Raw genomic sequence first — 57,671 nt, 5'->3', positions numbered from 1 at the left:
GATCGATGGAGATGACGGAATACTTTGTCGATCTACCGCCATGCTTGATTGGCATGAAGGCGTGGGGCATGGCGTGACATATAACCGATCCAAATCGGCGTGACCTAATCAGCGAAAACGGGCAGTGCGATCGCACGCCCCAATGTATCGCGACCAGCACGATGCGTTGCAGTACCGATCGACGTTCAAACGCTTGGACCGGCGGTGGCGGCGACCCCAAAAACTTCTAGCACCGGCAACGCATCAAGTCAAAGTCGGCGCCCCGTAAAACCTCAGCTACAACGTCGCAAAGTGTTTAGTGCAACCCGACGAAGCCCAAGCAACTCTTGCTTGAGCGCCGCTGGAGTCTCTGCAGGGCAGGGGATAGACAGGCCAGCGTCTAGGTCGTTGGTCGATCAGCCAAGCTACGAGATCGCACACCAGGAGTCTGGCAGGACACCCAAACCCTAACACGATCCATCGATCTTTCATCTTCCGAGAACTATGGATCAGGATTGTCCTAGCTACTTGTGGTGACTCAGATCACGATTGCACATAAGCCATTCGGCGCATGTATAACGAAGGCAACGAAAGTACTGAACTCTGGTGGAGTGAGCGTGAATACATAGGTTCATATGGAAATACTCACACATGACCGAATCTACCGGGAAAGAGCACTCGGCTTTAGCAGATTTCCCTGCACCACCAGTACACAAATTCGTACTCCATTTTCAGCGGATTGAATTGCGATCAATTGCGCGGGATCACGTGGTGGGCCATTCTTTTCACTGCAATCCAAGATGCAGAGCACCCCTGTCGTCTTCCCTTTTGCGACTGCATAGGAAGCCGTTTGCGAGAGAAATCGCCCTGCCTTCTGCAGTGAAAAAAGAACAGAGCGTTCGACCTTCAGCTCTATGGGAATTCCCCTAAAGGACAAATCCGTGATGCCACCCGCAGCGCTGGCATGTTCCTCCAGTTCGACGCCTATTGACGGAACTCGTCGCAACGCGGCTCGTACCTCCTGTTGAAACTCGGCTTCAGAATGCTTCCCTGGGAACAGTGCATCCTGAACGGCACTGCCGGCGAGATTAAAAAGCGGAGCAAGAACCATTAGAAAGTCTCGCAACTCCAACTCCGGCAGCTGCGGCGTTCTACGCAGAGTGTTACGAACTTCAAGCAGGCGCTGATCCATCGCCGGATAGCCGCAGATGGTGCGTGATGGATCAGTCCCATCAATCAGAAGGGTGCGATGCCCAACAACGGCAACGGGCTGCTCAGTCTTAGGTGGTAAGAACTCTGCCGCGTACTTAAATTCGAATGGCCTAGCGTGCAATCCTTGAGTAGCCTTTAAAAGGGCTCGGCCGCGCTGACGGAGGATATAGGGCGGCTCACCGTGAGGACGAGGAAAACTGAAACTAGGGAAATCGTAAGTAGAAGCCAGTTCGACAGAGTACGGTATCAATTTCAACTCACTCTGTTCCACAGGCCACCTCGATACCCGAATTTCGAGCTCCAGGTCGTGCACCTCTCCCGGCGTTAGTTGGTGTATGTCCTGCACGCCTACTGAGTCAATTTCAAATTTTAGAAAAGCGACTGTAAGCTGAAGTGGCTCAGCTTCTGATTCAGTTTTAGACTGAGCTCCGTAATCTCCGGCAAAAGGTCGGTCTTGAGCCAGCACCCCAATGGGTAAAGGAACCGCGCCAATTGCGTTAACAAACCGCACAGCATCGTCTAAGCTTGATACATCCGGTAATGAGGCGCTAGCATGAACAAATTTATTTGCCGCACACTGGCTTTCGTACTCTCTCAGCCATGGTTGATAACGTGCCTTTGCGCTTCGCAAGAACCGATCCGCATCAGGGAGCGCACCTATTACTGCGTCGTGCCATTGTGCTAGAGTCCCAGCGATGCGAGTCATCCCAGCGAATGCAGCATACGCGACGGCGGCGTTCGAGCTCGAAAGTGATGCGGAGATCGAATCGAGATCGCCGGCCACGGAATTCAGGTCAAGAGCCCCAACGGTTGCGGGAAATCGCAGCAGCGCTTCCATGGCGGTGAACCGCGATGCCAAGACTTCAGGCGACACAAAGTTATGCCTCATTGATTTCCTCTGGATTTTTGAATCCCTCGTAATACCCTGTGCCATTTGTCACTACATTCGAGTGCTTCCGGAACAGCCCCTTTTGCCAAGTGCTGCTCCAACTTTGTCGCTAGCAATGTCAACTCTGCGTATTGTTTGCGGACCTTCATCTGAATAGAATCGCCTAACGATTGATGCGACTGATTGGCAACTTCGACGGCAGCATCCCACGCATCTGCTGCGGTTAACACCTCGATGCAGGCTGCGCCAAGTACTCGACCGAATGCCAAATCCTGGCAAAAGTTCGCTAACTTATCCTGGATAAGTTGCACTCCACTCTCAGGAAGTTCACGTAACAACGTGACTAATTCTTCATCATGGTGCTCGACTTCCCGGGCATACTGTAAAAGTCTAAGCAATAAATCAGGAAAGCCTTCAACGTGTATGAGGCGCTTTAACATCCACAAATGACTTCGCCTCAGAACTGTTGCCGCATCAAGATTCAACAAAACCGCAATAAAAATGGGTCCCCATTTAGCAAGAGCAGACACGTCCTTATGCAGTCTGCTAACCAACAAATCAACGCAAGTGACGAGAAACTCCGCATCCTCACCGATGGATTGCGAATAGGCTTCAAAGATATTCAGCAATCGCAGGTTAATTTGGCGGCCATATTCCTCAGGAAGCGAGATGCGGGTTAACGTATTAACTGCGGATTGATGCACCCCTTTGATGGGGTCGGCTAGCAATAAGAGGAATGCGTCATGTACCAAGGACGGAAGGTCCTTCACACGAGAACTACGCAACTCCTGCAATGCGCGCGCTCCCGCCATCCTTACTAATGCCGACTCGCCGACCAATGCTCCGTAAAGGTAAGGAAGGACTGCATTAACTGACGCTCCTGTTTTCATAAGCGGCGGCAGCGCCTTAACGAGGGCGCTGCGAAACTGCTCTGGCCACGGCACATCGCTGTTGATGAAGCTGATGAAGTTATCAGCAGCAATCGAATTCACTGCTGCTGCGCTGCTCACCCATTCAAGGATGGCAGCGCGTAGTCCAGCAACTTGCTGAATTTTGCTGTCACGCTCCAAGTGTGCAAGAAAGTTATCCGCATCTTCAGGTGCGATTTTGGAATCCATTAAATTCTGAAGTGCTTGGTCCACCAATGCAGCGGTGCCCAGCAGGAACTCAATCTGCTCAGTTACGACCGGAGCGAGTTGGTCAGGAAAGTGTCTCAACGCCTCATGAACCTCCTTGAGCACTTCGGTATTTTGGCTAACAGAGGCCCATTGTAAAATCCGCCTAAGGGCTGTTCCATACGGTTTGAGATTTAGGATTGGCTCTTCAGAATCGAACCGACTTTGGGGGAGTCTCAGCAGATCAGAATACACGCCTGCGATACGTGCCTCTCCGATACTAGAAGCACTGGTATAGTAGTTTGCAAGCAACGTATCCACCTGTTGGTCATCAGCGTGAAAGGCGGAGACCAGCGCACGACTCAGATCAAGAGCGATGCCGTCTATTTCCGAATCTCTATCGCTATCTAGCAAGGTGTCGATCCGCACTAACTTAGCGGCCAAGCCGCGCACTAGTCCTACAGGAAACGTGACGTCGACATACAGCAAATGCATGACTCTGGCTGCGACACTCACATCCTTGGCCACCCTGCTGCCAATCAAAGTATCAAGTGCTTTTTCGACCGGCTTCGCAAACATCACCGCCAGCGCCTGCAGTGGCTCAGGGTGCCGCTCAGGCTCTGAGAAGTCAAATTGATTACGCGGAGGCGCCGCGTAAAAACAAAGGCTTTTTACAGCAGCGCCAACCTGTTCTTCCTTAACCAAATTAAGATGAGAAACTAGAATCTCACCAGCAATAGCTAAGTCGCTTCCGCTTGAGATGCGATGCATCGCGCACGCTACAAGTCGCTCGTAGTCAGCGGAAAGCAAACTTAGGCAGCGGAGCGCAGTATCCGAAGCCCAGGTCTCGCTCGCTTCGACCAAGTTGAAAAGGTGCTCGACTAGAGCGCCGGTGAAAACTTCAGGAGCCAGACTAGCGGTCGCGAGAATCTTCTCAGCCGCATCCTGCGTTCGCTTTTGATCCAATAACTGGATGTCTTCAATTAAAGCAGCAACGGGTGCGGTTGCATCTAGACGAAGTCCATCTCTAATTCTTTGGCGCGAGTCGAATGCGTCGTTGAGAGCCTTCTCCGTCCGTGTCTTGTCTGCTTCCCATTCAGCTTTCTTTCGGTCCCGCTCTAGCACAACTTGGACAAGATTTGGCAGGCGCAATGGGTGACGCAGTTTGCAACCTACACAATTATGATCATAGAAGTCTAGTGCTGCGTCTTCGAGCAACCGAGTCGCCATTCTAGCTGGAGGGGCATGGTCACAACCCATAGAGTGATTGCCGATCGGGAATCCGGTTATTTTTTCAATCATGCCGGTGCCCCCAAACTTCTCGATCCGTGCATGGCCGCACCAGTTCTGGATAAGAACCTTAACCTCTTGATTCCGGCGACCGTCCTCTACTGCTCTCTGATAATCCCGATTTCCAACCATGAACTTTCATCCTCTATTGTGAATGTGAAAATGTACGTAGTCACTTGGTAAAGATCAGGACAGATGACGAGAAATGACTCTAGACGGTTCAACTATGAGAGCTGCGGCACTTTCAGTGTCGTGCTTGTCACGCGGTAGCAGCGGCGCAAAATCTACAGTCATTTATCGCTCAAAAATAGTCGTAAGTGAAGGTCCGGTTATAGCCGCTAGCTGAAGTCCAGAGGATGGAAATCCGACATTGCTTTACGCAGCAAGGCGTTCTGCACCGAATACGTTCAGTCTTCGGTAGAATTCCAGTCTAAAATTTCTACGAAATCTTCATCACCGGAATTTCGTTCGAATGCCGAGCCGATCGGAGCGTCTAGCAAAGGAATAATGGAACGATCATAATTGACGATCGTATTCATATTGTAATATGCGAGATTTTCGATGTCGTTTGCGTACTCATCAGTTTCTTGCCCTGACATGAAGCACCATCCACTATCGTGGTCGTGTCTAGGACTTTCTCGATACATGAAACATACCGGAAGACCATCGACAGTGATCATGTCGCTTGCTAGGCCTGCACCATAGCCAGAGACGAGCGGTTGAATCTGATCTTTCGCCAAGAAGTAAATTTTCGTCATACCCAACGTCTAACATCCAAGTTCAACTACGGCTAAACGGCCGTCGGCGGTAACATTCTGATTCGCAATAATCGCTAGTGGCTGCGGACTCAATCTATCAACGCAACACTTTAACTTAAATGTATCGTTGCTGAACAGAAATGATGCGAAAGATAACTCGAATCGATTGCGCGGTGCCCCGTGGAACCCGAGATTAACGTTGCAAGGGGTTTAGCCACGGAAGTGTTCATGGTGGAATCCACCGAAGCTCAAGCGGCTTTTGCCTGAGCGCGGTAGTAGCCGCTGCAGGACAGGGCGATTGGTACGTCAGACCCGATCTCGTCGTTGGATACGGTAGCGACGAGATCGCAGCCCTGGTGTCTGGCTGGACACCCAAGTCCCTAATAGGATCCATCGGTTTTCCATCTTTCAAAACTATGGATCAGGAGATTCTAAGCTACGAGTGGCGATTCATCCTAGCAAGAGAATGCTTCGCAAGAAACCAACATCCCACAGCTATCCACGCCAGGGCCCAACCAATGGCAAAGTAGGTGACGAGACCATAGAAAAAGATAGGCCAAATCCATGCAGGGCCACCGCCAATGGAGAGGAGCATCAAAAAGGCAGAAACCAGAGCAACAACGACTATCGGCAGCCCCAGGCCTTGCGCAATATAGAGTAGAACGCATCCTGCCGCTCCATGCCCCCCCGTGCGAATTATTTTTAGCCGCGCGACAAGAATTCCGCATGCAATGGTGACAGGTAAAGACAAAAAAATTAATGCCAGCACCACTATGCTCAAAGTTTCCATCAGGTCTAAGTTAAATGAATTTGAAAGGCAGCTGCGGCTGCGGACTCAATCGGTGGCTGCGACACTCTAATCTAAATATATTGCTGCAGAGCAAAAATAATGTAAAGTAGACTCGAATCGAATGTGCCGCGCCCCGCAAAAACTCAACTACAAAGTCACAAAGTGCTTGGTCACGGAAAGCTCATACAGAAACCGTCCGAAGCTCAAGCCGTATGTGATGGAGCGCGACAGGAGCCTCTGCAGGGCAGGGGGGATAGTCAGGCCAGACCCGATCTCGTCGTTGGATCAGGCAGCTGTGAGATCGCAAACCAGGTGCTTCGCAGGACGCCCAGGCCCCCCGACACAATCAATTGGTTTTTCATCTTGCAAGAACTATGAATCAGACGAGTCTGAGCTACTGGTGGCGATTCACGATTCAAGTCTGCACTACTAATAGCGATTCAGTTCCTGGAGAAAACCATTAAGTAAAAGCGTTGTACGCTCCACGTCACCAGTGTGTGATTTCATCATTTGAGAGTTGAATTTCTCAAAGTTCTTCTGGTTTGCGAATACAGCAATAACTTGATCTCTTGTTTCCTGAGTGATGTCACGTTGAGCATCCCGGCCAAGTAGGGCAGCCCCGGATAGTTCGACGTCATAAACATGGGCCTCGAGCAGGTCCATACATTCCGCGTAAAGTCGATCAAATTGACCAGCTTGGTGATAGTTTCGAAGAATCAATAAAACATCAGATGCGTGCTTATCGCCCTCAGGGCGATCGCTCCAGGCTAGTATCTTGAGTATAGCCATGGCAGGTAGGGATACGACCTTCGTCTTAAAGCCAGGTGCGATCTCAACGTCAAGTGCACTATGAAAAGCCTCCACGTATCCGGAAACATTCATCACGAATTCACCCTTTGGGGGCCAGGCTATTTCGCCGCCTTGCTCCACGCCATCGAACGGCACTAGGTCGAGGGGATAGGCACCGATACCCTCTCCGAAAGTGAGACGGTGCGCATGCTCACCTGGAAAAAAGCCGGCTGTTGCGATCAGTTGCGCCTTTAAACGATCAAATTCGCCCCATGAAGAAACTGCAACGGCGAAATCAACATCCCTTGTTGCCCGCGCCGCTTCCAACTCGTATACATGCTCCATTAAAATGTCTCGCGCAGTCGCTCCTATCACGAAGTAAGAAATCTTTAATTGCTTTGCCACCTGATCAAGTGCGCCGATCAACCTGAGTAGAACGTCTGTTAGCGGGACATTAGGCTTCACTTGCAACATATTTGCAAATTTCCTTTCTTAGGTAGGTGGCAATTTCCATCGTTCGCTCCTCTCCAGTACCGATTAGATCGGCATAGATCAATGCGTCGGGTACAGTTGGGAAACTTTGCAGCTCATTGGCATTCCAAAACATGTTGACTACTTCAATTTTTCCTTCGGGGTCACGACGCAGCTTTAGCTCCTGCACGAGGTTACGCATTACGTTCGGCTCATTGAGGTCAATGTACAGCGTGAGAGTACCAGGCTTCAGCCCCATATCACGGTATGCCGCCGCCGCCTCTCCTCCCAATGCTACTTCACGTATCTGAGGGCTCACTCGCTGAATAGTTGCAGGCAAGGAGGCAGGGGAGCTCATCCTGTGTCTCTCAAGTTTTGGGCGAATTCGTCCTAAGTAACCTTCCGTCCAGGCATCTAGCCATCGTTCCGGCGTAGTCAGTACTCTACGGCCCGTTCCTGCTGTGGTGAAAAACCCAATCTCCTCAAGTACGATTAAAGCTGCTCCAGCCGCGCCATGGGAAACGAGGGATACCTCAGCAATTCGCCGCACGTTGCTATTCAGGATAGAGGGTTGGGCCAAAATAGCAAAAACAACCCGCAGCGCAGCGGGCGTTAGTCCACGAGTAGCCACTTGCTCTGCTTTCGTAGTGTCTTTGACCCCAACAATGAAGACGTAGAGTCCAGACTGGCGTAAGAAACAGTTACCGGCATGATCAATAAATTGGATATTGAGTTCGCGGCACTGCTCAGCCATTGCACTACTCATGGACCGGGTAATCAGCACAGTCCCATTTTGCAACGCCTTAAAAGTCAACAGCTGATCACGGCGATCAACAATCCCCTTGGCCTCGTAAGGCAAATCAAAACACTGCCCTTCGTCGGTTCGAATGCGCAGGTAGCCGTCATGGTCACGTGCAGTAGTATCTTCCAGCACCTGTATGGTTAGGCCTGCGGTTCGCTGCAAAATTTCCACAAGCTTGTGCAATGATTGTGATTCATACTGTTTCAGTGACATATCTTCGCCCAACGTTAGGTTGTCCGTATAGGTTGTTTTTTCCACATACTTGAACACAATCAAATTGTGAACCTTGTCCATTAAATAGTCAATGTCCACGTAACGTGGACAACATCAGAAAAATGGACAACAGCACTAACCTCTTGCCACCAATTCAATTGTTCATCGAAACACTCCAACCTGAACGCAAAGGTAGCGACGATGGTCTATCCCGTGGCCGATCTGATGAGCGAATCTCTAGGAAGGGAACTATGACGCCTAAAATTTAGCAGACCCGCCCTATCCGCCCCGACCAACACTCCCCACCAGGACCGGCCGTGGCGGCCAGAACCAAACCGCGGGCACGCGACGTGACAAATCAAAGTCGACGATTCGCGACCTCAACTACAACGTCACAAGGCGTTTATCCTCGGAAGAAATCATGCATGAACCGGCCGAAGCTCAAGCAACTATTGCTTGAACGCGGCAGTAGTATCTGCAGGGCAGGGGAGATAGACAGGCCAGACCCGATCTCGTCGTTGGATCAGGCAGCTATGAGATCGCGCACCAGGAGCCTGGCAGAACACCGGTGGCCCCATACCGATCCATCAGTTCATCATCTTTTTAGAACTATGGATCAGGAGAGTTTAAGCTGCTGGTGGCGATCAATGGGGAGGGAAGGCAACATTGAATAAATTTGCGTTACGATAGCTACTCCATAGCGCCCTTTTATGCGCATGAACCTCCTCATTCTGCCATCTATGTCACCTAATATCGAAACCCTCTTGCAGCGCTCGGCAGAGTTTGAACTTGCACTGCATGCAGAATTTCCTGAACTGGAACTACGATTGGCTGATAGCAGCCCAAAATTGGAACTCGTAGCCACTGCAGCCATGGTCTCCATAGAACACGGATCGGTGCTCAGGAAAGCATTTGAGGTCGGAGCGTCAAATACTGGCGCTGCGCTATTGCGCCTGCAGAACGAAGCGGTTCTCAAGGCAGCATGGCTGCTTTTCGCGGCCACACCTCCCCAGGTGGAAAAGCTGGCAGTGCCTTTGGAAAGTGAGGCTGAGCAAGCAGCCAAGGGACTACCAGGATACCTTGATATGCTGGCAGCAGTACAAAAGACTGGGCCCGCCGGACTCACACAGCCACTGATGGAGTTCAACCAATACTCACGCCATGCGCTGAATTCGTTCGTGCACACCGGCATTCATCCGCTCAGCCGCACAAAGGAAGGTTTTCCTTTGCCACTGGCGAAAAAGATACTCAAGTTTGCCAATGCTCACAGTCATCTTGCCTATCGTATCTTGGCGGTGCTCACAGGTGAGCAGCAGCGTATGAATCAAGTTACAAAGCTGTATCTCGCCTTCGCAGATTGCCTGCCAATGACTTCAGTAAATGAACCGAATCCGACCTAGTTGGGATAAATTTACCGGCTCGGTCATGGACAAGGGATCAAACATAACGCGCATCGAAGAAAATTGATTCCATGTATCGACCTTGCGCCACATCAAACCGTCAAGCATTGCGCGAATCGCTGGATCATTTCCCCCAAGACACCGGCGCAGTGCCAGCATACATGCCCTGTTCAGCCATACGCTGCAATGCGCTCCGAACAGCGCGTCGGCATACGGCTCGACGCTCGTCCGCCTGGACTGGCCATAGCGCAGCGGGACGAGCAACGTGAAAAGTCAAAGTCAAAGTCGGCGACCCGCCAAAGCCCAGCAGCAACCGCGCAAGGCGTTTAGCCGTGAGGGAGTTGACCCACGAACCCTGCCAAATCATTGGTAGTGATCTGGGCCCCTGCCTCGCGTCACTTATCTGGCACAGGTTGGGCCTCTTTCGCCCAACTGTCCGGTTCGAGGAGGTCGACTCCATAAGGCGGCTCGGGCCAGTCCTCGCCACCACCTTCCTCGTACTCTTCCGATGCCGTCCAAAAGCATAAGGCTTGTTCTGAAAAAGCCTGTCGCCAACTGGCTTCGTCATCGAGTATCGCCTGCGCTTGCGCTGATAGAGGCTCACCCTGCCTGCGCTGCTCGACGGCAGCGACCGCAGCAAGATAATCCCAGTACCGTAATTGATGGAGTGGCATGCTAATAGAATCGTCGTAAGGATGCGACGCTCTCCCGAACCACCCGGTCAGCCCTGTCGTGCCATCAAAAAGCGCGCGCGCAATGGCGGCCACTTCACCGCATAGACTGAACTGCCGTCGTGCGAACTGATGGTGAAACAGATACGCATACTGCCGCAGGACAAGGTGACGGTGGCTTTCATTGCTTTGCGCTTGCGTATCCCTTAGCCACCCTGCGTAAGACTGCATCAGAGCATTGGGGTGATTGCGACGGCAGTAATGCGCCTGCCATAACTTGGCTACAGTAGGATCCCGCATCAGGTTATTGGCCTGCCAGGCTGCCGGACTTCGCTCTACGTGAGCGCGCAGTCTGTCCCAGTGAACATCACATCCTTCCATGCGCAGCGCGAAGCGGAGGTGGTATAACCGGAACTCCGTGGCGATTCTGCTTTCCCCAATAGCATCAAAAAACTGCAGAGGCTTCTCATCGTAGACGGCCAGCAATTTAGCGATGGCTTGAGTTTCCGCCACAGTGAATGGCGAGCGCCCCGTCAGCCCGATGCTTGAACCATATGGATGCTTCCGGTGCTCCAGTTCCCACTCTAGCTCCAGTCCGTTCAGGTGCGCCCACTGCTGCCGCGTCCCTGCTCGTTGGATATCGTGAACACAAATCGCGAACATTCTTTCGACGAATACGTTGCGGACCTGCTTCCATAAATCGACATGGTCAGGTCGCCCTGCATTTTGCGGCCAGTGCAAAATGGCTTGCGGCAGTATCGCATCCAGAGCCTGCTGATGCACCAAAGCATCGCAAGCTGAATCGTCCGCCTGCTCCATGGCCCACCTTTCATGTGACGAGAGCGGTTCCGCACATTCTTGCGCCTCCATTCGCTTCCGATGGGAGTTACGCAGCGCCGATTGACGCCGTCGGAGCGCGATCGCCACACGAATAAACCAGCCTCGCGCGCAAGCTGGGTCTTGCTTGATAGCCGAGCAGGCGTTTCTATCCGCATTCGCCAAGTCGTCCAGCGCCAGATAGGCATCCGCCCGTGCTACAAACTCAGTTGCGCTTGGCAGCCCTGTTCGCCCTTTCGCCTCACTCGCTTCCTGGACCCGTAGCGCGTGCAGCGCAAAGGGTGCGATAGGCGGCGTGCGATCATCTTTGGAAACCGATAACTTTTCATCCAGCCTGTCCACCTTCAAATTCACCTGATGGTCAGCTAGAACGGTGCGTGCTGACGAGATACGGTCCAGCCAGTAGCGGTAGATTTCGAGTCGTTGTTGCATGCTTTGCTCGATATCGTCCAGCCTTTCATTCAATTTTTTCGCACCAATAGCACCAGTGACAACGCCTATTACGGTGGCTGTCTCCCCGTTGAAGAGCGCATCGAGGTCCAGCAGGTTACGTACGAGATTGTCAGTGTCAGGGCCACAAAGCTGTCCAAGTTGCTTGGGGCGGCTGTGCTTACTTCCCGAGTCTGCGCCTTCAAACAACTGCTCCTGATACAAATACTTATTCAGCGCACCACGTAAAGACATAGGACACGGCACCTTGCCTGTCAGTCGCTCGATCGTCGCCAAGACTCCATCACTTGCTTTTTTTCTAGCCATTGCACACTCCATTGTGGAGGCCGGGTCCGCAAATCGATACGGCCCGCCCCCTGGTATTGCATTCTGTTTTACTTGCGCTTCACTGCCGGCTTCGGAATGGCTCTCCCCTTGTCATATACCGGGCTTGTGGGATTTCCTTGATTTGCGCGATTATCATTCACTTGCTTATGAGCGATATTAGTCGGGTTATGCTGGTTCGCGTGGTGATCAGCTTGTTTCTGGTTCATTTAAATGCTCCTTCTGAAGTGGGTGGAGCTTGCAGTGTAGTTTTGTGACCGTAACAGAAAAGCATTTTCTCGCGCTTCTGCCGTAAGCCTCCGCTCAGCGCCGTCTTGAGTGCGGTAGCAATTTGATCGATGATGGCATCACCCCGCTGGGAAGCGGCGTGTTTCGATCAGTTGGAATCTTCGCGGCGAAGTGCCAAGGCAGGAATTCGTCGACCCGGTTGGCCCGGTGGTCAGCGCTGCGCATGAGCACATGGCGTAGCCAGGCCTCAGGATCGACGCCATTGAACTTGGCCGTCCCGAACAACGAGTAGATCACGCCGGCGCGCTCGCCGCCACTGCCGCCGTCGGTATACAGATAGCTACGGCGGCCAGTAGTCCCGGTAACACACCGGAGCTCAGGCAGCTTTACTTGAGCGCGGTTGGCGTCTCTCTGCAGGGTAGGGAGGACCGGCAAGCCAGACGCGGTCCCGTCGCTGGATCAGGCAAGGATATCGTCGCCCGCCTAGTACCTGGCCACCCCGCGTATTGCACGGTCTAATCCGGCAACATGGTCGATCAGCATGGGTGACGCAACAGTTACCGAAGCAGTCTCAGCGGATTAGTCAACAGCCAGCCACGCCGGCGCCGTGTACCTGATCGACCATCTGCCGCCGCCGTAAGATCGACTAGCAACACAGCACCTGGTCGCGATCTAGGCAGCACCGGGCGGCACCGCCCTGGTTCAGCAGTTGGTTGATGCAGTCAGCCGGGCAAGAGGGTGCGTCAGACAGCCGCGCTGAACCGTGCCATTCTCGACCAGGGGTGGGGCGAGTTCAGGCAACAACTCGCCACAAGATGGAATGGAATGGCGGCATGCTGCTTGCCGTGCCGCCGCACCACATCAGCCAGACGTGCCCGGATTAGGGATCGCTGGCGGTAACTGCTCGTATGCCACCGCTCCAACAACAAGCTGCTCCGAGGCTTACGAAAAGCCGCATTTCAAGAGACTGTCGAGTGCCTAGTGAGTTCGTGACAATTCACATGATATTTATCAACCACGCCCTCGGCATGCTTAGATAAATTTTAATTTTGTGAGAATCTGTGTATTTTTCACCCGGGCAAAATGATATTCTTTGTAGGAACTATCTGACACAACACTGGGTTTACTGGGTATTCGCACGCGAGTATGGCTAGGCCTATTTCAACAATTTATTGGCTCGAAGTTAAATGCAAGTTGACAAAGGTCTGTACATACACTCATCGGTAAAAGGGCTTCCAAAGTCACTGCTTGAAGTTGAGGGCGGCACTGTCACTGTTATCGCCCTCATGCAACGCAAGGCAGGGCTGAATCGTGATCGTAAGCGCGAAATACAGTCCGAGCCAAAAGTTTCTTCATGGGCTGATCAAGGCATTGCCACGTCCGTCTCGAAAACAGACAGAAATATCTTGACCGTATTCCTGAGCCCCGATCAGCGCTGGACTAGCTTTTGGGTAAGCGTGAGAAAGATCATGCACAGGGAACGTGTGGGGCCGAAGTTATACGCGCGTGCTGTCGATGTTCAATTGTTGGATGCCTACGATTCGGAGTGGAGGGATTTTTCCCTCGAAAACGATGTGCTCTTGGAAACCTGTGCCGAGTGGAAGCGCATACGCGAAGCGCTTGAGCGATTTTGGGCACGCAAGGAAAAGGAGCAGATGCCGCTTGGTGTGTTCATGCTATGGCCACGTTTAATTCAAGATTTGCAGCGCTGGCCGGAATTAGACGCAGAGCAACGGACAAGAGCTAGCCACGCTATATTCTCCCTATCGTCGATCGGATGGACGCACTGGTTCATTGATGAGTCGGTGTCGATTTGCCCTGACTTGATGTACGAACTTGGCGATTTGAGGAGCCCATCAATATTACGCGCGGAGTCGCCGCCTGAGCCGGACGCGCACCAATCCAAGATGCTGGACGACGAAGCGGGCGCAGATAGTACCGTGGACGAGTTGCCCCTGGACATCTCATCTGTGTGGGCGATGATCGGAGAGGAGCTAGCCCGGCTTCACGGGGAGTGGCAGCCTCCACCGTCGCGTCTACTACTTGGTAGGCTGATCGGACTAGGCAACGATGCAGCTCGGTTGTTGGATGCGATGCCGGACCAGGAGCCACCAGCTAGCATGCTCGCGCGCCGGCTGGACGTATTGTGTGGTCGACTAGAGGAGGCAGCTAGCTGCAGCGAGTTGTCTTGGCTAACCAGGGAGGACCTAAGTAGTATCATCGCCCGCTGGCATTTGGCACTGACCGACGCGCAGGAGGACGATGCAGTTCTACTGCTGGCCGACGATGCGGAATTGGCGATTGAGCGGGTTGTCATTGCGATTGATGAAATGCGATTGGCTCAAGCGGGCGTTGATAGCGCGAAGCAGGCTCTTGCGGCAATAGATGCGGAATTGGCTCGGCCAGCTTCGGCTGTCCGAAAGTTCGACTTGACCAATCGGCAGTTGCAGGCGAAGGAAGAACTCCTCGGAGCGGAACGCAAATACCCTGACGCTATGCTGTTTGTATTGGCGTCGGCATCGCCGCGCGGCGAGGCTTATGATCCAAACCTCGACTATGCCGCTGAGATGGCATCGCAGTTGAGCGGCGGCATAGCACTGCTGAACTCACATTTAAGTGACGTTCAAGACACCGCCGATGCCGAGGAATTTGTTCAGACCGTCGAAGACTCGGCGAACGCTGGGCAACCCGATGAGGCCGATGATACCGCGGAAACAAGGACCGGAGAGTACGAGTCGTCAGACGTGCCACTAGCGATCACTACAGCGCAAATTGACGTCTGCGGGAGCGACATATCGCCGGCGGATACAGCGCATACCGAAAAAGGACCAGAGCAGCTCGTCGAGACCGTGGAGGTAGTTAATGCGGTCGCCTCAACAGCCGAGTTGGCACGGTTTGACGAAGCTGGAGGGGCTGCGTCTGACATGTATTTCAATAACACGGCCGGCGAGCAGTGCCGCCCCATCTGGTCCTTGTTAAGAATGGGAATGCCTTCGCTTGCGTATCAGTTTGCCAATGCACTGCATGCCACATCCCCGAACCTCCGCGTTCCACCGCCAGCGTTGCTGCGCTCCGTGGCGCTGGCGCCTGGACTTATCGCGGGTGACGGACCATTGGCAATGTCGATTGGCGAGGCCTTCGGTGAAATCGACCAAGCATGGTTCGAGCCGGGAGACGCGCCGTCGAATTGGCACACCGCGCTTAATCTGCTTCTGATCGCTGCGACCCTCCGCCCGATGGTCTTGGCCCCGGCAATGGGAGCAGCCGTGATTGCCAGCTATCGCCATCTGAATGGCCGTTACTCGGCGCTGCTGCGATTGGTGCGCTTGGTGGGTGAAGTGAGCGAGCCGTTGACAGGTTTCGCGATTGGCCCCACCGTACTTCGTTCTGCGGCAGATGACGCGTCGCAAAAAGCGCAACTGGCGATGCTTCAGAAAGATGCTGAAGATTGGCTGCTCGAACGTGCCCCAAATAAGAAGATCCGTTACGCACCTGCATCCAAGGTCTGGCTGCATTGGTTGAAGCCTGGGGAGCCCATCCATAAACTGATTTCTCCGGTGATGCGCGGCGCCACGGAAGAGCGCAACGCTATTCGGATAGCGATCGAGGAGTTTTCGAACTACAATGCTTTCCAGGAGCGTGTAACAGACACCGATAGGCGTCAGTTGGGCCGCCGAGGCCAAGACATTGAAGCGGGTGCACTGGAGCACTTGTGGGTTCTTACCTGCGAGGCGGTAACGTTGGCAAAGGAATGGCTGGGCGCGGAAAGCATACTATCGGATGCTGGAGGGCGGTTGCGCGGTCTTGTCCGCCAGCTACAGGGAGCTTTTGATGCCCATGCCGAGCAAGCCTGTGCCGAACTGAATGAAAGCTGGGATGGCGATCAATGGGGCCAAGTCGACGCGGCCAGCCGTGTGTTGCGCACCGAAATCCAGGCCATTGTGAACATGTTCAGGCAAAGCGACACTGTGCCATTAGCAGAAATCCAAGCCAAGGAACTGCTTACGCGCGATCTTCTGCTTGTGCCAGGTATGTTCGTCTCGCACGAGTGGGGTATCGAAGCTGACGGCGTGCAGCTGTTACACTCCTTGGAAGCTTGGATCGCATCGCCTAGCGATGCGGCGGAAGCATTTGATGCCCACGTCGAAGCCGGAGATTTCGCCGGCGCGTTATTATTGCTAAAAGACTTGTCCGACGAGGGAGACGCCAGTGTCCGCAAGCAGTCGATTGATAAGAACAGGGACGCGTGGGCCAGAGACCTCCAGCGCAAAATCCAGGAGGCTCGTCGGGCATCGGAAGTCGGTCTCGCTTACGGTTACCTGAGCGATGGCGAACGCGCAGCGTGCGAGGGTGAACTTAGCGCTGTGGAACTGAGTCAGCGAGATATTGATCGCTTCGATCAGGCCGTGGCGCGAGTCGAGGCTGTTGCCAGCAAGATCGAACAGCAAAAGGCTCATCGAGTCCAGGATGCCTGTGATGAGTTTGAGCGTGAAAAGTTTAGTCTTTCTGAAGAAGTGGCTAGGCAGGTAGCAGCACCGCTCGCACGTTCGGATATCCATACGTTTAATGAGTTGATGCAGCGAGTAAGGCAAGATATGGAACCTTGGCCCGAGCGCGACCTGCGCAAGGACTCGTTCCGGAAGTTTTTCCCGGCGCAGCAGGCTGAATTGCTGAGTCAGCTCGCGCGGTTGGAGGCATCGGACGTGGACAAACTGATCCGCACGGGCGGTGCCGTTGGGCCGCTTTCCTTCGATCTAGAGGGTGATGAGCCGGCGCGAGTGGAAGCTGAGAGTGTCTACCGGGCATGGGCATTGTCTGTCGCCAAGCGAAGTATGTCGCGTGACAACCTGCGCAAGATCCTGGATGCGCTGGGGTTCACGGCTCCATTGGTCGACCAGGGGAGGGGAGCATGGTCACTCCAGGTGGCGCCCATCGTGGACCGCGAAGTGTGCCCGGTGCCGCATTTTGGCTCGCGCGCGCAGGGGCGATATCGCGTGGTCGTCCTGACTGATCGGTTGACGCCGGAGGACTTGCTTCAGCGAATCGGTGAGACCAGCCAACAGACCGCTACTATTGTGCTGGTGCTTTCGCGTAGTCCGGCACGATTTTGGCCCGAGCTCGCACGCCTCTCCAAAGATCGCCAGCGCTCCTTCCTCCTGCTCGACGAGTCGATCCTGCTGTTCTTGCTTGCCCAGCGCGGATCGCGCCTCGCGACCTGGTTTGACGTCGCCTTACCTTTTACTTACAGCGAGCCCTACGACGCTAGTGCCGGGTTTGTTCCTCCGGAGATGTTCTATGGGCGGGTTGCTGAACTTGAAGCGGTGAAGGCCCAAGGGGGCTGCTATTTCATTTATGGAGGCCGCCAACTGGGGAAAACCGCTTTGCTTCGGCGGGCTGAAAAAACCTTCCACAATCCATCGACCGACCATTATGCGGTGTGGATCGACTTGCTCGCGCAAGGGATTGGTGAGCGCCGCCCCGCGATCGACATGTGGCTCTCCGTGTACGACAAGCTCCGTGAGCTGAAGATCACCGGTTTGGATATGCCTCCCGTCAATCCGGCTAAGCCGACTTCCATTGATGCATTCCTCGCGTCGATCAAGACGTTCTTGGCTATGGCGCCGGCGCGACGGATCTTGCTGCTCCTCGACGAGGCTGACCACTTCTTTGAACAGGATTCCCACTGTGGCGGCACATACGCTGAAACCCGGCGGTTGAAGCAACTCATGGATGAGACGGATCGACGGTTCAAGGTCGTTTTTGCCGGACTGCATAATGTTCTTAGGACGGCGAGTACCTCCAACCAACCGCTTGGACACCTGAATGAGGCAGTTCGGATCGGCCCCTTAATGGATGAGCGCGAGATTCGGGCAGCGGAGGAACTCATTACTCGGCCGATCGAAGCCGCGGGCTTTGAGTTCGATGACCGCAGCCTCGTCATGCGTGTGCTAGCCCAGACCAACTACTACCCGAGCCTGATCCAGTTGTATTGCACTCAGTTGCTTAGGCATCTGCGCGAAACGAAGCTGAAACGCCGCGATGTTGCTGGCCCACGCTTTAAGATTCAAGAAACGGACATCGAATCGGTCTTCTCCGGACGTCCGCTGCGCGAGGCCATCCGCTCCAAATTCCGGCTCACCCTCCAACTGGATGCGCGCTATGAGGTGATTGCCTATGCCATTGGCCTGGAGGCACTCACCCGCGGCTATGACCACGTGAAGGGTATTGACTGGCGATCAATCTGGCAGGATTGCGCGAATTCCTGGTGGCCTGAAGGGTTTGCAACGACCTCCGAACGAGATTTCCTCGCCCTGCTGGAGGAGATGGTCCAGCTCGGGGTGCTGAGCCAAGCTAAAACAGCCGAGTGCTTCAGTCTGCGTAATCCGAACGTATTGCTATTGCTGGGAAGTAAGCAGGAGATAGAGAACACCCTACAGGCCGAACGTGAGCCGAGGATCGAATTCAAGTCTACGATTTTCCGCCCCACGCTCGGAGGGCGCGTCGATAATCCGGCGCGCAATCCGCTGACCTATCGCCAGCTTGACGAAGTTGTACAGATGCGTAGCTCAGTTTCGCTCGTGGCTGCCAGTGAGGCATCAGGCATCGATAACCTGTTACCAGGCTTGCTAGACCAGCCTGGAATGGCAGACAGCCGGCTTTTCATACAGCTGGATGGGGCAGCAGACCAGAAGAGCTTCGCACTAGAGCTTGGCAAAGAGATTAAGAGACGTGTCACCGATGGTATTACTGTGATGCTGGTGCCACCGTCCGTGCCGTGGAATACAGAATGGGTGGAAGCGGCACAGGCAAAGGTAAGGGCGCTGACGTCGGCCACTAGTTTCGTTTCTGTGGTGTTCGTCGCCGATCCTCAGCGTTTGTGGGCTCTTGCAGCCACTATTGGAGAACAGGATGAGTGGTTCGAGCCGTGGTTGTCGGTGCTCCCATGGGCGCGAGGATTCGTTCGAAAATGGCTCGAGGAACTGCAGTTACCGACCGATAACGTTGATCGCCTTGAAGCCCTGACGGGTTTCTGGGGCGGGTTGCTCGAGTCTGCTGCGCGCGTGAAGACACTCGATTTTGTAAATAACTTGGAGCGAATGACTAAGCTTCTGACCGATTACGAATGGCGGCTCAACAATCGACTCCGGCTAACTGGCGGGATTGAGGAGGCCGAGGCTGTGCTGGCGACGCTGCAAGGCTTGGGCGATGGTGTCAGCGAGAACGACATTATCGAGTATGGGGGGCTGCCGGGTGATGTCGTCAAGCGCGCGCTTCGATGGGCTGAGCCACTGGGGCTGGTGATCCGCCAGCCAGGAGCGACCTGGGCCCTTGATTCGTTCGCCAAACGCATGTTTGGGGATGCCGGCTGATGAAGTGGTATACCTTGCCAGGTCCCGCCGATTTTATCGATGGTGTCATGCAGCAAATGCGCGATGGCATTAGCGTTGTCGTCGCTACGCCGAACTTTGCTCAGCCCAATTTAGAGGACGCGTTCGTTGAACAGCTTAGACATACACATTGGGCGCCTGAAAGGGTGACGATCGATTCGCCTGGGGATCCGCTCAAGTGGCTTACAGATTCACTTTACCTTGAGCCGGTGCAGTGGGTTGGTTGGAATGCCGAAAAACTATGCAGCCAGCTAAGAGCTGGCCAACTGATAGTAATTGAGGGTGTGACAGCGTTAAATTGGGATGCTTGGTGGACGTTTCTGCGCGACTTCGAAGTTGCGAGTCGTCAGCGGGCATCTGACGAGCGTCCAGTCTTGTTGGTTTTTGTTCGAGGTGTACCTCAAAAGTGCCTTCAGGCTGAGAGGGCGGCATTGACTACCAGTATTTGGAGTGGAGTATTCGGCGAACTGGACACACTGACTTACGTTGATCAGCGTCTGCGGTGCATCCGCAAGCGTGCCCGCCATCACAAACTCATCGTGCGCCAAATTGCTGCGCTAGCGCTGTGGGATCTTGATCTCGCTGACTATCTAATAAATCAGCCTGAACGGGATGTGTTTGATATCGAAGTTATACTGCAAGCCGCGCGCTGTGCTCTTGGCCGCGGCGATAGCACGCTGGGAAGCAATTGGGAAAGTGGTGGTTTAGACCACTTCGACGGTGTTGATATGCTACATCCATTTGCTTTGCTCGACGGTAGTGATCCTGCGAAAGAGCTGCAGCGGCGAATGTGGACTGCGCAGGCTGCCGAATTGCTGCCGCTAATCGAAGTTCGGCGAAGAGAGCTGGTCCGGAGCCTGGAGCGACATGTGCCCTGTCCGTTGTGGATTGATAGCAAACGCCAAATTCGATCTCTCGAAGAACTTGAGATTGGCTCCTTAGCTTATGTGGCGCAGACCCGTGGAATTCGTGGCGAACTCAAGGATCGGGCCGAATGGCTCGCACGGTGCCGGAATATTCTCGCGCACCTCGGCTTGTTGAGCGACGGGGATGCTTTGGATCCAAGACTTTATCAGTGATTCGCCCAGGAAATCCGAGCAGAGAGTGTCGTACGATTAAGCCTCACGCTACACAACGAACAACTGTGTGCTGAACCAGCTCAGCTTTCGCTGCCAGCATCCATCTCATTCACGCAGCGATGACGCTCAGATCCGTTGCCTGGGCCGGCCAGCCCGCCAACAGCTCTAGATTCCATTTGGCCGTTTCGTAGCCATGCCGGGCGATAAGGTCGAAGCTTGGCTCCGTCATGCGGCACAGTGTCGTACGGTACGCCGCAGCTAACCTTGCTTCAGCCTCCGATAGCCAGCAGTAGGCCTGTAGCCGTGCCGCAATCGGTTCGCGGCCTGCGGCGCATCGATGGATGCTGGTACCGGCTGTCGCCCCGATACCCAGGTAGGCACCAGATTCGGACTCCCGCTGGAGAACGTTCATTAGCGCACGAACACGCAGCGACCTGGTTTGGTCCAGAGCAATGTCGACGATACGCTCGAACCGAAATGGATTTAGGGGGTGCAGGATTGGCTTTCGTCCTAGAGCTGCGCCGGCGTCGGACACGAGTAGGAACTTTGCCTGGAGGTCCAACGTCTCGTCCCGCTTGAGTGTCTGTTTGCCAATATCAAATAGCGGTTCGATGCCGAGGTTGTCGTACAATCCGCCGTCATACAGATGCAGCCGTTTGAAAGGCGGCGCGAACGGTACAGCACTTCCCTGCCCTTGCCCCCATTCCCCGGGACGCTTCCTCCATTGGAAAGCTTTGGTTTTTACCGAAAGCGGTCCAATGCCCCCCGGGAACGCGGCTGAAATGGCCATGGCCTTGGCTAGGCTAAACTTTTCGACACTGGCGTAGCCTAGCTCGTAATCACCCATCGTCATGCGCTTGAACCTGAATCGGCGTCCTGTTTCGGCGGTCGTACAGTTGATAGACCAGGACGGTACATTATCGATCGCAGCGAGGTCTCCATTCACGCCCCAAGTCGCTTCGATCGCCTGCGCGAGGACATTTGCCCGTGATAGCAGGAAGCGCCAGTTGAGCGGGTTGATGATCAGGCGGCGCAGGGCCGACCGTTGCAGGGATTTTGTGGTCAGAATTTGCCGGAAGCGAGGGAATACCATAGAGAGGTATGCTTCGGAGCTGGGCCAAGAATAGTCGTTTAGGTAGAAAACCATGCCGACGAACAGACTCCCTCCAGATACGGACGAGATGTGCACGACGTCCCCCAGTCGTCCCTGCTCGGCCAAGTAACGCATCACGCCGGAGTGAAACGCCGCCGCCCGCACACCGCCTCCCGACAGCGCCACGCTGAAAGCTCGCTGCTCTGCAGTCATTTCAGTCATGTGTGCAACCCTCCTTGATCGTAATTGATATGTCACGGTCTGCGACGATAAGCATCAGTGCGGGTACTCCGTCTAGTGACAGTGTGTCCGCGAGGTAAGCGAGCAACGTCTGGTCGGCGGCGCTTGGCATTGCCGATGCGTGCTGCGGGTGCGAATGCCACTCTCCGAGGTAGCCGACGATGTTGGCCGTTCGCCCAGCCGCTTCTGCAATGGCCTCGGGTAGTCCTGTTGCACCGCGGCTGAAGCTGGTTCTGTTGGCGTCGCTGTCTCTTGGTGCCGGTAGAACGTCGACGAGGTGGATCGCGTCACGCTTTTGGTCCACGTAACCAAGGAGCACGCCACCCGTTTCGTTCGGCAGTGACTGGTCGCGTAGGTGGCGAACTTTCCTCGCCAGTTCCTCGTCCCACACCACCCGCCATTTGCCGACTTTGCGTTCCACAGATGGGGCCACCGTAACCACATTGACGGAAACGGCGCCGCTTTCCTCGTCTACGGTCCATACCCGGATCTGCGAGTCAGGCTGAGTCGCCAGTAGTCGGACCTGTCTGGCTAGAGTCGCTCCGTGCAATTGGACGAGTTCATGGGCGAGCACGCCGGACAGATCTCGACAGCCAGCACCAACCCAGTAGCTGCCCTGATGACCAGCCAAGTGGGTAGCGCCCCAGTCGGAATTGAGCAAGCCGCGGTAATATTGCGCTTCCAGACATGCCAGACGCGCTGACCGTGCTTCGTCCTCGAATAGTAATACGCCACTCCGTCCTGACGGGGTTATGAAGGTGGATACCATTCGTGGCATATCATCGCGATCAGACAGGTCGCGCGGCACTTCGAGAGTAGTCGTCGCATCGACAAACAGGTGGGCTTCGCAAACTGCGCGTTGTACGTCCGGGTTCTCATTGTCCGTGGCATTGGCGTAGACCGCCTCGGGTTTTACGCTGGATGGCCAGTTCAGTTCTCCCATCTGTGCGACAACATCAACCTTCGCCCAACCGATGTGCAGATCCTTACCGATGTGGCGGACAAGATTGTGTGGTAGCAGGATATCATCGTCGACGTAGGTCCAGCGGCCCCACGCTTCGCGACTCCAGATTTCAGCCATGCTGCTACCAAGCGCACCTACTCCTGCCAGGATACCCCGGAAGTCTCCGGCGGCATTGTCCACGCCAGAGGCTCTGTGCACATCCGCGGCACCGAAGGCGACCTTGACGTCGATCGGTTCAATTGGCAGACCGCGCCATGCTTTTGGGGACTCGTCTGCGGTAGTATCCCGTGAGAGTGAAAGGGTATTGGATACGTATGCTTTCCCGTCCCGGCCGTCGAAAAACGCACCGGTGTCAAGGCCGAGCCGGCTGAGAGGGGCCCCGCGCACGACGAATCCGGAAACGTCGACTCTCTCCGGCGTTTGGCTGCCAGCTCGCGTGACGGGAATCTGTAACAGCAGCAACGTATGCTGAGCCGCCGGGTCGTGCAACGGCATGCCAGAACCAGACATCGCTTGCTTCGCGGCTTCCTGTAGGGGTGCGAGAAGCGTCGAGCCACGCGCGACCAGTTGGTCGTGCAGTGCACATAAATCGGCCGGATAGCGTTCGATCCGCGTTGAGAGGGCCGGCGGCACGGCGACGACCAAGATATCCAGGCCGAAGTCATCGCGGGCAGCGTGTTTCTCGGGCCGCGGGCCGAACGCCCCGCGTAACATGGTGCCCTTGTCACGTGATCGCGCGCACGCGAGGTGAAGCACCTCCGTACGCCGGGCCACTCGCTCGTTGAAGTCGGCCGGCAGCACAATTTGATACGGGGAGACAAAGTACAGGCGCTCCAGTGGTTGGTCTGTGCGATGGAGGGTGCCGGCAGAGGTCTCGCGCAGCCACCACAGGATACGTTGTAGATGCTTTTCAGGGGTCCAAGTACGCTCCACCGCGCTCCAAGGCTCAAAATAGAGGCATAGTGAGGTAGGTTCGCCGTTAAAAATGCTGTTCTGGTGCGCGGTTGCCGGAAATCCGGTGCGTAGCGCCCTGACCTCATGAGGCGTCAAGAGGCCAGGCCCGTGCAGCAGCAACAGGCGCTCCTTATTGTGGATGCCGATCAGGTTCCTCGAAGGCACCGTGCCGTCGCAGCAATCGACTACAATCCCGTCAATAGCCGGTTTGCTGACGTCGGATGGATTCGAGATTTTCCTCAATTCGACGACCGAGAAGGCCGGATGCCTATGGCAGGCGGCCAGCATCTGCCTGCTTTGGGCATGTGCCAGCTGCTCCGGTGCCAGGCCCGATAGCACTTGGCCGAGCGCATGGTATGAGCGGATCACTTAGCCAGCCCTCGGCGCCGGTTTGGAGATGATGATGCATGCAGCCGACGCAGCAGCACTCACGAGAGACAGCCCCTGCGCCTCGACCTTAAACTCCAGCGGCTGAGGACGGGTAGCGTTCGGTTCCTCCATCGTTACAAGGAATTTGGCACCATTCGTCTTGTCCAGATAGCGCTGATAGCACCTCTTGGCCTGAATGTGAGGCGGCTGGATTTGCTCCCGGCCCTCTTTGGTGTCGAGGATAGGGCAGCTGGAACTGACGATGTAGCTCCCTTCTTTCCCAGCCAACAGGATATCTTCGACGTACGGTTTCGGTACCGTCTCATACGTGCCCTTCACATCGCTCAGGGCAAGATAGCTGCAGTGATGGGGGATGTTGTACAGGTCCCATGCGAGTCTGTCCATGTTGCCATGGGCCTTCGTGGTCTTGACAATGTCCTCCAGCACGCACCACTCCGAATCGCCAACTGCCAGGAAATCGTAGTGGCTCTCGCCCTGACGGAAGCGGACATTGAAGATGAGCGAGGCCGCGTTACGCAGGTCATCTCCCTCGTCCACGTGCTTGATAAAGGGTGAGTGGCAGAAGAATTCAACGCCGTCTGCGTCCAAGGAAAGGTCCGGTGCGATCTTGCCAGCATCGGTTATGAGATGGCGCCGCGATTCGAGCGTCAGCCCATTTTCCTCCAGCCAGCCCTTCAGCTTCTCGGGTTTCGAAAAGACGCGGATGCCCGTGCCTTGCTTCAGGCGGTAACGCGCCTCTTGCCGCCAGATGATGAACTCCGCGGATTGTTGATCGTTCGTCGCGTTCTCGAGCACCAAGGCGGCGGGGACCCACAGTGTATCGATCTTAACCCTTCCTTCACCCTGGTATTTGGCGGCGTGCGTCAACTCGAAAAACTCAGTACTGTTCTCGATATGGTCGGAATCGCCGTGGGTGAACGCCACCACGTCGAACGAATTACGTCTCGCGTCTTTGAGCTCCTTTTTGAGGCGGGCTTTGAGGTTGATTTCTGGGCCTTCGCCCGTTTCGGTTTTTTTGCGATGGCGATAGTCCATCAGAATGCGTTTGCCGTTCTCCAAAATGATCTGGCAGGTGTCGCCATTGCCGACAGGGTAGAACACAATTTTATGAGCCATGTTAATTATTTCCTTCAGCAAACATTTACAGATGGACTCTTCGTCCTCAGTAGTTTTAGAAATTACTCGTTGCATTTTTATTGAAAAACTCACAGCGTCTGCTTTCAGGTTGGTCTTCAAACCGTTGAAGCTGACGAAGGCAACTGTAGTTCTTTCGAAAAATTTGTTATAGGAGTAATATCGGAGCTTTATTGATTAAGAGCAATGTTGGCATGGCTGCTTACCTCGGAAACTTATTCAAGCGCATAGGCTACTTATTGCCACCGATGTTGGCCGAAGATGATGTAAGACAGGACTTGGATCGAAGCACTTTGGCTGACCGATTGGGTGATATTGCTACGCAGGGGGAGATAGAGGCCACCTTAGCCACTGTCGAACGGTTGTTCTGTGCCCTTGCCATGCTTGATCTTGCCAGTGCTGCCAGAGGGACTTGGCGATTCCAGTCCTACGCTGCATGGTTAGTAGCGCGTTCCCTGCTTGAGACTATGGCAACTGACCTGCACACTATTGTCGATCCTGGCTACTGGGGGACGCAGGCCAGTGACAGCGATATTGATGAGCAACGCGCCTTATTACGCCGGCTTGAAACTGGCCGCTTGCGCTATCACCCAACACAGGAATCCAGACCTATCCGTTTCGTCTATGTCGCATGGGGTGTGATTCGCGTAGGTGATAAGTTTCTGTTGTACGCGCGGGAAGATAAAAAACGTGCCGATGCGCAAGGATACTTTGGCTTGCCGGGCGGTCGCTTCAAGTTGAGCGATGTCCCGTTGGCAGCGCGGCCGCAGGAAGCGGAATACGATTTCGCCTATGGGGCCACTCACTGGCCAATGCAATATCTTCAGCGCTCACTGTTTCGTGAGTTACATGAAGAGCTGGGCCTGTCGGAGCAAGATCATTACACGTGCGGCGAAGCTCTCGACGTCCCGCCTTATTGCCGAGTTGAAGGTGCTAGGAATCATCATGCGTATACCGAATATCGAATTCGTCTTTTCCCGCTGCGACTAAATACCCTCGGCGTCGTTAAGCTTTTTGAGAGGCTACAGCTATATCCAGAATTATTCGCTTGGTTTACTGCGGACGAATTAGGTGTAGAGCGTAATCTCGATGGGCAGCGCGCTTTTGTTACCGCGTTAGTTGAACATTTTGGTACCGGAATGGAAGCAATGGCAGCTTTGCCGCTAGCGATCGATGAACCTTATCTATTTTCCACTCCCCACGTTGGGGTGGATATTCCACTTACGTTTGACGGTAATCTGACGAGCGGTCGTAGCGGCAAGCCCTTGAAAGTATATGCAGCGCAATTGACAGAAACGGAGCATGGGTGGTTGTGGGCGCTGGCCTGGCATGCGAAATCGCTGCCATTTACTGGCGGCCTAGGAAGTAAGTTATTGCTTCCGCATGGCTGGGTCCGAATCGACGATCTATCTGCCGTACAGAGTCTTCGAGCGAAACTGGAGACGAGTAATTTGAGACTGGTGCAGATACTGGATAATCAATATGCGCGCTTGTCCATAGATCCGCGCCATATCTACTTCGCCTCCCAATTTTTCAGCTATCAACTGCATGGAGACGTGCGTACTTGTAGCCTCGAATTATTTTGCGCCACTCTAGAAACGCCCTTAGGCCGGGTCCAGCATGAGCCTGTGAGCGTGGGACTGAATATGACTTTAGCGGCGGAATTGCGTCATGTCAGTGGTTTGGAGCTTCTCGCTGACACGACGCCATCATCAGAGCACGTACGTCGCATGCTGGACGAGGCCTTGGGGGCACAGGCCAAAAATCTTGGGTTGCGGCAATTAATCACTGGTCTATCTTACGAGCGCAAGCATTGGAAATTTACGATACCACCACATTCCACAACGAGCCATCGATACTAAAACACCCATCCAAGCGCTCAAAGAATGGCAGCAAAAGAAGCCGGAGTTAGTCGTAAAGCGCGTTTATGATCAAACGGGACTGGACACCTAAGCTTCCGATGGCGTTTTGCTCCAATGGCACCGCCCGCTTCCGCCCGAGAGTAACCATTCCTCAGCAACTAAGAGACTAGCTTCGCTTTCGCTCCGCGAGATTTGAGATTGTTACCACAACATTTCTCGATTTTCGGTTGACCCGTGCAGTACTGATTACCACCGCGTCAGCTGGTTTTTCTGCGACGATGTATAGCTCAAAAATTCGGTCGTCACCATCGGAAAACGTTCCAAGCGTTAGATTTTTCGCCCACTCCTCAGGCATTTGTTCGTATCCGTCGAGCGCAGAACGAGTCGCCACTCGGGCGATTTCCTGCAGCTCGTCTAATTCCTTCGGCGCTGTCGATATGCCTGGAACTCGTTCCATTGTTGACCTGACGTTTCACACGGACTGGAATGAAGGGCCGCTTTTGGCCTATTGTGTTGAAAAACGCGCGTACGTCGAAATTTAGATAGAAAATCTGCCAACCTAGACTGGCCAGAACCGCCGCTATTGAACGATCACCGACTGATTGGAGGTCTCAGTCCTCCTGAAATGGCTGCCGTGCGACTTTTTCAACACAATAGACCCAAAGCCTTCCTGGCCCGGCGTGCTTGTTGACCTAGACACTTAATTCACAGAGAAACAGCCTGCGAGGCTTAATCCTTTAAAACGATCAACTTGGCGCGGGCTATACGCAGCAAAGTCTAATTCCACCGGCTTATGGGGATGGGGTCGGTCTCCTCGCGTGGGATCCGAAGAGAAGACACTCACTCCTGGCCTTATGCTGTGCGCCAGCCCGGAGTGCCAATTGGCATGGGCTCCATGGTGCATTACCTGAAAAACAAGAACATGCTGCATGCGTCTAGCGCCTAGGTGCTTGAATAGACTTGACAAGCGTTTTGGGGTATCCAAATAGCCATCACCAGTGTAGATAACATTGACCATATCGAAGTGATGAAAAACACATATGGGCGCGTAATTGGCAGCCATTGGAATGGTGCATCCGCACCTTGCCATTCGCGCGGCACCTAAACTACCAGCGTACATGAACATGGAAATAATATTACGTTGCTTGCTACCGACAAAACGCGCTTCGTAAAGAGCCTTTAGGCGTTTTAAAACATCATCCTTGAATGCCTCGCAAGGCGCCTTCAGCAGCCATTCCAGCTTAGCTGACGCATCCGCTAAGAATGACGCATCCGGCTTCTTTTTAATGGTTGCATCCTGATAAGGAACAAACTCCCAAATGCCACGAATGCAAAGGCGTCCGCCTGGCCGCAGCATCGACACCTTCGCTATGCCCTGCAACGATCCGCGATTTACCTCCCAAGACTGCCAGTCATCCTCTGGGGCCCCTTCATCTATCGTCAATACCGGCGGTTCATTCCGATTTACGAAGTTATCGTCGCCATCGGGCGAAGCATTCTGATCACCCGCAACCGCCCAAACGATGTGATCAACCTGAACGCCCTGCATCGCGGCGATGGCGCCAACCGGATCCAGAATAAATGCTCGATCACGTTTCGATACGTATACGCCATTTCCAAAAACTATGGCGGCACGTTGCCAAGGAACCAAATAAGGCATAAGCAGGACTTCGACGTGAAAATTCAACAGCAAATTTACAAGGCCGCTAATGTGGTCTTTATCAAAATGTGATATGACGACCAGACCCAACCGGGGTTTTGCGGCTCCGCCCAGCGCCGTCTTCAGGAGTTTGGATGCATTGTTGACGAGCGCATTTGAGGAAAGGGTTCCGCAGTCATACACCCATGAAAAGAACGGTTGCGTAGGCATATGCAGTTCTTCATATAGATGGCCAGAAGCGTACAAACCCTGACCTACGGGATGAAAATTCAATTGCGTTCTAATCTCGCGTATCATCTTTTTATATTATTCAGTAAGTTTTTAGTAAAATCATTATATCCAGATCCGAGCAGATGAAGTCTCAGCATTGCGTTCAAGCGCTGAAAAGATGTGACGCTCCGGTTTTTTCTGCGAATTCAACCTTTTCCACCACAACACTGCGCCGCAACGTTCAGAGACCGGCGACACGGACAGATTTTCCAAGCGTCTTAATATATGCAACGTCTTCCTTTGACAGGTTAAACCACTCCCCCTCAAGGCGTTTAGCGTGATACTTTCTGTGAAGATCCCGTTCAGCATACGAATAGTCGTCGAACCAAGCATAGTGCTCCACTGAGATCGGAAAGGGCAGCTTGACCTCAAAGAGCCGCGTTCTGCTCCTCACATTTACGCTTTTTCCGATCTTGACGCCATATTGTGATCGTATGAGGTAAACATAACCCCCGGTCGGTATGTTGGACGGACGAATATCTGAAGGTATGGAACTAGACCGGTCGACCACCTCGAAAGACAAGTCTTCAGGAAAGTGCTCGGCAAACGTCGCGGAAAGCATGTAGCGGTCAACCACGTCCGGAGCAAAACTAAAGAATGGTTTCGTTTGTTTCCACCAGCGACGTCCCGATGGATTGGGGCGATAAGATACATCAGTTGGACTCCATTTCACCCTCGCTTGTCCTTCCCGAATAGCGAGAACAACGCCATAACGCGTTGCGTGCCCAAGTTGAAGCAAATCGTCCCATGAAGCCTCTAGAATTCCATATTTTGCTCTTAGAGAGCGAATAAAGTCCGCAGGACCAGTAATTGTGGATTCTCCTCTCTCACTTTGGCTTTCCACTACAGCTGCCGGATCAATGCGTAGGAATTTCGAAATTTTGGCTTCGGTCATACCACCTCAACTTTTGGCGGGAGTGTTGCTTGTCATGGCCACATACATTGAATATTCGCGAGGCAGATGGATACGAGCCACCCTTCGCTGAGTTCTTACTTCATGCGACCGCTTTTGGCTGCGGATTCAATCGGTCAACGCAACACACTGTTCAAATCGTTGAGCCGGTGTTTGGTAGTGTAGCGTCTTCCTGGGGCGCTCGTTGAGTCTTCTGGCTACTGCATCGAGTTGCTCTTGCGAATACGTGGAAATATCCAGCCCCTTGGGGAAATACTGGCGCAACAGGCCATTGGTATTTTCATTTGAACCGCGCTGCCATGGATTCTGTGGATCGCAGAAGTAGACTTGGATGTCGGTGGCCAACGTAAAGCGTTTATGCCCAGCGAGCTCGCTGCCACGATCCCAGGTCAGTGATTTGTACAGTTCCTGGGGAAGCCTGCGGGCATTGTCGATCAATGCGTTGACCACCGTTTCGGTATTTTTGGCGGCGACTTTTATCAGCATGACATAGCGCGTCTGGCGTTCAACCAAGGTCACGATCTGGCTGTTGTGGCTGCCGCATAGCAGGTCCCCCTCCCAATGCCCGGGCACCGCTCGATCCGCTGCCGTCGCTGGACGCTCGCTGATCGACACGGCGTCGACAATTCTGCCGTGGTTGTCCGTCTTTTGGGTGTGATGACGTGAACGGCGCTTGGCGCGCGTCCTGCGTAAATGCTCCAGCAGCTCCTTCTTTAGGGCGCCTCGGGCCTGGATGTAGAGGCTGCGGTAAATGGTTTCGTGCGACACGTGATACTCCTCGTGGCTCGTGAACAGCTGCTTGAGCCAGCCAGCAATCTGTTCTGGTGACCACTGCAATTGGAGCTTGCTGGCAACCATGTTGGCCAGCATGCGGCTCTCCGTCAGCTTACAAGGTTTGGGGCGACGCGCCTGATCCCAAGCATGCTGATCGGCCTGAGTCGCGCGATATGCCTCGCGGCCACCGTTGCGCTTGAGTTCCCTGCTGATGGTCGATGGTGCTCGTCCAAGGCGTCTGGCAAGTGCGCGGATGGATAGGCCTGCAACGATGGCACGCGATACCTCCTCGCGCTCGGCCAGCGTCAGCGCCATTCTGGAACGGCATCGCGGCGCTGGCCGTATGCCACCAGACTCAGCCAGAATCCGCTGTATCGACGAATGATTCCGATCAAATAGCTGGGCTATCATCTGCAGGGTGTCGCCTCGTTTCCAGCGCTCCCACATCAAGGCCTTCTGGTTCTCGGTGTAGTAATGCGTGGTTTCTGTTTCATCTTCAACACTCCTGTAACCTAGGCGTTTAGGTTAGAGTGTTGCGACCACCGATTGAATCCGCACATCTCCAATTCAGGGTCTGGTTGCAATCTCACCTCGGCGATCTTTGTGTCGAGTTGATGACGTAATAACAGCGCCACCTGATGCTGATCACCAGGCTTGTTGTCGAACAACGCACGGTAGCAAGTCGCCTGCAGCTCGTCTGTATCGTCCTCAACGATCCAGTAGGCGGGTACCGCTGCACCGTGATGCACTTCCTGAAACACAGTTTCAAGCAGTGCGATTGTCGCCGATAAGGCGCGTCCAGCCCGCTCCGACTGGTGCGTCTCATCGATCAAGCTCGCTTCGGGATGTGCTGCTGCGTTGCCCCATCGGCGTAGCTGGGTGAGCCGGTCCCGAGTGTCGCGGTTAATGCGTCGTGCCTGCTCCAATGCCCGGATTTTCTCTTCCAAGCCATCCGGCCAATCGACTACCTCATGCCGGCGCAGCAGGTCGCAACACATGCTCGCCATCGACCTTGCCGCGATCAAGGTATTTCTGGGAAATTGCCGCGCGCTACGCTTAGCTTCCCCGTATAGCTGGCCGAGGGGCGCCGACACGTGCTGTACAAACTCAAGATCGTTCATAGGTAGCGAAAGAAAGACGACGAAGACCGCCGTTTGCACAGTGTACGCGAGGACGAGTGTCGAGGCGACGATCAAGGGCCAGAAAATGGGGAATCGTTGACGTGCAAAGGCGTTTCGCAGCAACCGTGGAGTGAGTCGCCGAAGGCACTGACGCCAGCCGGTCTATTGAGCCTGCCCGCCACGTGAACTCGCCGTTTGGATGCCGGCTGAGGGTGATCTCCGTGACGATCAGAAACGACCCCGGCGTGATGTGCTTCCATGACTAACTACCAGCTACTTAGATCAATAACTTGAAGTTAAATCCTCAAATAAGAGAATAACTTCACTTATATGAATTTAGTAGTATATGCACTTCGTTCTAAGTTCCTTAAATGCTAAAATAGTGAAATTACTTTCCATATAGTGCGCTAACTTCAAAATGTTGGATTTTACATTCGCCACACCCACCGAACTGTGCATGGAGATAGCGCGGCGTCTCAAAGCACAACGCATGCGCCTGGAACTCTCTCAACCTGAACTCGCACAGCGCGCGGGCGTCGCATTGGGCACGGTGTCTGGTTTTGAAAAGACGGGGAAGGCCACACTCGAAACGTCGTTGCGCCTTGTCGTTGCCTTGGGCCTGACAAAAGAACTTGAATCGCTCTTTTTGCAAAAGCCGACGTCAATCAAGGAACTGGAAGAAGCCAGCAGGCCAGTTCGCCAACGTGTTCCCCGGAAAAATAAAAGGGTGTCATGAAAAAGCTCAACGTCAATTTTTGCGGATGGGGCCAACAATGGCATCTCGGCACGCTTGCACACGAAGGACGTGCTCTCCTTTTCGAATACTCTGATGAAGCACTACAGCGGGGTATCGAACTCTCTCCAATTTACTTGAAACTGCGCAAAGTGGCCTATTCGGATTTTCCGAACAGCCAAGAGAACCTGCCGGGGCTGATTGCCGATTCGTTGCCTGACGGCTGGGGCCGGCTTCTGATGGACCGCTGCTTCCAAAAGGATGGGCGCGACCCGGTCGGCATTTCACCATTGGATCGACTGGCGTTCATCAATGATCGCGCGATGGGTGCGATGGTGTTTACGCCGCCCGATGCGTTGAGCCATGATCCGGAATATCAGGAATTGCGCGTACTGGCCGAAGGCGCGCAGGCGGTGCTGGCAGGCAAAGATACCGCGACCCTCGAACAGCTGGCACTGACTGGCGGCTCGCCCCACGGCGCGCGACCAAAGGTTCTGGTTCAGTACAACGGCGCTACGGGACAGGTCAGCACCGACCGTGCTGCGCCTGGCGCAGCATGGCTGGTGAAATTCCAGGCTCAGGGTGAAACCAAGGAAGTATGTGCTATCGAGAAGCTGTACGCTACCATGGCGGAGAAATGCGACCTGGACATGCCCGCCACGAAATACTTCGACTTGTCCCCGAAGTTGGCCGGCTTCGGAATCGAGCGCTTTGATCGTCAAGGCGGCATGCGGGTGCCGACCCTGAGCCTGGCTGGTTTGCTTGACGACAATTTCCGTTTGCCGACACGGGACTATACGGTGTTCTTAAAAGCGACCAGAACCCTGACCAAGGACGAGCGGCAGGTAAAAAAGGCTTTCGAGCGATGTGTATTCAATGTCGTCTTCCACAACCGTGACGACCACACCAAGAATTTCGCCTACGTGATGAACGAATCGATGCAGTGGGAGCTGGCGCCGTGTTACGACCTGACGTACAACGTCGGCGTTGGCGGTGAGCACCAGATGACGGTCAGCGGTGAAGGTCGTCACCCGGGGCTGCAACACCTGCTCAAGCTGGCGGCTGCGGTCGACCTGCCTGAGACATGGGCTCGCCAAACGATTGAGCGCATCACGGCCGTGGCGGGCCAGTTCGCCCCTGATGCAAAAGAGAGCGGCATTAAGTCAGCCACTCGGACCTCCATCAAAAACGCGATCGAAGCAAACCGGAAGAGGATGGCATAACGTTGTTCGGTCATATTGATGAGCATCTAGAGCAACTCGTTGTCGGCGTGGAGGCTGTCGCTTGTGTAGCTTCGACCATATTGGCACCTAGTGCACTCAGCCGCAGCGGCTTCTCCGCAATGCCCGAAAACTTCTACCACCGGCAGCTCGTTCAACAGCGTCTTGGGCATCACGCGCTCGATGGAGAGCTCCGCATCAGCCGACCGGCAAGCAGCCGCAATTAACGCCGACCACTCACCTTCAATCCAATGCAGCGAAAATGCTGGCGGCGTTCGGATGCTGGGGGGGGCGTTGTTGCACGGATAAGGTTTGCGCAAGCGGATGAATCGAAGACAGTCACAGTTCAATCAATTTCTTGAACACCCAACAATGCTGTCGGCTAGCACCTCAGTAAGATGTCGGCGTACTCAAGATTTGCTGCTAGGGGGGGGGAGGAACAAATTTATGCAAATTTCGGGAACAACTATGTGCAAACGAACGGGAAAACGGTCTCTCGGCCGTTTTCTTTCAAAGCCTCCTTGCCTGATAATTGTTATTATCAGGCAAGCATTTATGCTAAAATTCGCCTGAAATCGGCATCGAACTGCAGCAATTCTTGCTCCATCCATGTGCCTTCGCCTGCCTTCCGCCATGTCACTCTACCGGTCCAGCAACGATGATCCAGCAACGTGTTGCACCACCAGGCACAACCGATCCTAGGCCTGTCGATATGCTTGGCGACACCACATTTCCATCGCTCTTACGGAACTACCTTCATGGCACAGAACACGCATGTCGTCACGGCAGCAGTCAGCTACACCCGGGCAGACTACACCGCGTTACGCGCACACCTACTGAAGCTGCCACTGGCCCGGATTGCTGAACTTTACTACAGCAGCGACAGCCCGCAGGTGCGGCATGGCCTTGAGCGATTCCTCGATGCCATGCGCGACGACTTGGGCGGCCGTGCCTTAATAACAGATCCCGAACTGACCAGGCTACTGACAGGATCCTTCGAATCCGATGCAATATCCCTATCATTGGATCGCCTGGTGTCAGCCGCAGCGTTGGCGCCAGCGGTGCCGCAGCCCGGACAAGCGGTTTCCCAATGGCTGCGCCCAAAAACCGCTGCAGTATTGCACGCTGAAGGCATTGTCCTGATTGCCGACCTGATTAGCCTGATCAGGCTCAGAGGTCCCGGCTGGTGGAGATCGATTCCCCGTATCGGAGCCAAACGCGCCAGCGTCATCATTGCGTGGCTGCAGAGTAACAAGGAGACGCTAGGCGAACTACCGGCTCCTGCGCCGGCCGGCCGGCCCCCTGCCCCGGCCTTTCTGCTTGATCCCCTGCAAACATACCGGTTAGCACCGCTGGGACACTTCAGCCTCTCGAGTGCATTCGACGGCTCGGCCGGTATCAATCGCAATCACAAATTCTGTTTTATCCAGGCAGATGACGACTTGCAGGCCATCGAGTCCTACCTTGCGCGTTTCGAAGGCAGGACACATACTTTGCGTGCGTATCGCAAGGAACTTGAGCGCTTCTTGTTATGGGCCATCATGATCAGACGCAAGCCGATGTCGTCCTTGCTGGTCGATGACTGCAACGCCTACAAGGATTTCCTGATTGCCCCCTCCCCGGCCTTCATCGGCAAGAAAGCGGCACGCTTTACCGAGCAATGGCGCCCGTTTACCCCGGAGCCGATGACCGCCAAGACACAAAAGCAGGCGGTAATTATTCTGCGAGCCGCGTTCGAGTACCTCGTCCGCGTACGCTATTTGGGAGGCAATCCCTGGGTGGCCGTCGTCGATCCGGCGGTCACAGAAGAAGTTCACGCCATCCAGGTCGAAAAAGCCCTCGATGATAACCTGTGGGATCTACTCGTTGATCAATTGTCGCAACGCGCCGATGCCGCCGAGAATGCACAAGATCGGGCAGCGCTTGCCGCCATTCTCTTGTGCGGCGACTCTGGGCTAAGACGCGAAGAGGCCGCTGGCAGTCGGCGCGCAGATCTCAAACCGAGCCAGTGGGCATCAACTGTCTCAACGCTACGCGTACTCGGCAAGCGAAACAAAAAAAGAGAGGTACCGGTAAGCGAGCGTACCCTCAACGCACTGCGCGCACACTGGCAGGATCGCGGTCTCGACTTCGACCACCCGCCGGTTGATTCGAGCAGTAACCCGATAGTCAAAGACAGGGCGCTCCTGGCACCGTTGGTCATCCCACGCCATGCAGCGGCGATCGCGCGCCATGAGGACCAAGTGGGCAATGGCTATACCAGCGATGGGCTATACCGGTTAATTACCTCTTCCATTGAACGTCTTCAGCACACTCTTCTTGAATTGGGCATCCAGCCCGAAGACATTGCGCAGTTAGCGACTACCACTCCACACGCATTCCGCCATACGTTTGGCACACTGGCGGTAGCAAGTGGCATGCCACAGGATGTGGTGCAGGGAGTGCTGGGACATGTGAGTGCGGCTACCACATCCATTTATGTGCGTGCCAAGGAAAAACGGACGGCTGAAGAGGCCGCGAAGTATTTTCTACAGCAGCACGAGAAGAACCAGGCGCGGAAGCGTTGAAAAAGTAGTCGTTGGGCGGTCCGTTTTTTGCAGCGCATCGAAAAGATTGCCTGCAAACACAGCGTCCTCTCAAGCCCTACAGCAAGTTTTATGCTCTGACAGAAATGGCCCGTCCAGTTTGAGTACCGCGGTACCATGTGCGCCATATGCGCGGTTTTTATCTGACGTTTCCAATTCGCGACGCGCTGCGTCACGAATTGAGCCGGACCCACTATCGCACCTTGCTGCGGGTGGAGCGTGAGGTGGCGCGCCACTGGTACATGGAGGAAGCTGCAGCAAATGAAACAGGGTGAGCTGTCCTGCCAGCGCATACAATTGGCCTGCGAGCGACATTGCATCGGCGCCATCGATTGCAAACTGGCCCTTGCGGAGGTTCTGCCAATCCTGCTCAGGAGATAGATCCGTTCCCAACAATCAACAACAGACAGCCCGGACACACTGAAAAATTGGCTAAAATTACAATACATAGTAACCGGCGATCAGATCTTAGGCCCGGTGTTACCGCACCTGGTTTAGCTCTCATTTCCTATCCACGTGTGCTACCAAAGGCCGCTGTCAGGATGTTTGTCACCTACATCATCGACCTCTGGCCAAGCTGCCTTGACGAGGGGATCAAGCCAATCAGCCATTAACGTCAGCTGCTCGATGCTTCCAGTGAGCTCAGCTGACATTCTTGGTTGAGCCAATATCCGGTCCCGGAGCCGGCGAAGCGATTCCGCACGATCGAGATCCTTGGACATGCTCTCAAAGGTCGCCAATTTCGCAAGTAGCTGTTCTTTGTGCGCCTTTCGCTGCTCCCAAGCCGCGACCTTGGCGCGCTGCTCACGTGCCCGCTCTTCGTACACGGTGGCCCGTACATGACGCCGAAGCGTGTCGTTCTCGATCCAGAGTACCGCCTTCTGAACCTTGTTCTCAATCGTCGCGCTAGCAGTGTCTTCCATTTTGTAGCACTCGAAATACCCGTTGACATTGAAGATCCCCACATGGAGCTTCCCGGTCGAAATATAGCGATATTCAGGTGGGCGGTATTCCCATGTTGACCGCAACTGCGCTAATCGCGGCCGGCCCGGGCGAGCTTTAAGCTGAGGAGGTGGAACGAGCTCTTGCGTTATACGCTCACGGATGCGGACAAAGAACAGCTGGTTGCGAATGACGAAACAGTTCCGCTTGAGGCTTGTGTCCCGCCGCATGCCACGATGAAGGGAAGGAAGTGGGGGATGGGAATTGTCAAACTGGGCACCAATACATCTTAATGCATAGGCGAATCGATCAACCAGGAGCAGCGACCGCTCGACTGCACCGTCGGACACCGAAATATCTGCCCAAGTGACGCCTGAAGAATTACGAACCCCTTCTTCAACGTCAATACCCTTCATCGCTCGCACGACCAGCTTGGTTTCTGGCTGAAAGGATTGATGATCTCGCGTGGGACAATACGCTGGAAAGTCCGCCAATAGTGGCGGCGGGCTATCATGCCTTGCTTGAGCAAACCGCTCTTCTATTTCCTCATCCACATGAGACAAGTACTTGGATCGCGTATACGTCGAAGCCACGCTCGTCGCATGCAGCGTCGGCTTGTAGAGCGTCGCCCCTTTCACTACCTTCATCCAGTATCCACGCGGAGGCAAAGGAATATCTAATGTTACGCAGATTTTCCGCAAGGCGACATCCGACAGGGCGTAGAACTTGGCGACTTTGGTCATCGGTTCCGCCCAGACCTGATCAAAAAGCGCTTGCCTTTCTATCGTCTGGTGTTGCCAGGCCATCTCACCTCCACGGGCTGCGTCTAGCGGCGGCTAGTCGATCAAGATCGGCAAGCGAACATGGGCATTCTGCAAAAAATCAAAGCCGACTTCTTGACTCAACTTACCAAGCTCCGAGCACAAACCCAGACGAAGCACCATCGGCGGCCAATCATTTTCCACGGTAGCTGAACGCGATCATCTACCGTGGAAGGGTTACACTTTTGCTTGATCCAGAGCCTTACCCGAATCAACCCAGTCTTTAACCCATTTCGGCTGGCGGCCGCGGCCACTCCACTGTTGCGAGGCATCATTCGGATTACGATACTTTACTGCAACCGTTTGGGTTTTTACCCGGACACCGTCACCGACCAACTCTTTGACCGATTTTCCAAGGCTCTGCGCAATTTGCAAAATTTTTGCCCGCGCTTCATCCAGATCCTTTTGCTCGCGGACCTTCAACTGCTTTTTGATGTCGTCCTGTAATGCACGCAATTCCGCAATGCTCAGATTTTCCAGATTCATAGAATTCACCTATTAAAACGTTTGAATGACTGGGAAATTAACACATTTCTCTCCCCCATCATCCGTTCAGTTGCAAACTTTTTCAAAAAATTCCAAGCCTGCACCTAATTTGTGGCATCAATCCTGGCCATCGCTTATTTTCTAGCGCACAACCCTAGCGGTAGCATCACGACAGATCGGACGTTAAGGCAATTGGCCAAATCCATTCCAGACTACCCTATCGCAGCGGCGGCCCGAAAAACTCCAGTGATGCATCACCTAGCGGATCGCCAGCCGCTACATTGGGCGCTTCCACGGCGTGTAGACGCTCGGACTCAGCATGGCGCGACCGCACTTCCGACGCCATCAGGCCAGCATACGCGAGAATACGCAGCCGGTTAATTCTCCTTGGACCTTTCGGAAAGCGCTGAAGATCATCAAAGAGGGCTGGAATATCCTCGCTCATCAGGACAAAGCTCATTCGCATTACCGCGCTCATAAAGCACTCCTGGGTAACACGTGCGGTACCTCTGGGTTTTCCAGCTCCGGTCCGACACCAACCTGGTGTGTTTTGGAAAATGCGGTCCCAGCGTACTGAAATCCTTTGACATTGGCAAAGATCGGATCTTTCAGCTCGGTGATCATATGCCTCGGAAAAGCTGCCTTGAGCGCCTTCCTGTAAAAGAACGCGGCACCGCCAACCAAAATGATATTTTTGAGATCGGCGGCATCTCCGACATAGCGCGTCATTTCGGCGACAGCTTGCTCCGGTATCTTGAGCGCCATGGCCAAATGGGGCGCAATATCGTAGTCGGACTGAAATATCACCGGCTTCTTGCCTTCCCGTAGCGCCCGGTCAATCACATCGTAATCTCGGTATTGTGATGCAGTCGTCCGACTAATGCCATCGGCGATCGACTGCAATACGTCGAACATGCCACGGTTGACTGAATGGCTGCGCTTTTCCACTTGCTGCATACCGTGAGAGACAATCCAATCGAAAGTACGCCGGCCAGGATCCACAATGAGACTGCGCTCCTTGCGTAACTCGGCGACCCGGTTATACGCAAGGCCGTAATACATGAGAGCGCCAGTCGGCTGCGCCACTGCCTTGACCCGCGCGATAGTGACCCGCTTGCCGTTCCCTAGCTGATGCTCACCCTGCACCTTTTTTTCTAATGCCGCTACCCAGCGCCGCTGCTTGAAGGTGGCGACAGGAAGACCGACGACGAGAAGATCGATATGCTCAAGTTGCATGTAATGCACAGCCCCCAGCAATAACGCCATATATTCAGGTGTAAGGCAGTAGTGATCGTTTTGCAGCATATTCGCCGAGAAAACGTCTGCTGCCAAATGGACATCGGGACCAACTTCGTAAAATAGGCCCTCGATCGGCACAGTCGTCGTCTTGCGCTTTGCGCCCCAGGCATCCTGGTCACGCAACGACTCGGATGGCGCTGCCTGTGAAGGAAACATGTCACATTGCGGGGTTCCATCCTCTTTGATGCCGACAATAAACTTCGTGTTCCCACGTCCCACATCGACCGCCCGTACCACTGGATTCATGATCCTCTCCTGCCGACCTCATTTCAAAAATGTACTGCCAGATAGCATGCAATGAGGACAAACAGAATGCGTTTTATGCGCCCCTTTTTAATTTGCCGCGCCTCCATCGCATTTGCAGTGCGACTGGAATGGTTTTCGCACCAAGGCGGCGCCCAACTTGGCCCTAAGAGCCGCTCTCCAACTGTTCCACACCCGTTGTGGAAACGCTTTCCACCCAATGTGCCGAGCTCCGCATCGACATGCGTCAATACGATTTACAATCAGAGGTATCACTCTCCGTTCACTTCTCAAGTGAAAAAAACGTTTTTTGGGGTCTTACAATTTAAATTGGGGTTCAATTACAATTTTTCGCGGTCAAAAATCCCCTTGACTTCGATTTTCGCGCCGCCTAATCTGGGAGCACTGTCTGGACCTGCTTCCATGACCATCGCGGTCTCAATGCAGCGCCCGTGAGCGAAATCACCGTCGCAGTCGTAACCTGCCACTGTCGACTGGATCACCAGTCCGTTATGAAGGAGCCATGGAACCATGGCCCACTGTTCTCTGTATCCGATCCTCGAGATCGACGTCCGTATCCAATCATTCCTGCACCGCCGTGAGCCGTCAGGAGCATCATCGCCTGCTGAACGCGATGCATGCAGATAGCCCATAGACATGATCTGGGGCGTGTCGGCACGACCGGCATCTCAGCAATTCCCATTACACATTTCCCCTCGTGCGACCATCCTCGGATGTCGACATGCCGCCGTTGCCCGTGAGGCTTCGAGCATATCGGTATGCACGTAGCGCCAGAAGGTCCGGTGGTAGGACCTTGGATATCGGCGTGGGAGATGGACTCCTCGACATTCAATAGTTGGGCCTGGCAGTCAACCAGGCAGCCTTTGCTACGCACTGTGCGTGGCACTGCCCGCCCTTGAGGCGGGGGTAGTCGGGCAAGGCGAAATCCACCCGTCTTCGGCATGCGCATTTTTAAGAGACCATTCGCTCGCGCGATAGACCCTATCCAAGAAAGCAGTGCGCCTAGGGCACACGCATTGCCTGCAATTCCTCGCCCGCAGGACGAACGCACATTGGCCGCGTCTCGCCGCACCTGGAAAATGGCCAAGCATTCGACGTGGTACTGACAGCGCCACGTCGGTAAATTGTTTCAACGGGACTGCACAGCTTCGTGATACCACATCCGAGGAGCAGGAGGACGAGCGTGCAACGGGACTATCCGTCTGCGCCAGATGGCATGCGGCTGCGCGGTGAGGGTGCCTGAACAAGGAGATTGGTGATGACGAACAATAGCAACTGGAAAACCCAACTGGACATGATTTTGTTGGAACATAACGGCAAGCATGCGTATCGCAACAAAGTGGTGTCCCACAACACCATGGAAGCGCGCAAGCTGGGCCTGGAACGCGCATTTACCACCCTGCGTGCACTGGGATTCAAACCGACGCCCGATAACCTAAGCAGCAAGCACCTCTGCGCACTCATGCTGCACTGGACGGGAAAGACCATCGGTTCCCCGCGGCAAGGGGTGGCGAAGACGGTGCGCCAGCCGTTCAGCCCCGCCTACATCCAGCAGCAAATGAGTTTTCTGCGGGTGTTTGCACGTTGGATCGGCAAACCCGGACTGGTTCAGAGTGCTGAGCAATATGTCCATGATGTGCACCTGGTGACTCGGCACTACAGTGCAGACAGCGACAAGAGCTGGACCGGGAATGGCGTCAATGTGGACACGATAATCGATGCCGTGACGGCCATGGACGACAGGGTCGGTACGCAACTGCGCATGCTGCTGGCATTCGGACTGCGGCGTAAGGAAGCGGTGATGTTCTGCCCGCACGCCGCCGAGGTACCAGCCTACGCATTGCCGGCCGGTTACCCGCAGCACGGCACTGACGGTTTCATTAGTTTCTTGCGCATCAAACGCGGCACCAAGGGAGGCCGCTTGCGTTTCGCGGCAGTACGTAACGATGCACAGCGCAGAGCGTTGAGCGAAGCCTGTCGCCTCGCCCGCTTCCGGCACTCGCATATCGGGCACCCGGATTTGACACTGAAACAGTCGCTCGACCTGTTTTCCAACGTCGTGCGCAAGGCTGGCTTGACTAAAACCGACCTTGGCGTCACTCCGCATGGACTACGCCACGAATTCGCGGGGGATCTCTTCTTTGACATTGCCGACTGCCAGGCACCGGTGCGCGCCGGGCAACTGTGCCTGGACACGGAAGCACTACGCGCGCTCTACCATCAGGTGGCATTGCAACTTGGGCACAACCGCCCACAGATCAGCAATGCCTATCTCGGCTCCCCCATGCAGAAAAAACCAGTACAGGAGGCTGATTGTGACCTTGTCCCGTGATGATAGAACTCACCGCCCTATTCCGCGGCGTGATCAGTCGCGTACGTCCGATGAAAGGCGGCGTCGCATGCCGCTGTCTTCCATCGTCTGCCGCCTTGCATCGCGCTGTATCAATGCCTGGCGACTGCGCCACAGACCACGTCACCGCAACAACGTTGCCAAATCCCGCGCTGTGCTGCGGCAATTGCGCTCCTGGGACGGCCCGTATCTGAACCCCAGATGCATCGCCTTCCTGCGCAAGGTAGATCCGCTGATATTCGAGGAAATAGTACTGACGGCGCTGGAAGACTGCGGCCTGTTTGTCTGGCGCAATGTGCGCTACACCGGCGATGGCGGCATCGATGGCAAGGCATGGCATCCGCACCATGGATGGTGCGCGGTACAGGTAAAGCGGTATTGCCAGCATGTGTCAGCCGACCATGTGCGGGAATTTGCTGAGTTGGTGGCAACGTATCGGTATCACGCCGGCCTGTTCGTCCACTCGGGACGCAGCGGCGCGGCGCTTTACCAGCACCTGGGGAATAGTCGGCTCACTCTGATCAGTGGCGAACGGCTACTGGAACTTCTGTTACAACGCCAACTGGGCCACCTATGGTAGTAACGGCCTTCTAAAACCGGAGTAAGCAGTTCCGAATGTAAAGAAATGGATCGCCGCCAGATGCCTATACGCGGCGATCTCATTGTCCGCTTCAACCTGGAACGGTGACGCGGAAGCCAATTTCTGGCTCAACGCGATCCACCTCATGCGCGCGCAGATGAAAGACTCCCGCGACATCCCCCGAAAACCAGTGGCCGCCCCGGATCAAGGCCTCGCCACTATAATCTTCTCCAGCCGATGGGCCGTCGCCAGCTCCGCTCAGATACAGCCACTCGTCAATGCGATCTACCGTGGGTGAGTTAAAGGGGAATGGCCCAGCAACAATACCATCCGCATCCCCCTGCACGTCGTCGAAAATCCATGTATAGGCATTTCCAGATACGTCATGAATCACTTCACCGTTGGAGAGAACATGCCAACGGCGTTCAGACAGACACGTTGAGCGGTGAATACCTGGCTGGGGCCCCTCGCATGTCCCCTTGTGCAGCCCTTGATACAGCCGACCATGTCCCACTGCGCCGCCAGTCCAGTTGATGGGCTGGCGCATGATGTTGCAGGCGATGGCCAATGCCTGCCGCTCTGTCAGCAGTGCCATGCCACTCTCGACACTGATCCTTTTCGCGTCCCAGAACGAGATCGACGTCCAGGGAGCTGTCCACGGGTCAATCTGAATGGTTTTGAATGCCCCCTCACCACACAGAAATGCACCAACACGGAATGCCGGCACCACCTCGCCGCCGACAAAGGTATCTGGCACGGTCACCAGACAGTTGTTTTGCAGAGTACGGGCGATGACCGCGTCACGAATGGCGCCGGACCGCGACGGCGCCTCAACCTCGCAAGAGACAGCATATGCAGCCAAGGCCGCCAACACATGACGGTCACTTGCAGCTTCCAACAAAAGCCGTTCGGCCAAGCCGGCCTGTGGTTCCCGCGCAGTATTGTGGCATGAGATAGCCGAAGCCGCAGTGGTACGTAATAAACCATGCAGCGCGACTAAGGAAGATGCATTGTTCGACATGCTAGCCTCCGATAAATGAGAATGTAGGAGGTTCAGTGTAAAAGCGTGAGACGGCTTCTCAAGTCGCCGCCACGCCATTACTGCATAGAGGAATGGACATCGATGCGATGACGCCGTCAAGGCTATCAATGGGTTGAGCAGAATCCCGGCACACGCCGTCTGCGCTGCAGCTGCGGCTCTGAAGGAAATAAATGGCCCGGTGCGTGTCGTGCCATCAAGCCTTCACGACAAACCGCTGCGCCCTATCGCAAACCACCTAACAAAAACGCCTGTGCCAGTTGAGGCGTGGCAGGAAGACGACGGCCACGGCTTGAAGTTTCACCAGGTGCGTCTAAAATGAGCATGCTTTTTGTGGGAATCGTTCTCACATTGCTCTTGTGTTCGCCAATCGCTGGCAACACAAGATCTTGCAAAATAGGTCTATCTTGCAGGCGTAGCGGTCGTTACCCGCCACCATACATGTCGGCTCACGCCGACGACGTGTTGTTCAACGTCATATCCAACGTACGGTATTTTTCTCCGCACGCATTTCGCTCTCCCATCTGGAGAACGACAGCAATGGTGCGATGCCGTTGCCATCCAAGGCCCAACTTTCGAGTTCCGGGCCTTCTTTTATCCGCGCGCGGTATAAGCAAAAATACCTGCGTTTTCATGCTTAGTCGGGGACCAGCGTACCCGATACAGGGCACAGCTGTCTCCACGCATTTCTGGAGGCTTCTCATGTCCACACCACTTTTCTTTTCTTCCAGCTCTTTTCACTGTCTGCTTGTCGGTGGCAAGTGCAGGAAAAGTCCATGGCTGCAACCTAGCACAGCCTGTCTCTTGCTGGACGTCAGCGCTATCGCCAGTGGCGGGGAGACATCGACGACACCCGGCTCTATCGCAGTGAATCGGAGAAACAGGCGATTCCCTATATGGCGCCCCCGGTAAAGGTCGCGGAAATGGCGCCGTTCTGTGTCCTGACCTCGTTTTTTTTTCGGGAACGTCGTGGTTCCCGCCTGGGATCTGCCGTTCCCATTTTTCATTAAGGGGAACATCATGTCCAATAAGGCATACCGTGGCAATACCCAGCAAAGCGATCGCGATGACCAACCGTCAGGGCGTGATACTTGGCAATTGCCAAACGATGAACAGTCAAAAACGGTGCATCGTCCTACCTCGACATATCCACATCGCCCTGCCAAACGGAAAGTAACAGCTTTGGAAGAGTGCGAGCAGCGGGCATGGATCAGCTTTTACCGCAACATTGGTGATCCAATCGTGGCGGCGGAAGTACTCCGTCTACTCGACAGCAATGGCGAGATCAGATCAGACCATCTCGGTCTGTATCTTCAAGCGAAACGATCGATTCGCATGCATAAGCAACGTCAACTGCGTGCGGAACATCTTGCGGCTGCCCTGCGTTTCTGTGGGCGTATGCTGTTCATCTTGCCGCTTACCGCGCTGTACAGTCTGACGCGACGTTTTGTCGGGCTCATCGGCAGCGTCCTGGTTGCGTGCGCACAGCAGCGTATCACTGAGCCAGCTGCCGAACGCCTGCGCGATGTGGCGCGGAAAGGGAAACCTGCCAAGCCAGCTGGAACGGATGGTGCCACTTCTCCGGACGACGCCAAGGCGACCAGTGCTCACCCAGCTGGCAGATAGCCGGGACGAGTTAGCATGACTTGCAAATGCTTGCGACGGTATCGTCGATCAGCCGATGAAACTTCCGCGAGTCGGGTGATGTGCCCCAGTAATATTGTTTGCAGCGTTCGACATAGACGTCGAGATCGTCGATGCTTTTCACCCCCTCAGGCTGAATCAAAGTCAGGTGTGTCAAGCGTTCGACGTCTCTCGACGTCAATCGAATAGAGTTTCCCAGTCTTAGCATAAGAATCCTGATCCTCCATGCATATGCGCGCAACGTAGCGACCGCTGACAAGGCAATGCCAATACGGAAGCACCGCTCATCATAGATACGGTCAGACCGCAATTCAAGCCTCCGTAGGTCATTGGAGGTACTTTTGGCTGTTCTTCTACATAGAGGATCGCGCTAAGTAAATTGAGGTCGCTTATGTTCATCCATAGGGTGCGTCCTGCGTATGCGTCGGCCTGTTCAGGCCGCGTCAATTTTGTTACGCCTTTTGTACGAAATGCCTATACCCCTGCCGGGAAAACCGTTCCCGAGTGGGACACCGTTTTCCCTTTCTTGAATCCATTTTGGGAGAATGTGATGACCTCTCTACATCTCATGTCGCGCGAAGAACTCGCGCGTGAACTCGTCGCTGCGCCAAAAGCCCGCAGAAACACAGCAACAACAGATGCCACCTCGACGCCAAATTGTTTGAGGACACCTGCATATGATCAAAAGGTGCGGCGCAAATTGGATCTCGCAAGGGAAATCCTCCTCCGAGATCTGGCTGAGCCATTGAGACGTACCTGGAGTTTGACGTCGCCAAAAACAGTGCGCGAATGGCTCACAATCCGCTACTGCGGCGTTGAGCGGGAGATTTTCCTGGCTCTCTATCTGGATGTCAAAATGCGTCTAATCGATACGGAGGACCTGTCGGCAGGCACACTAACAACCACAAGCGTCTATCCGCGCGAACTGGTCAAATCGGCACTCCGCCACAACGCCTGCTTCATCCTTTTTGCACACAATCATCCATCTGGCTGCCCCGATCCCAGTGATGCCGATGTGAACTTGACGCGAACGCTTCGCAAAGCGATGGCGCTGATCGATATTGAGGTGCTCGACCACGTCATTGTCGGCTCCGGTGATTTTTTTTCGTTTGCTGAGAAAGGTCTGTTGTAGGAGGGTGAGGTGCCTGGAAGTGCATTCGGGATCGCAATACCCAAGATCCTGCCATGGATCGACATGAACGCCTCGATTTTCGTCTTTTCAAAGGAGAAAGCCATGCGTAGCTTCTTTACCCGGGTCAGTTATGTCCTGGCCAAGACCCACCGGCTGTTCAACCTAACCACAGCACGCCATGCAATGGATGCTGCGGCCGCTCATGCCGAAGCTGATGGCATGGTCGATGCGGTACGCGGCCACATGCAGCCGCCGGTCATGTTGCTCGGAGCGCCTGCACTATGTCATGCCTGGCTGGATGGCCATCATTTTGCGCGATGGTTGCGTGAATGCATGGCCATGGATACCGGCCTCCACGGAGTTCAGCTGCTGGCAGATAGGGGCCTGTTTCCCGGCCCCGAACGCAGAACTCACGACGGCAATTCCAGTCATCTTTTGGAAGAACAACAAACGCCGTCTGGCACATGATCTGACGACTGAATGACTACCTCACGCCGGTATCTTGCCGGCATCCAGCCTGACCTGGACTGCCTCCTGCTAAGGAGGATATGTGTCCCGGTCAGGCGGGCCACGTTTTTTCAATGGAGGCATTGAAAATGCGTTTTACGTTCAATAAGAAAGCCCAACAAACCGCCCTGCAGGCACTCAAACATCTGGAAACCGGATCGTTCGCCAGCGCCGTCCTGGGCGCATTTAGCGCCAGTCCTCGTACCACCGCCTTGGTCGCCCTTGGCTTGTTTGTCGTTTGCCGTGTCTGTACGACCATTATCGTCGGCATCGAAGACACGGAGAAAAAAATAGAACAAGGATCCAGGCCAATGCCAGAACAGCCCGGCAGCCGCAGCGAAGAAAATACAACCGATTAGGCTTGCCGCCACGCGCAAATGAACTACACTTTCGTCACAGAGAAAGAACTGGAGGAATAGCATGTCATTCGCCAACATAATTATATCGGTCGACATTGCTGCTGCGGTGGCGGCAGTGGCTATGACCTGGCACTACGTTCGACAGACGAAGAAACAACGCAATGTGAAAACATCATAGCCCGACCGCCCCTACAGAATCGCCGACGTGTTTGTCGGCGATATTTTCAACGATCGTTTTCTGCACGGCTCCGCTCATAGGTCATCAAGGCAGCTAGTTTTGCGGCCATCTCCCATCGATTACACCAAGCCAATCACCGCCTCGATCTGATCTTTCAACCCTTCCGGGTGATTCGTATGACGCCTCAGCTCGTCATACACGCGTGCACGGCCACGCGGGTTGATATGCCAGCCACTACCCCACTTTTTAGCGGCGTAGCTCTCAAAGTCGCTTCGAGCAATCCCCATCTCACCCAGCAACATCCACATTGCGCCCAGGTCGGTAGGTTCTACGCTCCCCTCCCCGGCCCCTGCATTCGACGCGCCACTATTGTGTACCTTCGCGCCGCCATCGTCATCTGCTGCTATGTGGGCGGCGGAATCGGGCAGTTCGCCAGGCTCATCGCCAGCGACGCTAGCCGGCTCAAACTCGACAGGACCCGTACCATTCAACAGCGTTGCCGATGGATCCGTCAGGCGCAATGGCTCCCCATTGCACTGATTCGTCAGCAGCATGGCGACATCAATGGGGGCCTGGAGCTCGATGATCCAGTGAGCGGCTTTCACAGGACGTCCATCATCACCAATACGCGACACCTCGCGCAACATCTTCGTGATGTAGAAAGTAGATCGATTTGAATCCAGATATCCTCCAATTTTCCCTCCGCGCAGACAGGACACTGCTTCCAACCGCTCAATGGCACGACTCATTGCATAGATGCTGTTGGTCGCCAGTTCAAAGGCATCAATCGATTGAACGCCAGGAACGTAAAACACAAAACGCCCGGAGAGATTGCATTGCCGAGCCTGGAATTGCGGACAGCATTCAGGATCACAAATGCCGTGATTGTCGGGCCGCAGTTGCTTTGCTCGTCCGCCGAAGGTACGGATGATCCGCTTGCTGCCCGCCGCTACTTTGGCCGGCGCGAACATCATGCAATGCCGTGTCCGGCCGTCGGCGGAATACTCGCTCCAGTACCGCTTCTCGTTGGCACTCCATGTCGCCAGCTCATGCGGCATGATCAGCTGCCATATGTCGGTTGGAAAAATAACCGGGAATCGGTACAGACGCCGCCCTTCACCACGGTCCTCCCCGTACAAATGCATGATCTGTTCGGGTATGTCACGATTGGGAAAGTCTTCTGGACGGACAGTAAACCAGGGAACATTTTTCGGTATCAAGGGTTTCTTAATCTGAGGAAACTGCTCAAGTATCCGATGTGAGATTCTCTGAAACGAGATGTTCTGCGCCACACCCTGCTCATAAATGGCAACAATATCCCGGTGCTTCGCCGCATCGGGTGTCAGAATCTGGATGCCGGCATGAATTTTCCCAGCGGTAGGGATACGTTTTACGCGGTGCCCCAGCACGGTGACGGGAGCAGCTTGGGCATTACGCAACGCTATTTCGCCATGGTTCATATTCCACTCCTTTACGGTTGCACGAGTTGGTATGTGCTTCCATGGTCGCCTGTACAGCATCCAAGTCAACCCTGGTCTTTCACACGGCGCGGCAATAGACATATAGGGAAATGAACCAGCGTAGGAGCCTGGATCGGGTTAGTTGGCGGACAAGGCATCTATCTATCCACACACTTGCGGATGTGGACACGACGCAGAGATCCTCTTCCAAATAACATTTTCTGGCTCATTGGTTAGCAATACCAACTCAAATACCCCGTCAAAACGGCAGTTTATTGGTCAACAACATGCCTGGAAATGGACCAACATGGGGCTACGCAGTGGCAAACGAGTGAGGGGAAGATGATGAATCCGACAAACGGCAACGTCAGCGTGATCCGTCAGGATCACGGAGAGATGAATCAAAAATTGCTGCAACGCCAGGCGCTGGCGTCACTCGCCCCGGTCGAGTCAGCCGGTCGCATCGTCAAAATGAGCCTTTCCAGCCCAGAGGGAAAGCGTCTGTTCCTCCGTTATTTTGATATTACGCAGCTCCACATGCACTACATCTCCAAAATTGCGCGCCTTTCTTTACCGGATGCCGATATCGAACAGGTTGAAAAGCAAGTACTTGAGCTTGTCGAGGAGAAAATAGACAGCATCGACAAGGAAATGGTCAGGGTAGAGCAGGAACTTCACAAGAACAACATCGATTCCCTGGCAACCTATGTGATTGAACCGCTCACGCTTGAGGTACGTATGCTTGGAAAGATTGGTCGCCGACTACTCGAGCTCATTGCCAAAGTCGATCAGTTGATGCCCATGCTGGAAACGTTGGCCATTGATGAACTCATCTCAGAAAGCCAGCTCAGTATCAAGAAGAACCTTTTTAAAAGAATGGTGCGTAGCGTTGGCGGCATCGTCCGTACGCTCAAGATTGGCCTGCAGAAGAAAAGTGCGGCGCTTGCCAATATAGACAAAACCGCTGCAGATAAAAAAAATGGAACTGACCAGATCGGCCATCCCGCAGCCAATGCATTGAGTTCTGATGATTCGGTTGCAAGCGATACGATTGTCGATGAAAATCCGTCAACCGACGCAAAGGTCATGACGATGCAATCGGGGGATGCACACAATTCCGATACCACTGCGGCCGGAGAACCAGTCAGCACGGCCGCGTCCAATACGGCACACATACCGGGGTCTACACACGGCCACAGTCGCCGAGACCATGTCGATATGTCCTAAATGGAGCCCCTTTCTTGCTATGGGATGCGAGTTGCTATGAAGTTATCACGCGATCCTGTTGCAACATGGAAACTCCTTGAAAATCGCCAGTGCAAACAGCGAACACCATTGGCGCAGTATGCCTGGTATCAGAGCCCCGGCGATAAACAGCATTAGGCAACCACTGATTTATTCATTAAACGCCGTTCCTTGCGGCGGACCTACCAGATGCAATAACTGCATCCTGACTGTTCGCCATCAATCATGCAAAAGGGCTTTTCTGACCTTGAATACGCCGCCAAGAAGAAGCCGACGCGGCGCGACCGCTTCCTGGCCAAGATCGACAGCGTGACGCCGCGGGGCAGGCTGCACAAACTGATCGAGCCGTTCTATCCGACGGACTAAGGCGCCGGGCGACCGCCGATCGGGCTGGAGCGCATGCTGCGCATGAACATCGCCCAGCAGTACTTTCGCACTCGTCTTAAACCTGTTCCACGCTAAATATCACCATAAATCGAACAGTGATAAGTAGGATTATCACGGAAGGGCAGGCGCATCCGATACGTTGTTTTACGTTCTACAGCGGCTTGCCGAGCGCCTGGCGGGTATGGTGGTCCTCAATCTGGTGCTCGTCCACTCCGCCTTCGGTGACGGGCGCCCTCCTCTACCCTGGCCATCCACCGCCGGCACCCCCCGCGCTATCGTCCACGCCAAGGCAGCTGCACGGCATGCCGGCACTCCCGCCTGGTGTGACAGCCTGCCGCAGGTGCCAGGTCCACCCCCACTTCCCTGCCGCTGATCGAACCAACGGTGTCACTCCATTTTTTGCTTGAACAAGGTACCGACGGCGACCGCCTGGCCGCCATCCACGCCGGCCAGCGCCTGCAGCCGTGCCGCGTCGGCCATCGGGCATTTGACCGGCATGGCCTTCACGCCGTGAGTCAGCAGCCAAATGGTGCGGGTGACCCCGTCGGTGAACGAGAGGACTGGGTGCTCGGTGACGTCGACGCGCGCCAGCACCTTCCACAGCAACCAGCGACGCCACACCGGCGTTTCCAAGCGTCGCAGCTCACAGCTGACGGTGGCCAGCGGCACCGGGTTGGCACGGCCCTCCGCAAAATGCCGGCCAGGCCAAGGGAACTTGCGGTCCAGCGGCCAAGTCGCGGGGCTTTGGTGCGCCACCTCCGGATGGCTGCTGCCCGACCGGCGCCATAGCTGCAGGAACCGCTCGGGGTCGACCTCCATGACCGCCCATTCTTCGCCGTCAGAACCAGGATCCTGCTCGCACATATAGACCGTGTCGCTGCCGGTGCGCACGGCGAACAGCGCGCACTGGAAGTAGTGAATAGGGTGTACACCAGCGAAGGTGCGCAGCGCCGTCATGGTGAACAGCCATTGCCGGCGCTGGCGGGCCGCTTGTCGCCGCGCGCCAGTTCCGAGGTGGACGGGCTGCAGTTCCGTTCAGCCGGCTTGCCAGTGATGAACTGCTTGCCGAAGGCTGGCGCGTGATCGTTGGCGGCTACGGCACGGAATTTACCGGGCTCGCACCAGAATGCCACTCTGACGCCTTGCTGAGCGGCGAACAGCTGCTGGGCCTGAGCACAGTTCTGGCGGTTATATGTAGCGGCTCGCGTTTGAAGCGGGCCCTGCTCGCATTCCATGCGTTTCCCGGCTCAGATTAAGTGCAAATGACGAGCGACTGGTGCTCACGCTATCTGCAAGTATGCTCGCAATCCATGGCGCCGGCTTGCATTCAAGGGCAACGTGCTCGCGCTAACTGCAAATGAAATTGGGGTTCAAGGTGCAACGGAACGTAAAACCGGGTTAAGGGCGGGCCTGTCAGATTGAGGTCATAGACGTCGACGCGATAGCGTCATGAAATGCCTGAATCGACACTAAAGTGGGTCAGTATCTTGAGTAGTAGCCAAGACTATGTTGACAACATCGTTTTCTGAACTGCTGAAATCGACAATCCAAGCTGACGTGGGATTGTCCACGCAGCTCGCGTTTTGTTGGTCTGTCCATTCAAGTTGTACTGCGGCGTGAAGCCAGAGGAGCCGGCGTAAAAAGTCTAACGCTTTCTTAATAGTCTGTGGCCCCTTACGGTACTCGCCCCGCTGGATTTCAACTTGCGCTATAAAGTTTTCTCCAAGAGGATTCGGCGCATGCATGAAGGTCGAGCACACCCCGTATAGCTCGATTAATTTACTGTGATTTACGACAGTTTTCGCGCGATCGAAATTGATCGTGCCGGTGCCAGTCGACGAGTGAGCGCCAAGGGGTATCGGCAGCATGTGTGGGCTGAGCTTCACAAGCCTAGACAGAATCTCTTTTGCATTCCAATCCCTCGTCGGATCTGGTTCCGGAGCCTTGGATGTTTTCGGCTCCGTTGCTCTGAAATGCCGATAACGATGCTCTTCCCGGACCATTGCACCAAACGTTATTAGCTCGATGACTTTTCGAATTTGCAGAAAACAAAATTCACAATCTAGCGAAGGTAGACCCGTCAGTGGAGCGCTCGCCGTCGAGACTCGTTCTGCTGCCAATATCCGAAGCTTGGCCTCCGTCATCTGGACATGGTAAACGTCATGGGCTTTGGTGGGCATCACTGTTTCCTAGTGGGACATCCAAGAAGGGCTGGACCTGGTCAATCGACAGCCAGTCGGCAGGCGCATGGTAAGTAAAATCCTAACACGCGTGTGTATCTAAACCAAAACTAACCCGGTTCTCCGTTCCGTTGCACCTGGAACCCCAAACTCGGCACAGCTCCCTGATCGATTCTACAAGCCACAGAACACGCCTCCGCGTGTACAGTTCTGCTGCGCGGGCCTGATTCCGAGTTTTTACACGGCCTGGGCCGGTTGCAGTCCTTTGTGGCTTCCGCCCTGAAGCGGCCATTTGAGATTGCCTCCTTCTACTGCAAAAGGGACTCTTGATAGCAATCAATTAATGGATACCCTGCGGCAGACCGGTTGCATTTCGAGTTTTGTTATCTGCCAACGGTTTTCGTCCTGGCTCTCGAAATCCAGTTTATAGTCGAAATTGCTATCTACGGATACAAGGATGACGATTACTTCTCGATCTGGACTAGATGCGGCCTGCCGAAGCTTGGCCCCGATATCGCTGATAATGCGGAAGATGTCTCTTCCGTCGGACAGTGAATCAAACAATGTTACGCCATCAGGCGTTTCATACGAACCGATTACTTTCCACGTGTTCGAAACCGGCATTTCAAAGCGAATGAAGGCACGGGACCAGGGTGCTTGCTTCGATTGCATTTTCCTAATTAACGTTGAGCTGTCGTGTCATTTTACGCTCACACTCGCACCGGTACCTCAACACGGGCTGCAATGTCCTGATGCTGCCAGTTGGAGGCAGCAAGAAGGCGGCGCCCTTCTTCATAAACAAGTGAATTGTCATCGAGCGCACGCAACGTTACGATGATCACCGCGCGCATTGGCTGCGTCAACGGCGGCTCGAACGCCCTCCGCAGTAAGGTCGCCTGCAGTGCCCATGTGTCGCCTGCAACACCCTTCGAAAAAGCGCGTCGATACGTCTTAACGGGGGACCATTTTCCGCCATGCTCCACCTGAGCTTCTTCGAAACCCGTCGTGCCAAGCTCCCCCTCTACTGGCACGCACCCGTGAAATGCCCATCCACCGTTGGCCTTTGGCGACAAGCGCCCAAAGCCGACATCAATATTAAAGCGCACATATTCCGCGCCTTTGGACGCGTCGACTGGTGGCGAATAAACCGCTGTGATGATGACCTCGGCCTTCAACTTGCCATTCTGCAGGAGCGAGGGTGGGATTGGAAAAGGGGCTTTGCGCCACTTCATCGAGTCGACGATGTCCAGTTCGAAAAGCAGCGAGAAGCTGGCGTCCGTATCGTATAGCACGGCAGTGGGATCACCGGGTATGCCGGCCCCATAGTAACGGCGGGTTAAGGCATCGCGTTCTGGTGAACCCAACTGCGCACTGTGAATCATCAAGGCCTTGATCAAGGCTGGATATGGGGCCAATGGATGCGCGCGTCCTGGTCCGCTTAACGCGGACCAGGTACGCGCTGCCAGCCCGGCCGCAATTGGCGACGCAAAACTGGTGCCGCAATCTGCGCTCGCGTGCCCCGCCGCCCTTAGTACGTTGATGCCAATGCCGGCGGCCTGCAGGTCCATGTCGGCATTACCACCCACATGCACCAAGTCGGGCTTAGGTGTGAACACAGGACCTGGGCCGCGGCGGGAGTATGGCGCCGGCTCATCAATGCGCACCAGACTTGTGGGGCTATCGAGATGAGTAACGGCACCGACCGTCAACGCGCGCACCGAATCACCAGGCGTTGAAATACGGTCCGCAAGTGGTTGAGCCGGTGCTGGCCAACTACGACGTGGCAGCTGCACATAGTTTCCCGCAGCCACAATAAACAATACGCCATGCATGTCTGAGAGCGCATCGAGTTCGCGGCCGAATTCGGAAAACTCGTCATCGTTGATCGAGTTGCCTCCCAGTGAGAGGTTCCAGACTTTGATGTTTGGGTATTTGGGAATTGCCTCGCGCAAGCGGATGATCAAATCCGCTTGCTGCGCGCCAGCGCTCCCCGACTCCAGAGCGCACACATCGTGAATCAGGCATCCACCGGCGATAGGGAAATGGCCATGCTGGCTGTTTAGCCCACGGCTATCGACCACGAGCGAGGCCACCGCTGTGCCATGCACGTAATCCGTATCGGGCGGAAGGATGTAGACGTCGCGGCTTGCCACCCAGGGATGCAAATGCGCACTGGCGGGATTCACACCAGAATCGAATACCGCCACGATCGGCACGTTAGGACCGGCCGGAATCGGGCCAGCCGAGAATGTCGGGCCGGGCGAGGCGGGCATCACTGCCGCCGTTGGGAGAATGCGGGGCTCTGGACGGGCATGGCGCACACCTTGGAAACGCACAATTGCCGCGAAGGCTTCATCAGTCATTGTCCCGTTCAAGGCCAGCAGGTAAAGCGGCGGCCCTACGCGCTGTGGCAAGCGCAACGGCTCCAGTCTATATTGGCGCAAGAGCTCTTCAAAATGGTCGACCACACGGCTCGTGGTCACTGGCGAGGCATGCGTAAAAAGCCGAACCATGAGCCGGGTGGCTTGCTGGCGGAACGTTGCGAGAACCTGTGTCAGCTGCTGCTCGCGCACATCTCGCGGCAGGCGCCGCGCCACGCTCCATGCCTCGAAGCCATCGACGGCGGATAGATTCGCACGCACGGCCTTGGTATTGCGCTGCGAGATCACATGGTTGAGCTGGTCGATTGAGACCGGATTGACCGCAACAAGCATTTCGTTGATCTCACCGTGCCCTGCCGGTGGGATGTCCGCTTCGTGAATCAATGTCAAGGGGCGATGGCTCTTCGCCACCGCCATGTCACGCATCCGCACGACCATTACGCCGGGGATATCCGGGTATACCCCAGCTTCAGCGGCGATAATATTCGCCGCAGCCATCATCGAGCGCGACAGCGTCTGACGTAATTCTGTAGTGACCGGTACCAGTTCCTTTCCACCGCCCCCGGCCGGTGGGTCCATGCCCATCAAATCGCGCCGCTCATAGGACACGTGCGCAATCGGGTTGCTAGGGTTGGGCTTTCCTCTTCCGGGTCGGTTTGCCTGCGTTGCCATGGTCGTCTTGGAGGTAGTGGTTTATTTGTCTAGTAGATACATTGTATAAGCGAGCAAGTTCCCTAAGGGAAAAAATTTTTGTATCCCAGTTCCGTAACCAGCGTATCTCGTCGCTCAACGTGGCCAAGGCGTGACCATCGGCCAAGGCCAACGATAACGACAAGCGCCTGAACAGCTCCTCCTCATCTATATGGGCGCTGCCAGCAAAAACAGCATGCCGCTTGGTATCGAGGCTGACCTGCTCTATCAATGCGCCAGACGCACCTGCGGACTTTGTAGATAACAACTGCCAGTCCAACGCCTCCGGTGCGAACTCGCCAAGCATGTTTTGCCACATTTGGTGTCGCAATGCGGTGTCGGGCAACGGAAGGGGCAGCTGGAAGGGGAACCGGCGCCATACGGCTGGGTCAAGCATCTTTTCGTGATTGGAGGCCGCTAACAGCACGGTATTATCCGAAAGCGCGTCGATGTTCTGTAACAATGCGATAACGACACGCTGGAGTTCACCGATATCCCGCTCATTGCCACGGGCCGACGCCAAGGCATCGAATTCGTCGAGAAAGAGGACGCAAGGACGTTGCTCGATGTAATCGAAAATACGACGAAGATTCTTACTTGTCTGGCCCAGCAAGCTGCTGATTAAGGTGTCGCAACGCGCCGTCAGCAGCGGAAGTCCTAGTTCGCTGGCAATCCAGCGCGCCGCCTGCGTCTTGCCCGTACCGGGCGCCCCATAAAGCAGCATGCGCAGCGGCATGGCCGCACGCGCCTCACGCAAGCGGTCATAGTGGCGCACACTTTGCAGGAATTCTTCGACGCGTTTGGCCGTTCCTCCAGGTAGAAAAAGATGCACGCTTCCTTTGGCGGGTGTGCTGATATCGAGAGTGTCCAAACGACTTTCGCTGTCCACTGGCAACCCCCCCGCCATCCCGCCGGCATCTTGAGCGTAAGCAACGGCTGCAGGCGCGCGCGCCAGGCGTTCCCGGATTCGCCTGGCAATTTCGCGCTCGCCTTCTTGCTCCAACTTGTCCGCCAGCAGACCGGCGTAGTTGGAAGACATACTAGCGTTGGACCGCAGCGCGCCGTCGAGAATTTTTAATACTTCAGAAAGATGCGGAAAAGACATTTTATGACAAAATTTAGCATGAGT

At 54.8% G+C, this 57,671-nt stretch carries 42 protein-coding genes and 5 pseudogenes (1 of these 47 running past the window's edge); 19 read left to right on the top strand and 28 right to left on the bottom strand.

What is annotated here, in order from left to right; translation table 11 throughout:
* Positions 1-74 (top strand): annotated as a pseudogene (locus tag CLU91_RS28600) (IS110 family transposase) (its annotated part extends 96 nt beyond the left edge of the window); the annotation flags it as partial.
* A 566-nt stretch (positions 75-640) separates the two neighbouring features.
* Here CLU91_RS28600 and CLU91_RS26760 read toward each other — a convergent pair.
* The 5 genes from CLU91_RS26760 to CLU91_RS26740 form a co-directional block, all read right to left on the bottom strand.
* Positions 641-2,080, bottom strand: coding sequence for a hypothetical protein (locus tag CLU91_RS26760; protein ID WP_232730964.1), 1,440 nt, complete (start codon positions 2,078-2,080; stop codon positions 641-643).
* Entirely contained in the window at positions 2,077-4,497 is a 2,421-nt protein-coding gene (locus CLU91_RS26755) for a hypothetical protein (protein WP_157814835.1), read from the bottom strand. Before CLU91_RS26755 ends, CLU91_RS26760 begins: the two co-directional genes overlap by 4 nt.
* A gap of 395 nt (positions 4,498-4,892) precedes the next feature.
* Positions 4,893-5,243, bottom strand: coding sequence for a DUF2185 domain-containing protein (locus CLU91_RS26750; RefSeq protein ID WP_100876980.1), 351 nt, complete (start codon positions 5,241-5,243; stop codon positions 4,893-4,895).
* A gap of 1,219 nt (positions 5,244-6,462) precedes the next feature.
* Positions 6,463-7,296: a nucleotidyl transferase AbiEii/AbiGii toxin family protein gene (locus CLU91_RS26745; protein ID WP_100876979.1), complete on the bottom strand. Its 834-nt coding sequence runs from the start codon at positions 7,294-7,296 to the stop codon at positions 6,463-6,465.
* Complete coding sequence (locus CLU91_RS26740; RefSeq protein ID WP_157814834.1) at positions 7,277-8,407, bottom strand: type IV toxin-antitoxin system AbiEi family antitoxin; 1,131 nt, start codon at positions 8,405-8,407, stop codon at positions 7,277-7,279. The genes CLU91_RS26745 and CLU91_RS26740 overlap by 20 nt, the downstream gene beginning before the upstream one ends.
* A 611-nt stretch (positions 8,408-9,018) precedes the next feature.
* On the opposite strand from CLU91_RS26740, the gene CLU91_RS26735 reads away from it, so the two are divergent.
* Positions 9,019-9,708, top strand: a complete 690-nt coding sequence (locus CLU91_RS26735; protein WP_100876977.1) for a DUF6988 family protein — start codon at positions 9,019-9,021, stop codon at positions 9,706-9,708.
* A gap of 395 nt (positions 9,709-10,103) precedes the next feature.
* On the opposite strand, the gene CLU91_RS26730 is transcribed toward CLU91_RS26735, so the two are convergent.
* The 3 genes from CLU91_RS26730 to CLU91_RS26720 all read right to left on the bottom strand — a co-directional run bounded on the left by CLU91_RS26730 (position 10,104) and on the right by CLU91_RS26720 (position 12,515).
* Positions 10,104-11,972 (bottom strand): hypothetical protein, encoded by a 1,869-nt coding sequence (locus tag CLU91_RS26730; protein WP_157814833.1) that lies wholly within the window; start codon positions 11,970-11,972, stop codon positions 10,104-10,106.
* Between the two features lie 68 nt (positions 11,973-12,040).
* The gene (locus CLU91_RS28325) at positions 12,041-12,199 is read right to left on the bottom strand and encodes a hypothetical protein (protein ID WP_198521521.1); all 159 of its coding nucleotides are present in this window, start codon (positions 12,197-12,199) and stop codon (positions 12,041-12,043) included.
* A 94-nt stretch (positions 12,200-12,293) separates the two neighbouring features.
* Positions 12,294-12,515 carry a transposase domain-containing protein gene (locus CLU91_RS26720; RefSeq protein WP_442906615.1) on the bottom strand — a complete coding sequence of 74 codons (222 nt, stop codon included), beginning with the start codon at positions 12,513-12,515 and terminating at the stop codon, positions 12,294-12,296.
* Between the two features lie 426 nt (positions 12,516-12,941).
* Here CLU91_RS26720 and CLU91_RS28850 point away from each other — a divergent pair.
* The 3 genes and pseudogenes from CLU91_RS28850 to CLU91_RS26705 form a co-directional block, all read left to right on the top strand.
* Positions 12,942-13,096 (top strand): annotated as a pseudogene (locus tag CLU91_RS28850) (zinc ribbon domain-containing protein); the annotation flags it as partial.
* 309 nt (positions 13,097-13,405) lie between these two features.
* Positions 13,406-19,588, top strand: coding sequence for a hypothetical protein (locus CLU91_RS26710; RefSeq protein WP_100876974.1), 6,183 nt, complete (start codon positions 13,406-13,408; stop codon positions 19,586-19,588).
* The gene (locus CLU91_RS26705; protein WP_100876973.1) at positions 19,588-20,685 is read left to right on the top strand and encodes a hypothetical protein; all 1,098 of its coding nucleotides are present in this window, start codon (positions 19,588-19,590) and stop codon (positions 20,683-20,685) included. The genes CLU91_RS26710 and CLU91_RS26705 overlap by 1 nt, the downstream gene beginning before the upstream one ends.
* 109 nt (positions 20,686-20,794) lie before the next feature.
* Here CLU91_RS26705 and CLU91_RS26700 read toward each other — a convergent pair whose 3' ends face one another.
* From CLU91_RS26700 to CLU91_RS26690, 3 genes are all read right to left on the bottom strand, one after another.
* On the bottom strand, positions 20,795-22,000 hold the full coding sequence (locus CLU91_RS26700; protein ID WP_100876972.1) for a patatin-like phospholipase family protein: 1,206 nt from the start codon (positions 21,998-22,000) through the stop codon (positions 20,795-20,797).
* Positions 21,993-24,224: a Mov34/MPN/PAD-1 family protein gene (locus tag CLU91_RS26695; protein WP_157814832.1), complete on the bottom strand. Its 2,232-nt coding sequence runs from the start codon at positions 24,222-24,224 to the stop codon at positions 21,993-21,995. Before CLU91_RS26695 ends, CLU91_RS26700 begins: the two co-directional genes overlap by 8 nt.
* An 81-nt stretch (positions 24,225-24,305) precedes the next feature.
* Positions 24,306-25,442: a hypothetical protein gene (locus tag CLU91_RS26690; protein ID WP_100876970.1), complete on the bottom strand. Its 1,137-nt coding sequence runs from the start codon at positions 25,440-25,442 to the stop codon at positions 24,306-24,308.
* 212 nt (positions 25,443-25,654) lie between these two features.
* Here CLU91_RS26690 and CLU91_RS26685 point away from each other — a divergent pair, with 212 nt between their 5' ends.
* Both CLU91_RS26685 and CLU91_RS26680 read left to right on the top strand, forming a co-directional pair.
* On the top strand, positions 25,655-27,322 hold the full coding sequence (locus tag CLU91_RS26685) for a hypothetical protein (RefSeq protein WP_157814831.1): 1,668 nt from the start codon (positions 25,655-25,657) through the stop codon (positions 27,320-27,322).
* Positions 27,291-27,413: pseudogene (locus tag CLU91_RS26680) on the top strand (IS481 family transposase); the annotation flags it as partial. The gene CLU91_RS26685 and the pseudogene CLU91_RS26680, both read left to right, overlap by 32 nt.
* Positions 27,414-28,022: 609 nt before the next feature.
* Here CLU91_RS26680 and CLU91_RS26670 read toward each other — a convergent pair.
* From CLU91_RS26670 to CLU91_RS26655, 4 genes and pseudogenes are all read right to left on the bottom strand, one after another.
* The gene (locus tag CLU91_RS26670) at positions 28,023-29,255 is read right to left on the bottom strand and encodes a hypothetical protein (RefSeq protein ID WP_157814830.1); all 1,233 of its coding nucleotides are present in this window, start codon (positions 29,253-29,255) and stop codon (positions 28,023-28,025) included.
* Between the two features lie 178 nt (positions 29,256-29,433).
* Positions 29,434-30,147: a GIY-YIG nuclease family protein gene (locus CLU91_RS26665; RefSeq protein WP_100876966.1), complete on the bottom strand. Its 714-nt coding sequence runs from the start codon at positions 30,145-30,147 to the stop codon at positions 29,434-29,436.
* A 126-nt stretch (positions 30,148-30,273) separates the two neighbouring features.
* Positions 30,274-31,433: pseudogene (locus tag CLU91_RS26660) on the bottom strand (IS30 family transposase).
* 18 nt (positions 31,434-31,451) lie between these two features.
* Positions 31,452-32,060: a DUF4145 domain-containing protein gene (locus tag CLU91_RS26655; RefSeq protein ID WP_157814829.1), complete on the bottom strand. Its 609-nt coding sequence runs from the start codon at positions 32,058-32,060 to the stop codon at positions 31,452-31,454.
* A gap of 418 nt (positions 32,061-32,478) precedes the next feature.
* On the opposite strand from CLU91_RS26655, the gene CLU91_RS26650 reads away from it, so the two are divergent.
* From CLU91_RS26650 to CLU91_RS28760, 4 genes are all read left to right on the top strand, one after another.
* Positions 32,479-32,796, top strand: a complete 318-nt coding sequence (locus CLU91_RS26650) for a helix-turn-helix transcriptional regulator (RefSeq protein ID WP_100876963.1) — start codon at positions 32,479-32,481, stop codon at positions 32,794-32,796.
* Complete coding sequence (locus CLU91_RS26645; RefSeq protein WP_100876962.1) at positions 32,793-34,016, top strand: type II toxin-antitoxin system HipA family toxin; 1,224 nt, start codon at positions 32,793-32,795, stop codon at positions 34,014-34,016. The genes CLU91_RS26650 and CLU91_RS26645 overlap by 4 nt, the downstream gene beginning before the upstream one ends.
* A gap of 755 nt (positions 34,017-34,771) precedes the next feature.
* Entirely contained in the window at positions 34,772-36,580 is a 1,809-nt protein-coding gene (locus tag CLU91_RS26635; RefSeq protein WP_100876960.1) for a phage integrase family protein, read from the top strand.
* A 146-nt stretch (positions 36,581-36,726) separates the two neighbouring features.
* Positions 36,727-36,873 carry a DUF1016 family protein gene (locus tag CLU91_RS28760; protein WP_100876959.1) on the top strand — a complete coding sequence of 49 codons (147 nt, stop codon included), beginning with the start codon at positions 36,727-36,729 and terminating at the stop codon, positions 36,871-36,873.
* Between the two features lie 246 nt (positions 36,874-37,119).
* Here CLU91_RS28760 and CLU91_RS26625 read toward each other — a convergent pair whose 3' ends face one another.
* From CLU91_RS26625 to CLU91_RS28595, 5 genes are all read right to left on the bottom strand, one after another.
* Positions 37,120-38,346: a hypothetical protein gene (locus CLU91_RS26625; RefSeq protein ID WP_100876958.1), complete on the bottom strand. Its 1,227-nt coding sequence runs from the start codon at positions 38,344-38,346 to the stop codon at positions 37,120-37,122.
* Between the two features lie 192 nt (positions 38,347-38,538).
* Positions 38,539-38,847, bottom strand: coding sequence for an H-NS histone family protein (locus tag CLU91_RS26620; protein ID WP_100876957.1), 309 nt, complete (start codon positions 38,845-38,847; stop codon positions 38,539-38,541).
* A gap of 217 nt (positions 38,848-39,064) precedes the next feature.
* On the bottom strand, positions 39,065-39,325 hold the full coding sequence (locus CLU91_RS26615) for a hypothetical protein (protein ID WP_100876956.1): 261 nt from the start codon (positions 39,323-39,325) through the stop codon (positions 39,065-39,067).
* On the bottom strand, positions 39,322-40,392 hold the full coding sequence (locus CLU91_RS26610; protein WP_100876955.1) for a PRTRC system protein D: 1,071 nt from the start codon (positions 40,390-40,392) through the stop codon (positions 39,322-39,324). Before CLU91_RS26610 ends, CLU91_RS26615 begins: the two co-directional genes overlap by 4 nt.
* Before the next feature lie 338 nt (positions 40,393-40,730).
* Positions 40,731-40,922, bottom strand: a complete 192-nt coding sequence (locus tag CLU91_RS28595) for a hypothetical protein (RefSeq protein ID WP_100876954.1) — start codon at positions 40,920-40,922, stop codon at positions 40,731-40,733.
* Positions 40,923-41,668: 746 nt separating this feature from the next.
* Here CLU91_RS28595 and CLU91_RS26600 point away from each other — a divergent pair.
* On the top strand, positions 41,669-42,742 hold the full coding sequence (locus CLU91_RS26600) for an integrase domain-containing protein (protein WP_100876953.1): 1,074 nt from the start codon (positions 41,669-41,671) through the stop codon (positions 42,740-42,742).
* Between the two features lie 67 nt (positions 42,743-42,809).
* The gene (locus CLU91_RS28055) at positions 42,810-43,340 is read left to right on the top strand and encodes a restriction endonuclease (protein ID WP_157814828.1); all 531 of its coding nucleotides are present in this window, start codon (positions 42,810-42,812) and stop codon (positions 43,338-43,340) included.
* 91 nt (positions 43,341-43,431) lie between these two features.
* Here CLU91_RS28055 and CLU91_RS26590 read toward each other — a convergent pair whose 3' ends face one another.
* A complete protein-coding gene (locus CLU91_RS26590) occupies positions 43,432-44,361 on the bottom strand; it encodes a hypothetical protein (RefSeq protein ID WP_157814827.1) in 930 nt (309 codons plus the stop codon).
* 1,038 nt (positions 44,362-45,399) lie between these two features.
* Here CLU91_RS26590 and CLU91_RS26585 point away from each other — a divergent pair.
* The 4 genes from CLU91_RS26585 (at position 45,400) to CLU91_RS28050 (ending at position 48,021) form a co-directional block, all read left to right on the top strand.
* Positions 45,400-46,005 carry a hypothetical protein gene (locus CLU91_RS26585; RefSeq protein ID WP_157814826.1) on the top strand — a complete coding sequence of 202 codons (606 nt, stop codon included), beginning with the start codon at positions 45,400-45,402 and terminating at the stop codon, positions 46,003-46,005.
* Positions 46,006-46,573: 568 nt separating this feature from the next.
* Positions 46,574-47,155: a JAB domain-containing protein gene (locus CLU91_RS26575; RefSeq protein ID WP_232730962.1), complete on the top strand. Its 582-nt coding sequence runs from the start codon at positions 46,574-46,576 to the stop codon at positions 47,153-47,155.
* A gap of 63 nt (positions 47,156-47,218) precedes the next feature.
* Positions 47,219-47,623: a hypothetical protein gene (locus tag CLU91_RS26570; RefSeq protein ID WP_157814825.1), complete on the top strand. Its 405-nt coding sequence runs from the start codon at positions 47,219-47,221 to the stop codon at positions 47,621-47,623.
* 128 nt (positions 47,624-47,751) lie between these two features.
* A complete protein-coding gene (locus tag CLU91_RS28050; protein WP_157814824.1) occupies positions 47,752-48,021 on the top strand; it encodes a hypothetical protein in 270 nt (89 codons plus the stop codon).
* 297 nt (positions 48,022-48,318) lie between these two features.
* On the opposite strand, the gene CLU91_RS26560 is transcribed toward CLU91_RS28050, so the two are convergent.
* Positions 48,319-49,659, bottom strand: a complete 1,341-nt coding sequence (locus CLU91_RS26560) for a recombination directionality factor (protein ID WP_100876946.1) — start codon at positions 49,657-49,659, stop codon at positions 48,319-48,321.
* 342 nt (positions 49,660-50,001) lie between these two features.
* On the opposite strand from CLU91_RS26560, the gene CLU91_RS26555 reads away from it, so the two are divergent.
* Together CLU91_RS26555 and CLU91_RS26550 are read left to right on the top strand one after the other, a co-directional pair.
* Complete coding sequence (locus CLU91_RS26555; RefSeq protein ID WP_157814823.1) at positions 50,002-50,886, top strand: AcaB family transcriptional regulator; 885 nt, start codon at positions 50,002-50,004, stop codon at positions 50,884-50,886.
* 243 nt (positions 50,887-51,129) lie between these two features.
* Positions 51,130-51,336 (top strand): annotated as a pseudogene (locus tag CLU91_RS26550) (IS5/IS1182 family transposase); the annotation flags it as partial.
* A gap of 342 nt (positions 51,337-51,678) precedes the next feature.
* On the opposite strand, the gene CLU91_RS26545 reads toward CLU91_RS26550, so the two are convergent.
* From CLU91_RS26545 to iteA, 6 genes are all read right to left on the bottom strand, one after another.
* Entirely contained in the window at positions 51,679-52,248 is a 570-nt protein-coding gene (locus CLU91_RS26545) for a plasmid fertility inhibition factor family protein (RefSeq protein ID WP_100876944.1), read from the bottom strand.
* Positions 52,245-52,424 carry a hypothetical protein gene (locus tag CLU91_RS28045; RefSeq protein ID WP_157814822.1) on the bottom strand — a complete coding sequence of 60 codons (180 nt, stop codon included), beginning with the start codon at positions 52,422-52,424 and terminating at the stop codon, positions 52,245-52,247. Before CLU91_RS28045 ends, CLU91_RS26545 begins: the two co-directional genes overlap by 4 nt.
* A 336-nt stretch (positions 52,425-52,760) precedes the next feature.
* On the bottom strand, positions 52,761-53,471 hold the full coding sequence (locus CLU91_RS26540; protein ID WP_100876943.1) for a hypothetical protein: 711 nt from the start codon (positions 53,469-53,471) through the stop codon (positions 52,761-52,763).
* Positions 53,472-53,807: 336 nt separating this feature from the next.
* Positions 53,808-54,143 (bottom strand): hypothetical protein, encoded by a 336-nt coding sequence (locus CLU91_RS26535; protein WP_100876942.1) that lies wholly within the window; start codon positions 54,141-54,143, stop codon positions 53,808-53,810.
* A gap of 38 nt (positions 54,144-54,181) precedes the next feature.
* Positions 54,182-56,524 carry a S8 family anti-phage peptidase IteS gene (gene iteS / locus CLU91_RS26530; protein ID WP_100876941.1) on the bottom strand — a complete coding sequence of 781 codons (2,343 nt, stop codon included), beginning with the start codon at positions 56,522-56,524 and terminating at the stop codon, positions 54,182-54,184.
* The coding region (gene iteA, locus CLU91_RS26525; protein ID WP_332870906.1) for an anti-phage ATPase IteA at positions 56,478-57,671 on the bottom strand (1,194 nt) is incomplete at its 5' end. The genes iteA and iteS, both read right to left, overlap by 47 nt.

This window comes from Janthinobacterium sp. 64 (assembly GCF_002813325.1).
GTDB lineage: Bacteria > Pseudomonadota > Gammaproteobacteria > Burkholderiales > Burkholderiaceae_D > Janthinobacterium.
Note: the sequence above shows the minus strand (reverse complement) of the source record. Positions and strands in the feature narration are given on the sequence as shown.

What these genes read in the sequence shown, in the direction of transcription:
- CLU91_RS28595 (WP_100876954.1), bottom strand. Translation starts at nt 40,922, where the DNA reads ATGGTTCCATGGCTCCTTCATAACGGACTGGTGATCCAGTCGACAGTG.
- CLU91_RS28325 (WP_198521521.1), bottom strand. Translation starts at nt 12,199, where the DNA reads ATGAACCAGAAACAAGCTGATCACCACGCGAACCAGCATAACCCGACT.
- CLU91_RS26560 (WP_100876946.1), bottom strand. Translation starts at nt 49,659, where the DNA reads ATGAACCATGGCGAAATAGCGTTGCGTAATGCCCAAGCTGCTCCCGTC.
- CLU91_RS26650 (WP_100876963.1), top strand. Translation starts at nt 32,479, where the DNA reads ATGTTGGATTTTACATTCGCCACACCCACCGAACTGTGCATGGAGATA.
- CLU91_RS26570 (WP_157814825.1), top strand. Translation starts at nt 47,219, where the DNA reads ATGAACGCCTCGATTTTCGTCTTTTCAAAGGAGAAAGCCATGCGTAGC.
- CLU91_RS26535 (WP_100876942.1), bottom strand. Translation starts at nt 54,143, where the DNA reads ATGCAATCGAAGCAAGCACCCTGGTCCCGTGCCTTCATTCGCTTTGAA.
- CLU91_RS26620 (WP_100876957.1), bottom strand. Translation starts at nt 38,847, where the DNA reads ATGAATCTGGAAAATCTGAGCATTGCGGAATTGCGTGCATTACAGGAC.
- CLU91_RS26590 (WP_157814827.1), bottom strand. Translation starts at nt 44,361, where the DNA reads ATGTCGAACAATGCATCTTCCTTAGTCGCGCTGCATGGTTTATTACGT.
- CLU91_RS26695 (WP_157814832.1), bottom strand. Translation starts at nt 24,224, where the DNA reads ATGCTGGCCGCCTGCCATAGGCATCCGGCCTTCTCGGTCGTCGAATTG.
- CLU91_RS26610 (WP_100876955.1), bottom strand. Translation starts at nt 40,392, where the DNA reads ATGAATCCAGTGGTACGGGCGGTCGATGTGGGACGTGGGAACACGAAG.
- CLU91_RS26710 (WP_100876974.1), top strand. Translation starts at nt 13,406, where the DNA reads ATGCAAGTTGACAAAGGTCTGTACATACACTCATCGGTAAAAGGGCTT.
- CLU91_RS26615 (WP_100876956.1), bottom strand. Translation starts at nt 39,325, where the DNA reads ATGAGCGCGGTAATGCGAATGAGCTTTGTCCTGATGAGCGAGGATATT.
- CLU91_RS28055 (WP_157814828.1), top strand. Translation starts at nt 42,810, where the DNA reads ATGCCGCTGTCTTCCATCGTCTGCCGCCTTGCATCGCGCTGTATCAAT.
- CLU91_RS26730 (WP_157814833.1), bottom strand. Translation starts at nt 11,972, where the DNA reads ATGGCTAGAAAAAAAGCAAGTGATGGAGTCTTGGCGACGATCGAGCGA.
- CLU91_RS26645 (WP_100876962.1), top strand. Translation starts at nt 32,793, where the DNA reads ATGAAAAAGCTCAACGTCAATTTTTGCGGATGGGGCCAACAATGGCAT.
- CLU91_RS26545 (WP_100876944.1), bottom strand. Translation starts at nt 52,248, where the DNA reads ATGACGGCGCTGCGCACCTTCGCTGGTGTACACCCTATTCACTACTTC.
- CLU91_RS26690 (WP_100876970.1), bottom strand. Translation starts at nt 25,442, where the DNA reads ATGGCTCATAAAATTGTGTTCTACCCTGTCGGCAATGGCGACACCTGC.
- CLU91_RS26575 (WP_232730962.1), top strand. Translation starts at nt 46,574, where the DNA reads ATGACCTCTCTACATCTCATGTCGCGCGAAGAACTCGCGCGTGAACTC.
- CLU91_RS26735 (WP_100876977.1), top strand. Translation starts at nt 9,019, where the DNA reads ATGCGCATGAACCTCCTCATTCTGCCATCTATGTCACCTAATATCGAA.
- CLU91_RS28760 (WP_100876959.1), top strand. Translation starts at nt 36,727, where the DNA reads ATGCGCGGTTTTTATCTGACGTTTCCAATTCGCGACGCGCTGCGTCAC.
- iteS (WP_100876941.1), bottom strand. Translation starts at nt 56,524, where the DNA reads ATGGCAACGCAGGCAAACCGACCCGGAAGAGGAAAGCCCAACCCTAGC.
- CLU91_RS26700 (WP_100876972.1), bottom strand. Translation starts at nt 22,000, where the DNA reads ATGACTGAAATGACTGCAGAGCAGCGAGCTTTCAGCGTGGCGCTGTCG.
- CLU91_RS26635 (WP_100876960.1), top strand. Translation starts at nt 34,772, where the DNA reads ATGGCACAGAACACGCATGTCGTCACGGCAGCAGTCAGCTACACCCGG.
- CLU91_RS26625 (WP_100876958.1), bottom strand. Translation starts at nt 38,346, where the DNA reads ATGGCCTGGCAACACCAGACGATAGAAAGGCAAGCGCTTTTTGATCAG.
- CLU91_RS26585 (WP_157814826.1), top strand. Translation starts at nt 45,400, where the DNA reads ATGTCCAATAAGGCATACCGTGGCAATACCCAGCAAAGCGATCGCGAT.
- CLU91_RS26750 (WP_100876980.1), bottom strand. Translation starts at nt 5,243, where the DNA reads ATGACGAAAATTTACTTCTTGGCGAAAGATCAGATTCAACCGCTCGTC.
- CLU91_RS26665 (WP_100876966.1), bottom strand. Translation starts at nt 30,147, where the DNA reads ATGACCGAAGCCAAAATTTCGAAATTCCTACGCATTGATCCGGCAGCT.
- CLU91_RS26600 (WP_100876953.1), top strand. Translation starts at nt 41,669, where the DNA reads ATGACGAACAATAGCAACTGGAAAACCCAACTGGACATGATTTTGTTG.
- CLU91_RS26655 (WP_157814829.1), bottom strand. Translation starts at nt 32,060, where the DNA reads ATGAACGATCTTGAGTTTGTACAGCACGTGTCGGCGCCCCTCGGCCAG.
- CLU91_RS28050 (WP_157814824.1), top strand. Translation starts at nt 47,752, where the DNA reads ATGCGTTTTACGTTCAATAAGAAAGCCCAACAAACCGCCCTGCAGGCA.
- CLU91_RS26705 (WP_100876973.1), top strand. Translation starts at nt 19,588, where the DNA reads ATGAAGTGGTATACCTTGCCAGGTCCCGCCGATTTTATCGATGGTGTC.
- CLU91_RS26555 (WP_157814823.1), top strand. Translation starts at nt 50,002, where the DNA reads ATGATGAATCCGACAAACGGCAACGTCAGCGTGATCCGTCAGGATCAC.
- CLU91_RS26755 (WP_157814835.1), bottom strand. Translation starts at nt 4,497, where the DNA reads ATGATTGAAAAAATAACCGGATTCCCGATCGGCAATCACTCTATGGGT.
- CLU91_RS26760 (WP_232730964.1), bottom strand. Translation starts at nt 2,080, where the DNA reads ATGAGGCATAACTTTGTGTCGCCTGAAGTCTTGGCATCGCGGTTCACC.
- CLU91_RS26685 (WP_157814831.1), top strand. Translation starts at nt 25,655, where the DNA reads ATGGCTGCTTACCTCGGAAACTTATTCAAGCGCATAGGCTACTTATTG.
- CLU91_RS26745 (WP_100876979.1), bottom strand. Translation starts at nt 7,296, where the DNA reads ATGTTGCAAGTGAAGCCTAATGTCCCGCTAACAGACGTTCTACTCAGG.
- CLU91_RS26540 (WP_100876943.1), bottom strand. Translation starts at nt 53,471, where the DNA reads ATGCCCACCAAAGCCCATGACGTTTACCATGTCCAGATGACGGAGGCC.